Source organism: Rhizobium sp. 11_C7_N12_5 (assembly GCF_051811145.1).
Lineage (GTDB): Bacteria > Pseudomonadota > Alphaproteobacteria > Rhizobiales > Rhizobiaceae > Rhizobium > Rhizobium lusitanum.
Map to the genome: position 1 here is coordinate 3167516 of NZ_JBPWPY010000001.1, position 57671 is coordinate 3225186.

At 62.2% G+C, this 57671-nt stretch carries 49 protein-coding genes and 1 pseudogene (2 of these 50 running past the window's edge); 26 read left to right on the forward strand and 24 right to left on the reverse strand.

Features of this window, described 5'->3' with window-relative positions:
* A protein-coding gene (locus tag AB8B29_RS15630) for a response regulator transcription factor (protein WP_037196206.1) crosses the window boundary here: on the reverse strand, positions 1-365 show its 5' portion. 292 nt of this gene lie to the left of the window's left edge; the window shows 365 of its 657 coding nt (coding positions 1-365); the start codon lies at positions 363-365; its stop codon lies beyond the left edge, outside the window.
* A 164-nt stretch (positions 366-529) separates the two neighbouring features.
* Positions 530-1396: a LysR family transcriptional regulator gene (locus tag AB8B29_RS15635; RefSeq protein ID WP_112441081.1), complete on the reverse strand. Its 867-nt coding sequence runs from the start codon at positions 1394-1396 to the stop codon at positions 530-532.
* A gap of 105 nt (positions 1397-1501) precedes the next feature.
* Between AB8B29_RS15635 and AB8B29_RS15640 the strand changes: the two genes are divergently transcribed.
* Positions 1502-1930 carry a VOC family protein gene (locus AB8B29_RS15640; protein WP_037196204.1) on the forward strand — a complete coding sequence of 143 codons (429 nt, stop codon included), beginning with the start codon at positions 1502-1504 and terminating at the stop codon, positions 1928-1930.
* 62 nt (positions 1931-1992) lie between these two features.
* Here AB8B29_RS15640 and AB8B29_RS15645 read toward each other — a convergent pair whose 3' ends face one another.
* Entirely contained in the window at positions 1993-3447 is a 1455-nt protein-coding gene (locus AB8B29_RS15645; RefSeq protein ID WP_112441083.1) for a PLP-dependent aminotransferase family protein, read from the reverse strand.
* Positions 3448-3555: 108 nt separating this feature from the next.
* On the opposite strand from AB8B29_RS15645, the gene AB8B29_RS15650 reads away from it, so the two are divergent.
* From AB8B29_RS15650 to AB8B29_RS15665, 4 genes are all read left to right on the forward strand, one after another.
* Positions 3556-4419 carry a DMT family transporter gene (locus AB8B29_RS15650; protein WP_092573149.1) on the forward strand — a complete coding sequence of 288 codons (864 nt, stop codon included), beginning with the start codon at positions 3556-3558 and terminating at the stop codon, positions 4417-4419.
* Between the two features lie 87 nt (positions 4420-4506).
* A complete protein-coding gene (locus AB8B29_RS15655; protein ID WP_112441085.1) occupies positions 4507-4971 on the forward strand; it encodes a nuclear transport factor 2 family protein in 465 nt (154 codons plus the stop codon).
* A 1-nt stretch (position 4972) separates the two neighbouring features.
* The gene (locus tag AB8B29_RS15660; RefSeq protein WP_112441087.1) at positions 4973-5536 is read left to right on the forward strand and encodes a TetR/AcrR family transcriptional regulator; all 564 of its coding nucleotides are present in this window, start codon (positions 4973-4975) and stop codon (positions 5534-5536) included.
* A 253-nt stretch (positions 5537-5789) separates the two neighbouring features.
* Positions 5790-7115, forward strand: coding sequence for a glucoamylase family protein (locus AB8B29_RS15665; protein WP_037196084.1), 1326 nt, complete (start codon positions 5790-5792; stop codon positions 7113-7115).
* 159 nt (positions 7116-7274) lie between these two features.
* Here the strand turns inward: AB8B29_RS15665 and AB8B29_RS15670 are convergent, their stop codons facing one another.
* From AB8B29_RS15670 to AB8B29_RS15680, 3 genes are all read right to left on the reverse strand, one after another.
* Positions 7275-8264, reverse strand: coding sequence for an Ldh family oxidoreductase (locus AB8B29_RS15670; RefSeq protein WP_037196082.1), 990 nt, complete (start codon positions 8262-8264; stop codon positions 7275-7277).
* 83 nt (positions 8265-8347) lie between these two features.
* Positions 8348-9883, reverse strand: a complete 1536-nt coding sequence (gene amaB / locus AB8B29_RS15675) for an L-piperidine-6-carboxylate dehydrogenase (RefSeq protein WP_113118721.1) — start codon at positions 9881-9883, stop codon at positions 8348-8350.
* Positions 9884-9985: 102 nt separating this feature from the next.
* The gene (locus AB8B29_RS15680) at positions 9986-11269 is read right to left on the reverse strand and encodes an NAD(P)/FAD-dependent oxidoreductase (RefSeq protein WP_037196078.1); all 1284 of its coding nucleotides are present in this window, start codon (positions 11267-11269) and stop codon (positions 9986-9988) included.
* Between the two features lie 207 nt (positions 11270-11476).
* On the opposite strand from AB8B29_RS15680, the gene AB8B29_RS15685 reads away from it, so the two are divergent.
* Positions 11477-11713, forward strand: a complete 237-nt coding sequence (locus AB8B29_RS15685) for an Lrp/AsnC ligand binding domain-containing protein (RefSeq protein WP_034509182.1) — start codon at positions 11477-11479, stop codon at positions 11711-11713.
* Positions 11714-12113: 400 nt separating this feature from the next.
* Complete coding sequence (locus tag AB8B29_RS15690; RefSeq protein WP_037196073.1) at positions 12114-13316, forward strand: glycosyltransferase family 4 protein; 1203 nt, start codon at positions 12114-12116, stop codon at positions 13314-13316.
* Here AB8B29_RS15690 and AB8B29_RS15695 read toward each other — a convergent pair.
* The gene (locus AB8B29_RS15695) at positions 13283-14137 is read right to left on the reverse strand and encodes a glycosyltransferase family A protein (RefSeq protein ID WP_047637741.1); all 855 of its coding nucleotides are present in this window, start codon (positions 14135-14137) and stop codon (positions 13283-13285) included. The two genes, AB8B29_RS15690 and AB8B29_RS15695, sit on opposite strands and share 34 nt — an antisense overlap.
* Before the next feature lie 185 nt (positions 14138-14322).
* Here AB8B29_RS15695 and AB8B29_RS15700 point away from each other — a divergent pair, with 185 nt between their 5' ends.
* The 4 genes from AB8B29_RS15700 (at position 14323) to AB8B29_RS15715 (ending at position 19775) form a co-directional block, all read left to right on the forward strand.
* Positions 14323-15837 carry an oligosaccharide flippase family protein gene (locus AB8B29_RS15700; protein ID WP_112442013.1) on the forward strand — a complete coding sequence of 505 codons (1515 nt, stop codon included), beginning with the start codon at positions 14323-14325 and terminating at the stop codon, positions 15835-15837.
* A 10-nt stretch (positions 15838-15847) separates the two neighbouring features.
* Positions 15848-17638: an alpha/beta fold hydrolase gene (locus tag AB8B29_RS15705; RefSeq protein WP_047637940.1), complete on the forward strand. Its 1791-nt coding sequence runs from the start codon at positions 15848-15850 to the stop codon at positions 17636-17638.
* Positions 17639-17701: 63 nt separating this feature from the next.
* Positions 17702-18370, forward strand: a complete 669-nt coding sequence (locus AB8B29_RS15710) for a response regulator (protein ID WP_047553810.1) — start codon at positions 17702-17704, stop codon at positions 18368-18370.
* Positions 18360-19775, forward strand: a complete 1416-nt coding sequence (locus AB8B29_RS15715) for a sensor histidine kinase (RefSeq protein WP_047637738.1) — start codon at positions 18360-18362, stop codon at positions 19773-19775. The genes AB8B29_RS15710 and AB8B29_RS15715 overlap by 11 nt, the downstream gene beginning before the upstream one ends.
* 174 nt (positions 19776-19949) lie before the next feature.
* On the opposite strand, the gene AB8B29_RS15720 is transcribed toward AB8B29_RS15715, so the two are convergent.
* The 3 genes from AB8B29_RS15720 to AB8B29_RS15730 form a co-directional block, all read right to left on the reverse strand.
* Positions 19950-20831, reverse strand: a complete 882-nt coding sequence (locus AB8B29_RS15720; RefSeq protein ID WP_037196058.1) for an ABC transporter permease — start codon at positions 20829-20831, stop codon at positions 19950-19952.
* Between the two features lie 14 nt (positions 20832-20845).
* Positions 20846-21664 (reverse strand): ABC transporter ATP-binding protein, encoded by an 819-nt coding sequence (locus AB8B29_RS15725; RefSeq protein ID WP_034509194.1) that lies wholly within the window; start codon positions 21662-21664, stop codon positions 20846-20848.
* Between the two features lie 91 nt (positions 21665-21755).
* On the reverse strand, positions 21756-22769 hold the full coding sequence (locus AB8B29_RS15730; RefSeq protein ID WP_037196055.1) for an ABC transporter substrate-binding protein: 1014 nt from the start codon (positions 22767-22769) through the stop codon (positions 21756-21758).
* Positions 22770-23099: 330 nt separating this feature from the next.
* Between AB8B29_RS15730 and AB8B29_RS15735 the strand changes: the two genes are divergently transcribed.
* The 4 genes from AB8B29_RS15735 (at position 23100) to AB8B29_RS15750 (ending at position 25960) form a co-directional block, all read left to right on the forward strand.
* The gene (locus AB8B29_RS15735) at positions 23100-23270 is read left to right on the forward strand and encodes a hypothetical protein (RefSeq protein ID WP_439006607.1); all 171 of its coding nucleotides are present in this window, start codon (positions 23100-23102) and stop codon (positions 23268-23270) included.
* Between the two features lie 319 nt (positions 23271-23589).
* The gene (locus tag AB8B29_RS15740) at positions 23590-24048 is read left to right on the forward strand and encodes a helix-turn-helix domain-containing protein (protein ID WP_037196050.1); all 459 of its coding nucleotides are present in this window, start codon (positions 23590-23592) and stop codon (positions 24046-24048) included.
* Between the two features lie 185 nt (positions 24049-24233).
* Complete coding sequence (locus AB8B29_RS15745) at positions 24234-25487, forward strand: YcaO-like family protein (protein ID WP_047637938.1); 1254 nt, start codon at positions 24234-24236, stop codon at positions 25485-25487.
* 230 nt (positions 25488-25717) lie between these two features.
* On the forward strand, positions 25718-25960 hold the full coding sequence (locus AB8B29_RS15750; RefSeq protein ID WP_047553818.1) for a hypothetical protein: 243 nt from the start codon (positions 25718-25720) through the stop codon (positions 25958-25960).
* Positions 25961-26129: 169 nt separating this feature from the next.
* Here the strand turns inward: AB8B29_RS15750 and AB8B29_RS15755 are convergent, their stop codons facing one another.
* Positions 26130-26813, reverse strand: a complete 684-nt coding sequence (locus tag AB8B29_RS15755) for a TetR/AcrR family transcriptional regulator (protein WP_112442017.1) — start codon at positions 26811-26813, stop codon at positions 26130-26132.
* 174 nt (positions 26814-26987) lie between these two features.
* On the opposite strand from AB8B29_RS15755, the gene AB8B29_RS15760 reads away from it, so the two are divergent.
* The 4 genes and pseudogenes from AB8B29_RS15760 to AB8B29_RS15775 all read left to right on the forward strand — a co-directional run bounded on the left by AB8B29_RS15760 (position 26988) and on the right by AB8B29_RS15775 (position 32124).
* Positions 26988-28214, forward strand: a complete 1227-nt coding sequence (locus AB8B29_RS15760; RefSeq protein ID WP_037196195.1) for an efflux RND transporter periplasmic adaptor subunit — start codon at positions 26988-26990, stop codon at positions 28212-28214.
* Positions 28215-28223: 9 nt separating this feature from the next.
* On the forward strand, positions 28224-31367 hold the full coding sequence (locus AB8B29_RS15765) for an efflux RND transporter permease subunit (protein WP_047553827.1): 3144 nt from the start codon (positions 28224-28226) through the stop codon (positions 31365-31367).
* Positions 31368-31496: 129 nt separating this feature from the next.
* On the forward strand, positions 31497-31742 hold the full coding sequence (locus tag AB8B29_RS15770) for a FitA-like ribbon-helix-helix domain-containing protein (protein WP_047553829.1): 246 nt from the start codon (positions 31497-31499) through the stop codon (positions 31740-31742).
* Positions 31739-32124 (forward strand): annotated as a pseudogene (locus AB8B29_RS15775) (type II toxin-antitoxin system VapC family toxin). The gene AB8B29_RS15770 and the pseudogene AB8B29_RS15775 overlap by 4 nt, the downstream one beginning before the upstream one ends.
* 21 nt (positions 32125-32145) lie before the next feature.
* On the opposite strand, the gene AB8B29_RS15780 reads toward AB8B29_RS15775, so the two are convergent.
* From AB8B29_RS15780 to AB8B29_RS15795, 4 genes are all read right to left on the reverse strand, one after another.
* The gene (locus tag AB8B29_RS15780) at positions 32146-35253 is read right to left on the reverse strand and encodes an efflux RND transporter permease subunit (RefSeq protein ID WP_112442019.1); all 3108 of its coding nucleotides are present in this window, start codon (positions 35251-35253) and stop codon (positions 32146-32148) included.
* Complete coding sequence (locus AB8B29_RS15785; RefSeq protein ID WP_112442021.1) at positions 35250-38369, reverse strand: efflux RND transporter permease subunit; 3120 nt, start codon at positions 38367-38369, stop codon at positions 35250-35252. The genes AB8B29_RS15780 and AB8B29_RS15785 overlap by 4 nt, the downstream gene beginning before the upstream one ends.
* Positions 38366-39835, reverse strand: coding sequence for an efflux RND transporter periplasmic adaptor subunit (locus AB8B29_RS15790; RefSeq protein WP_439006608.1), 1470 nt, complete (start codon positions 39833-39835; stop codon positions 38366-38368). The genes AB8B29_RS15785 and AB8B29_RS15790 overlap by 4 nt, the downstream gene beginning before the upstream one ends.
* 216 nt (positions 39836-40051) lie before the next feature.
* On the reverse strand, positions 40052-41152 hold the full coding sequence (locus AB8B29_RS15795) for an RHE_PE00001 family protein (RefSeq protein ID WP_037196033.1): 1101 nt from the start codon (positions 41150-41152) through the stop codon (positions 40052-40054).
* A gap of 172 nt (positions 41153-41324) precedes the next feature.
* Between AB8B29_RS15795 and AB8B29_RS15800 the strand changes: the two genes are divergently transcribed.
* Entirely contained in the window at positions 41325-43829 is a 2505-nt protein-coding gene (locus AB8B29_RS15800; protein ID WP_112442136.1) for a heavy metal translocating P-type ATPase, read from the forward strand.
* An 11-nt stretch (positions 43830-43840) separates the two neighbouring features.
* Positions 43841-44227: a Cu(I)-responsive transcriptional regulator gene (cueR, locus tag AB8B29_RS15805; RefSeq protein ID WP_037196031.1), complete on the forward strand. Its 387-nt coding sequence runs from the start codon at positions 43841-43843 to the stop codon at positions 44225-44227.
* Between the two features lie 247 nt (positions 44228-44474).
* Here cueR and AB8B29_RS15810 read toward each other — a convergent pair whose 3' ends face one another.
* Positions 44475-45665, reverse strand: coding sequence for an acetyl-CoA C-acyltransferase (locus AB8B29_RS15810; protein ID WP_037196029.1), 1191 nt, complete (start codon positions 45663-45665; stop codon positions 44475-44477).
* A 188-nt stretch (positions 45666-45853) separates the two neighbouring features.
* Between AB8B29_RS15810 and AB8B29_RS15815 the strand changes: the two genes are divergently transcribed.
* A complete protein-coding gene (locus AB8B29_RS15815; protein ID WP_037196027.1) occupies positions 45854-46081 on the forward strand; it encodes a type II toxin-antitoxin system VapB family antitoxin in 228 nt (75 codons plus the stop codon).
* Complete coding sequence (locus AB8B29_RS15820) at positions 46081-46476, forward strand: type II toxin-antitoxin system VapC family toxin (protein WP_037196025.1); 396 nt, start codon at positions 46081-46083, stop codon at positions 46474-46476. Before AB8B29_RS15815 ends, AB8B29_RS15820 begins: the two co-directional genes overlap by 1 nt.
* A 22-nt stretch (positions 46477-46498) precedes the next feature.
* Here AB8B29_RS15820 and AB8B29_RS15825 read toward each other — a convergent pair whose 3' ends face one another.
* The 7 genes from AB8B29_RS15825 to hutI form a co-directional block, all read right to left on the reverse strand.
* Positions 46499-46804 carry a hypothetical protein gene (locus AB8B29_RS15825; protein WP_037196023.1) on the reverse strand — a complete coding sequence of 102 codons (306 nt, stop codon included), beginning with the start codon at positions 46802-46804 and terminating at the stop codon, positions 46499-46501.
* 83 nt (positions 46805-46887) lie between these two features.
* On the reverse strand, positions 46888-48348 hold the full coding sequence (locus tag AB8B29_RS15830; protein ID WP_037196020.1) for an MFS transporter: 1461 nt from the start codon (positions 48346-48348) through the stop codon (positions 46888-46890).
* A gap of 208 nt (positions 48349-48556) precedes the next feature.
* Positions 48557-49219 carry a sulfite oxidase-like oxidoreductase gene (locus AB8B29_RS15835; RefSeq protein WP_112442023.1) on the reverse strand — a complete coding sequence of 221 codons (663 nt, stop codon included), beginning with the start codon at positions 49217-49219 and terminating at the stop codon, positions 48557-48559.
* 78 nt (positions 49220-49297) lie between these two features.
* Positions 49298-49861 carry a HutD family protein gene (locus AB8B29_RS15840; RefSeq protein ID WP_112442024.1) on the reverse strand — a complete coding sequence of 188 codons (564 nt, stop codon included), beginning with the start codon at positions 49859-49861 and terminating at the stop codon, positions 49298-49300.
* Positions 49862-49863: 2 nt separating this feature from the next.
* A complete protein-coding gene (gene hutU, locus AB8B29_RS15845; protein WP_112442025.1) occupies positions 49864-51549 on the reverse strand; it encodes a urocanate hydratase in 1686 nt (561 codons plus the stop codon).
* Between the two features lies 1 nt (position 51550).
* A complete protein-coding gene (hutH, locus tag AB8B29_RS15850) occupies positions 51551-53086 on the reverse strand; it encodes a histidine ammonia-lyase (protein WP_037196011.1) in 1536 nt (511 codons plus the stop codon).
* On the reverse strand, positions 53083-54339 hold the full coding sequence (hutI, locus tag AB8B29_RS15855; protein WP_113118916.1) for an imidazolonepropionase: 1257 nt from the start codon (positions 54337-54339) through the stop codon (positions 53083-53085). The genes hutH and hutI overlap by 4 nt, the downstream gene beginning before the upstream one ends.
* 101 nt (positions 54340-54440) lie before the next feature.
* On the opposite strand from hutI, the gene AB8B29_RS15860 reads away from it, so the two are divergent.
* Together AB8B29_RS15860 and hutC are read left to right on the forward strand one after the other, a co-directional pair.
* Positions 54441-55784: a formimidoylglutamate deiminase gene (locus AB8B29_RS15860; protein ID WP_047637720.1), complete on the forward strand. Its 1344-nt coding sequence runs from the start codon at positions 54441-54443 to the stop codon at positions 55782-55784.
* 80 nt (positions 55785-55864) lie between these two features.
* Positions 55865-56584, forward strand: coding sequence for a histidine utilization repressor (gene hutC / locus AB8B29_RS15865; RefSeq protein ID WP_047637932.1), 720 nt, complete (start codon positions 55865-55867; stop codon positions 56582-56584).
* A gap of 13 nt (positions 56585-56597) precedes the next feature.
* Here the strand turns inward: hutC and AB8B29_RS15870 are convergent, their stop codons facing one another.
* Positions 56598-56753, reverse strand: coding sequence for a hypothetical protein (locus AB8B29_RS15870; protein WP_167669529.1), 156 nt, complete (start codon positions 56751-56753; stop codon positions 56598-56600).
* 314 nt (positions 56754-57067) lie between these two features.
* On the opposite strand from AB8B29_RS15870, the gene AB8B29_RS15875 reads away from it, so the two are divergent.
* Positions 57068-57671 carry the 5' portion of a hypothetical protein gene (locus AB8B29_RS15875; protein WP_047553853.1) on the forward strand. The gene runs 11 nt beyond the window's last position, so 604 of the gene's 615 nt are visible here — the first part of the coding sequence; the start codon lies at positions 57068-57070; its stop codon lies off the right edge, out of view.

The window sequence follows — 57671 nt, forward strand, 5'->3', positions numbered from 1 at the left end:
CGGCCGTCGCGCCGGCGGATGAGCGCGCGCAGGCGGGCGAGCAACTCGTCGAGATCGAACGGCTTGACCAGATAGTCGTCGGCGCCCTCATCGAGCCCCTCGACCTTCTGACGCACGGAATCGAGCGCCGTCAACAGCAGCACGGGCACCGCGTTGCCACGCTGCCGGATCCGCCGCAGAACTTCCATACCGCTCAGCTGCGGCAAATTGATATCGAGAACGATCGCCGCAAAATGGGAATGCTCGGCTGCCTCGAGGCCGGATTCGCCGTCCCGCATCCAGTCGACGCCGTAGGCATGTTTTTCCAGGGCCTTCTTCAGCGATGAGCCGAGGATATTGTCGTCTTCAACAAGCAGAACGCGCACGATCGACCCCATGTAGCCGAGAAAATTTCATAGCCGATGTGAGCCGCAATTGGAGCGACCTTGTGGCAAAGCTATGACGGATCATTTCCGCTTGGCAAGAGCCGAGGGAGTGCATCACCCTCCCGAAGGTTGCGCCGCCGGTTCGGAAGGATGAAATCGCCCCGTCAGGCAACCTCAGAGCCGCACCCGATCAGGCAATCGGCAAGGTACGCGCTCGCGGGGTTGCCGTCGCGCGACCGCAATATCCCGATCTCGCGATAGAATGTCGACGCAGCGAGCGACACCGCACGCACGGACGGCATAAGGGGCGGGCCGCCATCGACGATCGGTAGAAGCGCCACCCCGAGCCCTTGCCCGACCAGAGCCAGCAACGCGGCTATGTCATCGATCTCCACGGATTCGTTGGGCGCTATCGCATGGGACCGCAGGAACCGATCAACCTGCCGGCCGCCAAACGAGCTGCGATCATAGCGGATGAATGGCTGCTCCCGCAGCAATGTCTGCCAATCATCACCCTCCACCCGATCGGGAACCGCCAGCACATAGGGCTCCCGCAGCAGGGGCTGCCACACAAGATCCTTGGGTATGCCGAAGGGAGGCTCGATGAGTACCGCCAGATCAAGCTCGCCGGCATCGAGCAGATCGAGCAAATGAAGGGAGACACCCGGAACGATATGAACATGATGGTTCGCAAATCGCTGGCGGAACGGCACGAGCGCACGCGCAAGCACCGTCGATTGAACAGAGGCAATGGCGCCGATGCGCAGTTGGCCGCCCGAAACCTCATCGGCCGGATCGGCGATGCGCTCGAACATCGCTATGATGCCCTTGGCGCGTTCCAGCGTTCGCAAGCCCGCGGCATTCAATGTGGCGGAACGGCCGGTTCGCTCGAATAATTGGACGCCGAGCCTTTCCTCGAGACGCTTCATTTGACCGCTGACGGCCGCTTGCGTCAGTCCGATCCGATCACCAGCGGCCGCAAATGTCCCGAAGCGGGCGACAGCAACAAGCGTTTTCAGTTCGGGTATCATGATGCATAATTTTTCCTATGACTCAGCCTTATAATATACAATTTTTCATAGGAAATAATGTACCTTATTGATCGCTGCATCGAGTTCGCACATCTGGAGACGATCATGAGTGCAGCACCTCTTCACCCTTTCCATCTCGCATTTCCCGTCAACGATCTTGCGGCGGCCCGCACGTTCTATGGCGGCCTTCTTGGCTGCCCCGAAGGTCGGAGCTCCCCCGACTGGATCGATTTCAATTTCTATGGCCATCAGGTCGTCGCCCATCTGGCTCCGGGAGAAACGGGCGAAGTGGCGGCGAATGCGGTCGATGGTCACGGCGTTCCCGTGCGCCATTTCGGAGTCGTTCTGTCGATGGAGGAATGGGAGGCGGCGGCCGAGAAGCTGACCAAGGCCAACATAGACTTCGTCATCAAGCCCTATATCCGCTTCCGGGGCGAGCCTGGAGAACAGGCGACCATGTTCTTCAAGGATCCAAGCGGAAACGCCATTGAGATGAAGGCCTTCGCCGACATCAACAGCCTGTTTGCCAAGTAAGGCATTAAGCCCCGCGATGTGAGCGCCCAGGAATGGCGGAACGCTCATATCGCAGGGTTTTCCTACGTCCTCGAAGAACCGCGAGCTCCGCCGACAGTCGGACGATCCGTGCTCAGCCTCCGCATGGATGCTTCTAGCACGTCGAAGATCCGGCCATCGGTCGACTGCGCGACATTGAACCGCATGAAGCTGCCGGCATTATCGGCCACGCTGAAGGCATTGCCGGGAGCAAGGATGACGCCTTCGGCCAGGCAGGCGCGGGCGACATCCGCCGCATCCAGGCCCTCCGGCAGCCGGCACCAGAGGAGCATGCCCGCCTGCGGCTCGAGCCAGGGCGTGATGCCGATAGCCTCCAGTCGCGCCGTCACCTCGCTCATGGCCTTGGCAAGCCGGACGCGCAGCGCCTCGACATGCTTGCGATAGCTGCCGTCCTTCAGCGCCAGATAGACGAGCTCCGCCGATAATTGTCCGCAACTGAAGCTGCTGGCAACCTTGAGATCGACGAGTCCGTCGATCCAGTCCGCCCGCGCGGCGATGAAGCCGCACCGCACCGAGGCCGAGAGCGTCTTCGAAAAGCTGCCGATATGGATCACCCGCTCGAGCCCGTCATAAGCGGCAAGCCGCGGTGCCGGGACATTCTCGAAATCGGAAAAGATATCGTCCTCGATGATAACCAGGCCGGACGCATCCGCCAGCTTCAGCAGGCGATGCGCCGTCACGGGCGACAGCACGGCACCCGTCGGATTATGGATGGCGGAGTTGGTGATATAGAGCCGGGGCTTGTGCCGTTCGAGCGCCTGGCCGAACAGCTCGACATCCGGCCCCGTCGGCGTGAAGGGCACGGCGACGACATTGGCCCGGTGCGCACGCAGCAGCGCATGGAAATTGAAATAACAGGGATCGTCCACCAGCACGGTGTCGCCGGGCTCCAGCAGGAAACGGCAGAGAAGATCGATCGCCTGCGTGCCGGATTCGGTCAGCATGATCTGGTCTGGAGGCACGGTGATGCCGTGCTCGCCCAGCCGCCTGGCGAGCAGCTGCCGCAACGGCGGCAAGCCGAGCGGCGTGGCGTAATTGGCGAGCGTTTCGAGGTCTCCGCGCGCCAGCGTCCTCATCGCACGGCGCAGCGCCGCCTGCGGCAACCAGGATGCGGGAAGCCAGCCGCAGCCGGGCTTCAAGACATCGTCGCCCATCTCAAGCGATTGCCGCGAAATCCACAACGGATCGACGTTGCGGTCCGATCTTGCGCCGGCCTCAGACAATGAAAGCGGCGGCAGGGGGCCGCATACATAGAATCCTGAGCCCGGCCGCGAACGGATCATCCCCTCGGCGGCAAGACGCTCATAGGCCTCGACCACGGTGGAGACCGATACCTGCATGGTCTTGGCGAGGCTGCGAACGGAGGGAAGCCGTGCGCCGGGCATCAGGCTACGGGTGGCTATTCGATCGGAAATCGCAGCCATCACGGCTTCGATACGCGTGCCGCCGACCGCGCTCACAACCAATGCATCGCCCATCCGTACTGCACCTCATACCATAACAGTTCCCGTAAATTGTACTGCACTGTCTCTGGAATAGCCAGTCGGCTTCGCCGATACCGCTGACATCAAGAAGGAGCATGCGCAATGGACAAGGCAACGATAGGATGGATCTACGGGCTGATAGGGGTGGTGATCTTCAGCGGATCGCTGCCGGCGACGCGGGTGGCCGTCATGGACTTCGATCCGGTGTTCCTGACCGTCGCCCGCGCAGTCATCGCCGGCCTATTGGGCCTATGCCTGCTGCTTGCCTTTCGGGAAAAACGCCCCGCCCGCAGTGATATCGGGTCACTGGCGATCGTCGCGCTCGGCTGCGTCGTCGGTTTTCCCCTGCTGACGGCGCTGGCGCTCAAGCATGTCACATCGGCCCATTCGATCGTCTTCATCGGGTTGCTGCCGCTTGCGACCGCCATCTTCGGCGTGCTGCGCGGCGGCGAACGACCACGGCCGGCTTTTTGGATATTCTCCGCCATCGGCAGCGCCCTCGTCAGCGGCTATGCCCTTACGCAGGGCGTATCGGCCTCGCCGGTCGGCGATCTGCTGATGCTCGCAGCCATTCTCGTCTGCGGACTCGGTTACGCCGAAGGTGCCGTGCTGTCGCGCCGGCTCGGCGGCTGGCAGGTCATCTGCTGGGCTCTGGTTCTGTCCCTGCCGGTCACCGTCGCGCTCTGCATCGCCACCATGCCGCATACTATCGACGGCATCGGCGGCCCGGCCTGGATCGGCCTCGCCTATGTTTCGTTGTTCAGCATGCTGATCGGCTTCGTCTTCTGGTATCGCGGACTGGCGCAAGGCGGCATCGCAGCCGTCGGCCAGTTGCAGTTCCTGCAGCCATTCTTCGGCTTCGCGCTTGCGGCGGCATTGCTCAAGGAAAGCGTCAGCTGGTCCATGCTCGTTGTAACGATCGCTGTCGTCGCCTGCGTCGCCGGCGCCCGGAAATTCGCGCGCTGAGGCACCCGTATCAGACGGCCGTGTGCCGGCTTGATCTTCTAAACTGATCGGTTTATAAAATACCAATCGGTTTAGAAGGAGCACATCATGCCGACCCCACTTGTCCCACCCTTCACCCGCGAGACCGCGATCGCCAAAGTCCGCATGGCAGAAGACGGCTGGAACAGCCGCGATCCCGAGCGCGTCTCCAAGGTCTATACTGAAGACAGCCAATGGCGGAACCGCGCCGAATTCCCGCGCGGCCGCAAGGAGATTGTCGAGTTCCTCACGCGCAAATGGGCAAGGGAGTTGGATTATCGGCTGATCAAGGAACTCTGGACTTTCGAGGGCAACCGCATCGCCGTCCGCTTCGCCTATGAATGGCACGACGACAGCGGCCACTGGTTCCGCTCCTACGGCAACGAGAATTGGGAATTCGATACCGACGGGCTGATGCAGCGCCGTTTTGCCTCCATCAACGACATGCCGATCAAGGAAAACGAGCGGAAGTTCCACTGGCCGCTCGGCCGGCGCCCCGACGATCACCCCGGCCTGTCGGATCTCGGCCTTTGAAATGACGCGCATCGTCTTCGAAAAGCCCGATGCCGTTGCCCTTGTGGCCGAGGTCTTTCGCGAGCTCGGCTACGAGGGCGCGTCGATGAGCAGCATCACGGCGCGCACCAAACTCTCGAAGGGCAGCCTCTATCATTTCTTTCCCGGGGGTAAGGAACAGATGGCGGCCGAGATCATGGCCCATATCGATGCCTGGTTCGTCACGGAAGTGTTCAGGCCGCTCGAAGAGGATGACCCTCGCGCCGCCATCCTCGGTATGTGGGAGACGACGGACACCTATTTCCGCTCCGGCCGCCGTGTCTGCCTCATCGGAGCCTTCGCGCTGGACGAAACGCGCGATCGCTTCCCGAGCGCCATTCAGAACTATTTCCTGCGCTGGATCGAAGCACTCGCCGGCGCCTTGACGAGAGCCGGCCTGGCTGCTGCGGAAGCAAGAGTGCTTGCCGAGGAAGCAGTGGTCGGCATCCAGGGTGCGTTGACGCTGGCAAGGGCGCTTGGGGATGATGCGATTTTCGGCCGCACCTTGGCGCGGCTGAAGGAGCGGCTGGGAGCGGCAGTCGAATAAAAAGCCCCGCGTCGCGAATCACTTGATAGGCGACAGCGCCTTGACCCTGACGCAGGGGGTTCACATCTTATTGCGCGATGTCCGAGAAACGGTGCCTTCCGCCATCAATATTAACGATGAGTTGCGCGCCAAAGCGCTGATCTTAAATAATCCTCCATAAAAGCGTGGCAGCGTTAATCATGTTTGATTTGCAACTATCCGAGCTCCTGTGCTCATCAGCAGGGAATGGGAGCATCCAGGAGATGGGTAGAAGATGCTGCAGCAGGTAAACGACACCGACAACGCGCTGATCGATCGATTGCAACGTTCCGCGTTCGATTATTTCATGCTTCACACCAATCCGGAAAATGGGCTGGTGGCCGATACGTCAATCAAGACAAGCCACTGCAGCATTGCCGCCGTCGGTTTTGCGCTGTCGAGCTATCCGGTCGCCGTCGAGCGCGGCTGGATCGACCGCGCCGAGGCAGCGACACGGGTGCTGACCACGCTCGATTTCTTCGCCGACAGCCAGCAGGGCACCGAACGCGGCGCCACTGGCCATCGCGGCTTCTACTACCACTTCCTCTACATGGAGACCGGCAAGCGCGCCTGGAACAGCGAGCTTTCGACGATCGACACCGGCTTGATGCTGCTCGGCGTATTGACGGCCGCCGCCTACTTCGATGGCCCCAGCCAGACCGAACAGGACATCCGCAAACAGGCGACCTTTCTCTACGAGCGCTGCGATTGGCGTTGGGCCCTCAACAAGGGACCGACGATCAGCATGGGCTGGAAACCGGCAAGCGGTTTCCTGCGCTGGCGCTACCAGGGCTATGACGAGGCGATCTTCCTCTATGTCATGGCGCTCGCCTCGCCCACGCATCCCATCCCGTCCTCGAGCTACGACGCCTTCGCCTCGACCTACACCTGGATGATGTTCAAGGATACGCCTTTCCTTTATGCAGGGCCGCTGTTCATCCATTTGTTCTCCCATGCCTGGATCGATTTTCGCGACATCCGCGACAAGCACGTGGCCGACAAGGACATCGACTATTTTCGCAACACGCAGACGGCAATCGCCGTTCAGCGCGACTATACGGACCGCAATCCCGGCCATTTCCTCGGCTATGCGAAGGATATCTGGGGGCTTTCGGCCTGCGATGGCCCCAACCCGACCGGAACGAAACATAGCCGGCGACACGGCCAGAGAGTTTTCGGCTATGCCGCGCGCGGTGCGCCACTCGGCCCCGACGACGGCACGATCGCCCCTTGGGGGCCGCTGTCCTGCCTGCCTTTCGACCGTCAGGCTGCGCTCGACGGCACGAAGGCGCTGCTTTCGACCTATCCCAGCCTGCTGCTCGACGGCCGCTTTCCCGGCGGCTTCAATCCGAGCGTCAAAGGCCCAGGCCCGGAAGGCTGGGTGGACGACCGCTCGGTCGCCATCGACCAGGGCCTGCTGGTCATGATGATCGAAAACGCCCGCACCGGCTTGATCTGGAACCTCATGCGGCAATCGCCGATCCTTCGCCACGGCCTGGAACGAGCGGGCTTTACCGGCGGCTGGCTCGACGAGAAACAGGCGACGCCCGCGATCGCCTGATTTTGATCGCCGGTAGCCATCAGGTATCCTCGTCGACATGGCAACGTTGCTGCGCAACCCCTTCTCCCCTCGGGGAGAAGGATCTGCCTCCTTGCACCAATTCATCTTAGCGTAAGAGCGCGGCCGAAACGCATTCACCTGACCATCATCTTCAGCGCTTCAAAGCCCCTTGATCGCCTCGATTACCTCGTCCTCAACCAAAATCCCATTGGCGATTGCCTCGCGTCGCGAGGTCTGCCCGCGCCGTCCGGGCAGGCGGACGTTGGGATCTTGGGTGATCTCGCTTGCCAGCAGTGCAAGCCGCTGTGCCGTGTCGGCAACGCTCATCGCCGCCGGATTGATGGCGATGATCGTGTGGCCGAGCCCTGGCGGCGCACCCTTGTCATCGAAGAGCGACGAAGCCTCGAAGGCATAGTTGGCGCCGGTGAGACCGGCGGCGAGAATTTCCACCATCAACGCCAGCGCCGCCCCTTTCGAATCGCCGGCAGGGATCATCGTGCCGGCAAGCGCCTCCTCGGCATTGGTAGTCGGCCTGCCCTCGCGGTCGAAAGCCCAATCGGCGGGAATGGATGCACCCGTCTGCCGCGCGGCCATCACCTTGCCGCGCGCCACTTTCGATAGCGCCAGATCGATCACGATCGGGTCGTCGTCCGGCAGCGGCGCGGCAAATGCAATGGGATTGGTGCCGAAGACCGGCGTCTTGCCGCCCCAGGGCGCCATGGACGCCGGGGCATTGGCCACCATCAACGCCACCAGGCCCTGATCGGCGAAGCGCTCCACCGTCAGGCCCATCACGCCGGCATGATGAGAGCGGCTGATGGCGGCAAGCGCGATCCCCTGCTCGCGTGCGATGATCGGAAGCTCGCCGACGGCAAGATCGAGGGCAGGATAAGCATAGCCATGGCCGGCATCGATGCGCAGAACGGCGGGAAAGGGCCGGCTCATCTGCGGCACGGCGAAACCATCGGTCTTGCCCGCCTTTGCATGCCCCGCATAGGCAAGGACGCGCCGCAGTCCGTGACCGCTCTGACCGGCAGCCTCCGCCGCAACGAGCGCGACGGCCACGGAGCGGGCGTTGTCAGCGCTCACGCTGCTTCGCTGCAGTGCCTCCACGACAAGCGTTTCAGCTTCGGCAAGCGACAGATGCATGAGACGAGACCTTGAGAACAAATGAGGAGGATGAAGACTTTCTACGCCTTCGCCCTCCTCGTCGCAATGCAACAAAACTCTGGCTATTCCACATCGAATTTGACGCCTTGCGCCAGCGGCAGGGTCCGGCCGTAATTGATGGTATTGGTCGCCCGGCGCATATAGGCCTTCCAGGCATCCGACCCGGATTCGCGGCCGCCGCCCGTTTCCTTCTCGCCGCCGAAAGCGCCGCCGATCTCGGCACCGGAGGGGCCGAGATTGACATTGGCGATGCCGCAATCCGAACCGCGCGCCGAAACGAAGGTCTCGGCCTCGCGCATGTCATTGGTGAAGATCGAGGACGACAGGCCCTGCGGCACGGCATTATGCAGCGCCACAGCGCTGTCGAAATCGCTGTATTTCATCACGTAGAGGATCGGCGCGAAGGTCTCCTGCTCGACCGGGCCGGTCTGCTCGGGCATCTCGACCAGCGCCGGACGGACGTAGAAGGCTTCGGCCGATCCGCTCTCGACACGTTCGCCACCGGTGATCTTGCCGCCGGCCGCTTTGGCTTCAGTGAGTGCCGCCTGCATCCTGTCGAAGGCATGTCTGTCGATCAGCGGACCCACAAGCGTTCCCGCCTCCAGCGGATTGCCGATCGTCACCGAGCCATAGGCTTTCTGCAGGCGCGGCACGAGTTGATCGTAGACGCTCTCATGGACGAAGAGCCGACGCAGCGACGTGCAGCGCTGGCCGGCGGTGCCCATGGCTGAAAAGGCGACGCCGCGCAACGTCAAATCGAGATCAGCCGTCGGGCAGACGATCGCGGCATTGTTGCCGCCGAGCTCGAGGATGGCGCGTGCGAACCGGCCGGCGAGGCGCGGACCGACGGCGCGGCCCATCGCCGTCGATCCGGTCGCCGAGACCAGAGGAACCTTCGGATGATCGACCAGCAGTTCGCCGAGGTCGCGACCGCCGATGATCAGTATCGAGAGATTGGCCGGCGCCTCCCCGCCTTCGGCGACATAACGCTTCAGCGCCTTTTCGAATAGAGCCTGCACTGCAAGCGCCGTCAGCGGCGTCTTTTCCGAGGGTTTCCAGATCGTCGAATTGCCGCAGACCATGGCAAGCGCCGCATTCCACGACCAGACGGCCACCGGGAAATTGAAGGCGGAGATGATGCCGATCGGCCCAAGCGGATGCCAACTTTCCATCATCCTGTGTTCTGAGCGCTCGGTGGCGATGGTCAGTCCGTAGAGCTGGCGCGAGAGACCGACGGCGAAGTCGCAGATATCGATCATTTCCTGGACTTCGCCGAGGCCCTCGGAGGTGATCTTGCCGACCTCGACGGAAACCAGCCGGCCAAGCGCCGCCTTGCCGGCGCGCAGCTCCTCGCCGAGCAGGCGGATCAGCTCGCCGCGCTTCGGGGCCGGCACGTCGCGCCATGCGAGAAACGCCTCATGCGCCTTGTCGATCGCAGCCTTCGCCTCTTCGGACGAATGCTCCTTGAGCCGGCCGATTTCGGCGCCGGTCACCGGAGAGGTGACGGCGAGCGTTCCGCCCGTAAAGCGATCGGCTGCAACACCGAGTTCCGTCAATATCGCCTTGGTCTCGGCGGCAAGATCGAGTGTCGCGGTCATCTCGTTTCCTCTTCCTGTAATGATGGTTCGGTTGCCGTTCTATCTCTTTGCTTTTCCGCAATTCCGGACGGAAAGCCGCTGCGCATTTTTCCTGGAATTGCCTTAAACTCTTGCGCCGACAAAATGCGCGGCTTGGGCGCCGGCCTCGTACCACATTTCCTTGACGGCCCTGAAGCCGGGCTCCACGATATCCGTCACCGGCAGCGGCAGCTCGGCCTCGGAGATCTGGCCGAGGATATGGCTTGCAAGCACTTTTCCGAACACCGTGCCCGGCGCGATGCCGCGACCATTATAGCCGGAAAAGCCGACGACATTCTGCGCAAGCCTATGGAAGCGCGGCAGCGCGTTGTCGGTCATGCCGATCTTGCCGTACCATTCGCATTCGAAGGGAATGTCCCCGAGCTGCGGGAAGAGCTTTCTCAGTGACCGGCGCGCCCAGTTCTTGTGCACGGCAAGGCCGGTGTTGCGCAACGCCCCGACACTGCCGAAAACGAGTCGGCCGGCTTGATCCATGCGGAAGGACGAGAGGACCTCCTTGGTGTCCCATGCCCCCTCCCGGCCGGGCAGGACGGATTTGCGCAAGTTGTCGCCGAGCGGCACGGTGGCAAAATTGAAATAGGGAAGATGCACCTGCTCGTTTCGCACCGTCTCCCAGGGGCCGGTGCTGTAGGCGTCCGTCGCAACGACGATCCAGTCAGCGCTGACCTTGCCGCCATCGGTCGAAACCACCCATTTCGCGCCGCTCCTTTCCGTCGCCGTCACGCGGCTGCCGGTGTGAACCGCAACACCGGCCTTGACCACGGCATGCGCCAGGCCGCGCGCATAGGCGAGCGGCTGCAGGGTGCCGGCACGCATGTCGAGCAAGGCCCCGGCATAGGCGGAGCTGCCGACGCGCCGCTCTGTCTCGTTTGCGTCGAGAACCGTTACAGGCGCACCGCGCTTGCTCCATTGCCGCGCCCGCTCCTCGATCTCCTTCAAGCCCTCGGGGCCGACAGCGCAATGCAGTGTCCCATTGCGCTCCAGCTCGCAGGCGATGCCGTGCTTGTCGATCAGCTCCATGACAAGCTTCGGCGCATTGCCGAGTAGATCGAGGAGCCGCTCGCCATGAACGGGGCCGAGCTCGCCCGGCAGGTCTTCCGGCATCACCCACATGCCGGCATTGATCAGGCCCACATTGCGCCCGGCACCGCCGAAGCCGATTTCATTGGCCTCCAGCAGCGCCACACTGCTGCCTGCCTCGGCGAGATGCAGCGCCGCCGACAATCCGGTATAACCACCGCCGACCACCACGACATCGGTGGAAACCTCGCCGGCAAGCGGCTTCGTCACCGGCGGTGGCGGGGCGGTCTTTTCCCAAAGACCGTGGGAACGTGGGTCATTCAGCATGAGATCGGTCCAATCGATGAAGGCAATCCGGCTAATCTAGCGCCACGTTCGAACTTGCGGAAGCGGCAAGAGCGACATCCGGTGGACAGAGAAAAACTTGCATGGCCATGGCGCTTTCGGCCATTATAGAGAAAATGCCGACCGCCATCGCGGTTGCAGACAAAAGCACGCCGCCGTCGCGGTCGCGGACAGAAGCAGGACAGTCTCATGAAGCCCATTTTCGTTCAGCTCCAATGCGCTCCCGGCAAGACCTACGAGGTCGCCGACGCAATCTACCAGACGGAGCTGGTCTCGGAGTTGTATTCCACCAGCGGCGACTACGACCTGCTGCTGAAGGTCTACATCAAGGAAGAGCAGGATATCGGCAAGTTCATCAACGATAACATCGCCCATATCCCCGGCATTGTCCGCTCGTTGACGACACTGACGTTCCGAGCGTTTTGAGAGATCCAGACTTCGGATCAGCATGCGCCACGGTTAAAGGTTCGCGGGATTGCCCCTCACCCCAACCCCCTCCCCGTTCTTACCGAGAGAGGGAGTTCACTGAGTTTTGCGGCCCGGGCACGATCGCATGGCAAGTCCCCTCTCCCCGCATTGCGGGGAGAGGGCTGGGGTGAGGCGCCACGCACTGTAATCCGGCATCAACACACTCGCCTGACAAGCACAATCCCCTTGCGCAACGCTCCGATATTAACCCTCTTGCCTAAAGCCGCTTGGCTTTCGACCCGCGATTAAGCCTTTTTTAACCGACCGGATGATCTGCTTCGCCGACTGATCAACGGGCGGCGCGCCGTAGCGCCGGATTGCTGTCGCTTGGCGCAGCATAGGGGTTTAAGGTGGATCGATGACATCGGCTATTGCTGACAATCAGGCAAACAAGCAGGCCGGACCGCTGATCGTGCATGTCGTGCGCCAGTTCCTGCCGAACAAGGGCGGCCTGGAAGACGTCGTCGCCAATCTCTGCCGGCAGTTGATCTCCCGCGGCTATCACGTGCGCGTCGTCACCTGCGACAGCCTGTTTTCAGACCCGGGCCGCCAGCTGCCGCCGACCGAAACGATCGATGGCATCGAGGTCGTGCGCATCCCCTGGTCCGGCTCCAGCCGTTATCCGCTGGCGCCGCAGGTGTTCCGCCATGTTGCCGATGCGGATCTCGTGCATGTCCACGCCGTCGATTTCTTCTTCGATGCGCTTGCCTGGGGCAAGCTGATGCACGGGCGCCCCATGGTTGCCACCACGCATGGCGGCTTCTTCCACACGCCGAAATATGCCGCCATCAAGAAAGTCTGGTTCAATACCGCTACACGATTATCGGCGCTCGGCTACAACTATCTCATCTGCTGCAGCCAGTCCGACGCGCGGCTGTTTTCCAATATCGCTAGAAATCGCGTCCGCCTGATCGAAAACGGCGCCGATGTTAGCAAGTTCGCCAATTGCGCCGCATTGGAAGCCCGCCGCCGCATCGTCACCATCGGCCGCTTCTCGGTCAACAAGCGGCTCGACCGCATGCTCGACGTGATGAAGGCGCTCGCGGCGCGCCATGCAGACTGGCATCTCGACATCATCGGCGCCGTGTCGGATCTCGATCAGCCGACATTGGAGAAGGAAATTGCCGCACGCGGCCTCGAACGAAACGTCTCCCTGCATGTGGCGATCGATGACGGCTCGATCCGCAACATCATCGCCCGCGCTTCGCTCTTCGCTTCGGCCTCCGAATACGAAGGTTTCGGCCTGGTGGCGATCGAGGCCATGAGCGCCGGCCTGCTGCCGGTGCTGAATGCCAACGACGCCTACAAGGCCCTGGCCGAGACCCACCCGGCGCTGATGCTTTCAGATTTCTCCGATCCGGAAACGGCCGCCGATACCCTCACCGCGGCATTCGAGCGCCTTGAGGCAGATGACCTGAGCTTGAGGCAGGAGCTGCTCAGCGACGCCCGCGCCTATGCATGGGATGAGGTCGCTCAGCGCTACATGGATGTCTATGCCGAAACCATCACGCCCAAGGGCAAATCGCCTCAGCTCCTGCGCCAGCGCGGCCAGGTCGCATAACCCTCCAGAATGCCCAGAAGCCAGGCGCGCTTGTAGCGCGCCGCATCGGGATTGAATCTGGCGAGCGCCGCGAGCCAGCCGGCAACGGGCCGGAACAGCCGATAACAGACATAGGGTAGCGGGAAAGCCTGCTTGCGCATCAGGGCGCCAAAGCCGCGGCCATATTTGCGCGCCCGCTCCACCTGCCGCGGACCATATTCGCTCGTGACCTGATCGTGATGAACGATCAGCTCCGGGAAGAACATCGCCCGTTTGCCGACGGCAAGCGCGCGCAGCAGGAAATCCGCCTCCTCGCCGCTCTGGAAGGGTGATTCCGAGCCGACGCCGAGGTTTTCATCGAAGCCGCCGATATCGGCAAGCGCCGCGCGGCGCACGAAGATGCCGTTTGAGTTGCCGCATTTCAGATAGTTCCAGCGCGTGAGGGCACGCCGCGTCTCGCCGGTCGGGCTGACGGAGGCCAGCCCCTCGGCGTCGAGGGTACGGCCCGTGACGATCGCAAGTTCGGGGTGCGCGGCAAACAGCGTCCCGGCAGCGGCAAGCGTATCGGCTTCGTACCAGCAATCATCGTCGGGAAAGCAGACATAGTCGCCCGTGGCTGCCGCCAGACCATTGTTGCGCGCCCGCGAAAGCCCCTTGGGCGAGCGGATATGCCGGATCGCGAAGAGAGACGAAAAACGGCCGATGAGCCCGGATAGTCGATCATCCGCGTTCTGATCGACAAGAACGACCTCGAAATCCTTGTAGCGCTGTTCGGCCAGCGACCGGAACAACCGCTCCAGCTGGTCAAAACGATCGATCGTGCAGACGATGAGGCTGAACAATGAAACCCTCCGGACAAGCCCCAGACGGCCAACATCAGAAGGAATGAATATTAGCCGAAGTAAAAAATCAACTTACAGCAGCATTAAACGCTAAATATTAAGGCATATGAAATAGAGCAGACGTTATCTCCACGAAGAGCCGATATGTGCGTTGGTTTAGGCGAATTGAGGAACGGTCTGTCTTCATGACGAAGAGCATCATGGCAAATTCGGTTTTGAACGCGGCGGCGGGATTGACCCTGCTCGCGACCGGCTTTGCCTGTTCTATCATTGCAGCACGCCTGCTGGGCCCGGAAGCCAACGGCATCATCGCCTTTTCGCTGTGGCTGACGACGACGGGAGCGCTTATCGCCGAACTCGGCGCCGGCGTCACGCTGCTGCGCATCCTGCCGCAATTGAAGGGACGGGGCTATTCGGCCGAGGAACGACTGGGCTTTGCCGCCTATCTCCTGCAGCCGACCATCCTCGCAACCTTGATCCTGCTCGCCGGCTATGTTGCCTACTACTGGGATACGGGGCGGTTGCATTGGGCCGGCGACGCGTCCGCCGTCATCGCCATCACCGGCGTGTTTTTCGTTCTCCAGTCATTCGGCGCCTATAGCAAGAACTACCTGATCGGCGAGCAACAGCTCGGCACGTTCCTGCGCATCACCGTGACAAGTTCGGTGCTGCAGCTCGCCGCCGTGCTCGGCGGCGCCATCTTCTTCGGCGTCAGCGGCGCGCTTGCCGGCTATGCCATCGGCCAGTTGCCGATGTTCATCGCAACCCTCAGGATCGCCATAGCGCGGAAAAACAACTGCGGTGTCGGCCTTGCCTCTCTCATCAGTTCATCCCTTGTCCTCTCGATCGAACTCATCAACAGCTCGATCTTCCTCAACCGCATCGAGCTGCTTTTCCTGCAGCATTATTGGGGCATCGAAGCGGTCGGCTTTTATGCCGTCGGCCTGTCGCTCGCCAATCTGGCGCTGCAGCTGCCGGTGCAACTGAGCGGCAGCCTGCTGCCCTATTATTCCGAACAGATGCATGCGCGGGCATCCGACAAGCTGCCGGTTCACGTCTTCGCGGGCGTGGCGCGCAGCATAGCCTACATCACCCTGCCGATGAGCTTCGGCCTTGCGGCCATCGCGCCTGAGCTGGTGGTGACGATCTTCGGCACGCCGTTCGCTCCGAGCGGCGGCATGGTGGCGCTGCTGTCGCTGACCGCGGTGCCCTATGTCGTCATGCAGATCTGCACGCAATATCTCTATTCCCTCGATCGTGCGCGCGAACGCACTATCATCGGCGGGATCGCCAGCGTCGTCATGGTGGTCGGCTGCCTGATCGCGGTGCCGTTCTACGGCGGCGAAGGCGCCGCGCTGGTTCGCCTGCTGGTCTTCACTGTCATGTGCCTCCTGATGGTCCGTCGCATGGAATTCGAGGGCTCGACGCGGGGCATGCTCGTCAACTTCGCCAAGGTGACGGCTGCCGCCATTCTTTGTGCCGCCGCCGCCTATGGCTTCGTTCAAGCCCTATCCGGCGTCGCGGGCCTGGCGGGCGCCGTCATCGCCGGCGCTCTGGCCTATGGCATCGCGCTCAGGCTGCTGAAAGCCGTGCCCACGGAGGACGTCGACGTCCTGCAGAAAATCGCGGCGCGATTGCCCGCCCGCATCAATCCGATTGCCGTTCAAGCTCTGGCGTTACTGGCGCCCCGCCGAATATAAGGAGACCGTCATGGCTGGTTGGGGAGCCGCCGAACAACACCATAAATCGAAGCGCATGAAGGCGGCAGCCGTGCCGGTGACCTTCGCGGGTACCGTTGGCCTGTTCACGCCGGCTGCTGTATCTCCAAGCGCAACTGCCGTGCTGTTCCTCAGCCCTTGGGGCTTCGAGGAAATGTGCGTCCGCAAGTTCTGGCGCATCCTGGCGGAGGATCTTGCCGATATCGGCGTATCCAGTCTGCGTTTCGACTATGCCGGCACCGGTGATGCGCTTGACGTCGCCGATGATGGCCGGGGCCTGGTGTTGTGGGAAGAAACCGCGCTCGCCGCCGTCTCCACGTTGAAGTCGCTCTCCGGCTTCGAGAGGTTGATTCTCATCAGCCAGGGCCTCGGCGGCAGCATAGCCGCCACGCTCGCCGAGCGTCTGTCCGATGTAGACGGCATCGCCTTTCTCGCGCCGGTCGTTTCCGGCCGTGCCTATCTGCGTGAATTGACCGTCTGGTCGAAGATGATCGACGAGGGCATGGGACTTGCGGAGGCGCAGCGTCAGACCGAAGGTGTCACCGTTGCCAGCCTGCGCATGCCGGACAGCATCGCTGATGCCGTCAAGAAGCTCAATCTGATGACACTCTCGGGGCTCGGCGCGCCGAACGGCCTCGTGCTGACCCGGCCCGGCCGGCCCGGAGACGCGGACTTTTACCGCCACCTGGAGACGCTCGCCCCGCATGTCGAGCAGGCTCCCTACGAGGGTTACGACGACCTGGTGTCGAACCCCACCGTCGCCGTCATGCCGACCGTTGCGGGCCACAGGATCCTCGAGTGGGTGAAGTCGATTGTCGTAAAGCCCACAGCGGCGGTTTCTATCAATCTTATGAGGCCCGATGCCGAACCGCTCGTCGGTGACGGCTTTCGCGAGACGCCGGTGCGTTTCGGCGCCGGCGAACGCATTTACGGTGTGCTCTGCGAACCCATGGGCGTTCGCACCGGTGCAACGGCACTGCTCCTGACCACCGCCTACGACCGCCATGCCGGCTGGGGCCGGATGTCGGTTGCCATGGCACGCGCGCTTGCCCACGACGGCATCGCTTCCCTGCGCTTCGACACGGCCAATGTCGGCGACAGCCCACCGCTTCCCGATGCTCCGGAGCAGGTGCTGTATTCGCGCGACCAGCAACGGGATGTCGCCGACGCGCTCGACCTGCTGGAAGCGCGAAACCTGCTGCCGGCGTTTGTCGTCGGCCGTTGCAGCGGCGGCTATCTCGCCTTCCAAGCAGCCTTGCGCGACATCAGGTGCAACGGCCTGATCACCGCCAACCCTTACAATTTCTTCTGGGACGAGACCCGATCGGTCGACGAAGCCCTACGATTCGCGCCACGGTCGCTCGAAACCTACGGGCGGAAATTCCTGCAGCTGGAAACGCTGAAGCGGCTCTATGGCGGCCAGATCGATGCTGGAAGCGCGATACGCAACATGGCGATCGTGCTCGCCAGACGCGCGGTGCGATTGTGCCGTCCGTTGTTCAGTCTCTTTCCCTTCTTAGCCGGTGCGCGCGAACCCGTCATCAGCGGTTTCCACGCGCTCGCCAAGCGCCGGGTCGACATCTCCCTGATCTACAGCGCCCATGATATCGGCCTCGATCACCTCCACGAGCAGTTCGGCGAAAACGCCGCCGGCCTGAAGCATTTTCCGGACATCCGCCTCACCATCATCCCCGAGGCAGACCACAATCTCACCCCGCCCTATGCGCGCAAGGTGTATCTGCGAGAGGTCAGGGAGATGGGATTGAGGCTCGGCAGGCGATGAAATCTGACCGTAACGTCAGCCGGAAATACTCGCCATATCCGGCACTTGTTGTATAGTTGCAGCATGAGGCTGCTGATCGTCGAAGACAACCGCGAACTGGCGTCCTGGCTCGGCAAGGCGCTGCGTCAGGCGCAATATGCCGTCGACATCGCCTACGACGGCGAGGACGCCGAGCACATGCTGAGGGTCGCAGCCTATGCCGCTGTCATCCTGGATCTGTCGCTGCCGAAAATGGACGGGTTGACCCTGTTGAAGCACGTGCGCCAGAGCGGCAACAAGGTGCCGGTCATCATCCTCACGGCCAATGCCAGCCTCGACGGCCGGATTGCCGGCCTCGATAGCGGTGCCGACGATTATCTCGCCAAGCCTTTCGAGATTGCCGAACTGGAAGCCCGCATCCGCGCCGCCGTCCGCCGTGGCCACGATCACGCTGCGCCGGAGATCGCCGTCGGCGACCTTTTGTTCGATGGCGGAACGCGGCAGTTTTATCTCGCCGGCGAGGCCCTGGCGCTGACGCCGCGCGAACATGCCGTGCTCGAACACCTGGTCATGAAGGCCGGCACGACCGTGACCAAGACCACGCTGTCGGAAAGCGTCTTCGGCTTCGACGATCTCGCCGATACCAGCGCCATCGAAATCTACGTGCATCGCGTCCGCAAGAAACTCGAGGGCAGCACCGTGCAGATCGCGACGCTGCGCGGCCTGGGCTATCTCCTCCGCCATGCACAATAAGGACGCTCCCTCGCCGAAAGGACGCCTGGGCCGCACCGTAAGCGCGCTGACGAACAGCCTGCGGGCACAATTGTTTGCCTGGGTGGTCCTGACGCTGATCGGGGCGATCTGCATCAACCTTTATCTCAGCTTCCGCTCGGCCGACGCCACGGCCGATCTCGTCACCGATCGCACGCTGCTCGCCTCGGCCCGCGTCATCGCCGAAGCCGTGCATGTCGATGGCAGCGGCACCGTGCAGATCGATATTCCGCCGGCGGCGCTTGAAATGTTCGATACCGGCTATGGCGACCGTGTCTTCTACCAGGTGGTGACCGCGTGGGGAAACCTCATCGCCGGCTATCCCGACCTGCCCCACCCGAAACGGGAGCAGGTCGGCGAGGACACGACCTTTCGGGCCGACGGGATGCGGGCCCTGATGCTGAGCCATCCCGTCGTCGGCCTCAACCAGGACGGCCCGGTTTCCGTCACCGTCGCCGTCACCCACAACAGCCAATATGCCATGCGCCGGAGGCTGTGGCTGTCGGACTTCACCAAGCAGCTCGTGCTCGTCCTGGTCGCCGGCCTGGTGACCATCATCGGCCTGCAGCGCGGCCTCACGCCGGTGCTGAGACTTCGCGACGCCGTGCGCGAGCGCGGGCGTCAGCGCCTGGATCCTTTGGAGCCCGATATGGTGCAGAACGAGCTGCGGCCGCTCGTTCACGCCCTCAACGATCACATGGAGCGCGTGCAGAACCAGATGGCGGCGCAGCGCCGCTTCGTCTCGAATGCCGCCCATCAGTTGCGCACGCCGCTCGCCCTGATTTCGACGCAGGCAAGCGTTGCCGCACGCGAGACGGATAGCGCCAGGCGCGACGAGGCTTTGCAGGCGCTGCGTTCGAGCACGCGGCAGGTCACCCGGCTTGCAAGCCAGCTTCTCACCCTCGCGCGTGCGGAACCCGGCAGCCGCCGGCCACGGGACGACACGATAGACCTTGCGGATACCGCCCGGCGGGTGCTGGAAAATCTTGCCGAAGAGGCCTTGCGGCACAATATCGACCTCGGGCTGGAAGCCGGCGAAATGCCGGTGCGCATCGAGGGAGACGGCACCATGCTGCGCGAGATGCTGGTCAACCTCGTCGACAATGCCTTGCGGTACACGCAGCCAGGCGGGCGTGTGACGGTGGGCATCGGACGGGAAGGCGATACGGCCCTCCTATGGGTCGAGGATAACGGTCCGGGCATTCCGGAAGCCGAGCGTGCCCAGGTGTTCGAGCGCTTCTATCGCATCATGGGCACCGAACCCGAAGGCAGCGGCCTTGGACTAGCCATCGTCCGCGAGGTCGTCGACGGCGCCGACGGCTCGGTCGCGCTTGGCGAAGCGGCCGGCGGCGGGCTGTTGGTCAGCGTGCGGCTGCCGGCGGTTTGAACTGCGAAGTTAAGTCGGGAATTTACGTCGCGATCCCTGGTTCTGGAATGCGATAGTTGCGGGATAGTCCCCTCTCCCGCAAGCGGGGCGAGGGGGTCTCTCACGCCAGCGCAACAAAAAGGGCCGGGCAAGATGCCCGGCCTCGGCCTTGGGAGGCGCCAGAAAAGTCGCGGCTTATTGCGCGTCCATATGCTGTTGCGGACGCCAGCGGGTGATGCGGTTTTCCACCAGGGTCATCACATATTCGGCGCCGAGCGTCACCAGCATCACCAGGATGATCGCGGCATAGAGGCCGGCAGCGTCATAGGTGCCCTTGGCGATCGAGATCAGGTAGCCGACACCGGCCAGCGAGCCGACGAATTCGCCGACGATCGCGCCGATGATGGCAAACGAGAAGGAGACGTGCAGACTTGCGAAGATCCAGCTCATCGCCGACGGCAGGATGACGTTGCGGGTGACCTGCCAGTTCGAGGCGCCGAGGATGCGGGCATTGGCGATCATGTTGCGGTCGGCCTCGCGCACGCCCTGAAAGGCATTGGCGAATACCACGAAGAACACCATGATGAAGGCGAGCGCCACCTTGGAAGGCAGGCCGAGACCCATGATCATCACGAAGATCGGCGCCAGCACGACGCGCGGGATCGAATTGATCGCCTTGATGTAGATCGACAGGATATCGGAGGCCAGCCTGTTGCGGCCAAGAGCGACACCGACGAGAACGCCGGTGATCGAACCGATGACGAAGCCGATCAACGCTTCTTCCATGGTGACGCCGAGATGATACCAGAGCGAACCGTTTTCGGTGCCTTCCGTGACCCAATCATAGAGCCTGTAGCCGATGGCGGTCGGGCTGGAATAGAAGAACGGATCGATCCAGTGCAAATCCGAAGCAAGCTGCCAGACGCCAAGGATCGCCACGAGGATCGCGACCTGCCAGAACAGCACGACATATTTGCGGCGTGACATTGCCTTCATCGCTGCTGCTTCGATTTCCGCATCCGAGGTACCGGCGCGGAAGATCGGCGCATTGCCTGTCTCAAGGGCTGTGTTTGCCATGATCAATCCTCCCCTTATGCCGCTTGGGCGGCACGGCGATAGCTGGTTTCGACCTCTTCGCGAAGGTCATCCCAGATCGTCTTGCAATAATCGATGAAGTTCTGCTCGTAGCGGATCTCCGAGACGACGCGCGGACGCGGCAGGTCGATCTTGTAGACAGACTTCACCGTCGCAGGTCCCGCCGTCAGCACATAGACCTTGTCAGCCAGTGCAACAGCCTCTTCGAGATCGTGCGTCACGAACACCACGGAAGCCTGCCGTTCAGCCCAGAGCTTCAGCAGTTCTTCATGCATGACCGTGCGGGTCTGCACGTCTAGAGCCGAGAACGGCTCGTCCATCAGCAGGATTTCCGGCTCGTTTATGAAGGTCTGCGCCAGCGAGACGCGCTTGCGCATGCCGCCCGAGAGCTGATGCGGATAGTGATGCAGGAATTTCGTGAGGCCGACGCGGGCAAGCCAGTCCTTGGCGCTCTTCTCGGCCTCTGCTTTAGACTTGCCTCGGAACAGCGGGCCGGACATGACATTGTCGATAACGTTCTTCCAGGGGAAGAGCGCATCCGTCTGGAAGACGAAGCCGACACGCGGGTCGATGCCGTTGACCGGGCCGCCCATCAGGCGGACTTCGCCGGCACTGGGCCTGGCAAGGCCGGTGACGAGGTTGAGCGTCGTCGACTTGCCGCAGCCCGTCGGGCCGACGACGGCGACGAATTCGCCGCGTTCGACGGTCATGTTGAAATCGCGAAGTGCCGTCAGCGATTTGCCGGTCGGTGAAACGAAACGGCGGCTGACATTGATGAGCTCGATCGCCGATGTCCGGCGTCCATCCTGTTGCATGGTGCTGATCCTCACGCGTGCCTTAGGGCGTGCACGCAAAGCCCGGTGAACTGCCGCTTCCAACACCAGCCGGAAGCGGCATTGTGACTGCTTACTTGACGTTCTTGACGAATTCCGTCGTGTAGGTCTTCGACAGGTCGATCGTCTTGCCCTTGACGTTCTTGGAGAACGCCGAGAGCACGGCGAGAACGGTCTTCGGGCCATCTTCCGGCATTACGCCATCCGGCGTGAACATTTCCTTGCCGGCGTCCAGGGCCTTGATGTAGCCATCCTTGTCGCCGACGTAGAAATCCTTCGGCATCTTGTCGGCAATCTCTGCGGCGGAATGGGTGTGGATGAAGCGCAGCGTCTTGACGAAGGCGTTGGCGAGCTTCTGCACTTCTTCCTTATGGGCATCGACCCATGCGGCATCCATGTAGAGGGATGCGGCCGGATAGGTGCCGCCGAGCGCTTCCTCGGTGCCCTTGAGCGTACGCAGATCGACGAGAACCTTGGCCTCGCCCGTCTTCAGCAGACGCGAGATCGTCGGCTCGGTGGTCATGCCGGCCTGGATGGCGTCCTGCTGCATGGCGGCGATGAAGGTCTGGCCGGCACCCACCGGAACCGGGGTCACGTCGGCAGGCGAAAGGCCGGCCTTGGATGCCATGTAGAGCGTCAGGAAATTGGTGGAAGAACCGAGGCCGGTAACGCCGACGCTCTTGCCCTTCATATCCGCGAAGGACTTGATTTCCGGATGCTTGGCCGAGACCAGCTCGACTTCGCCGGGCGCCTGGCTGAACTGCACAACCGACTTGATGAACTTGCCCTTGGCCTGCAGGTCGACACAATGATCGTAGAAGCCGACGACACCCTGGACAGCACCGGCCAGCAGCTGGTTTTCGGCATCGACGCCGGCCGATTCGTTGAGAAGCTCGACCTCGAGGCCTTCATCCTTGAAATAGCCGAGCCCTTCGGCAAGCTTGGCCGGTAGATAGATCTGCTTCTCGTAGCCGCCCACCATGATGGAAATCTTGTCGGCGGCCTGTGCCGCCGTGGCTGCAAGTGAAGCAGCAGTCATGACGAGGGAAAGGGCTACGGTATGAAAAAAGGCGCGCGATGAACGCATCAAATGTCTCCTCCTGTTTTGGTGCTTGCGTCGCCCGACGCCGCAGAACATCTGCTTCCTCCACGAAGCTCGACGAACCTAGCGCGTGCAACCTTTCAGTCAGCTTTCAGTGCGCAAGCTCAAAAGGCGACATTACAATTTTTTTTATTTCAATGAGCTGAAAGGGCTTTTGGCGCGCGCTTGAAAAAACGGCACAGGGACAATGGCGGTTGCCGCCATCGTCAAGATACCGTTGCGATCGCCCCTTGCAACGGGGAAGCATCTTCCGATCCTGGCATTTCTACTATAGCGACATATCTAGAACATCGTATGTTCATTGGGGGATGACGGATGAGAAGCGTAGCCGCAGCGCTGATTCTAACGACGATCGCAACCGCCGGGCCGGCCTGGGCCATCTCTCGCTACGAGTCGCTGAGCCGAAGCTGCGCATCCGTGCAGCAGCTCATTGCCGGCGAACGCGCCGTCATATTGCGTTATCCCTCGAGTGACGGCCGCATTTGACCGGTATGTCTCCGATGACGCGCAATGCGGCATAAGTGGTTGTGCGGCCCGCACCTTCGTGCCGACCAGGGACAACCCGCAATGCCCAGTCCATAATTGCAGATCTTCTTCCGTCTTCAATCCGCATTGACGCGCCGCGTCTTTCTGCGTTTATTTGGCCTTCACTGCCACAAAAACTTTACAAAAAAGACTTTTGGTTGAATTTTACCCATATTTAACACACATTGTACGGGCAGATTGGACGAAGGTTCCCTGCCCCTATAGTGTCACAGCTAAGGTGGCATCCGCCTGGTCCCCTGTTTGAAAAGGAGATTGCGCAGTGAGTGCAAAAGTACCGAATCCGATCGACGCCTATGTCGGCTCCCGTGTTCGCACACGTCGACTGATGCTCGGCATGAGCCAGGAGCGGCTTGCTGAACAGATCGGCGTCACCTTTCAACAGGTGCAGAAATATGAAAAGGGCACCAACCGCATCGGCGCCAGCCGGCTGCAGGCGATAGCCAACGTTCTGGCCGTACCGGTCGCCTTCTTCTTCCAGCAAGACAATACGCAGCCGCTCAACACGGATGGTCTGGGCGCGATCAACGGCCTGGAGGATCTGTCGGAGTTTCTGACCTCCAAGGAAGGTCTGAGCCTTAACAAGGCGTTTATGAAGATCAACGATCCCGGCATACGTCAGTCCGTGCTGACACTGATCAAGTCATTGTCAAACGCCTCCGAACCGCTCGCGGGCCATGTGCCGCAAGCGGCCGACGCATCGATAGGCCTTCGCAACTGACCTTTAGCCTTGCCGCATCGAACATGGTCGAGGCGCGAACCCAACGGAAGCGCTGGTGGTCGCCTCGACAGTCGCAGTTGCGCTGTGTGCTGACGCTGTTTCCCCTCGAAAGCCGGCGCGTGGCATGGGCAATTGGGAGGCTGTGATACCCGGCCGGTCAATGATCTAACCCTTCGGCGGCAATGATGACCGTGGATCCTTCCCCAGCCGAATTTCTTGCCGGACATTCGGGCCGGAAGGCATCCGCGCTCGCCGCATCTCCTTATTCGGATCGCGCCTGCTCAGCCGGGGAAACCTTTCGGCGGATCGAGCCGTGTCTCCTGGCCCACGGCGTCACCCGTCTCGCGCGCCTGACGGGGCTCGACAGGCTCGGCATTCCCGTTTGGCAGGCAATCAGCCCGAACGCCCGCTCGATCGTCGTCCACAACGGCAAGGGCGTCACCGATCTCGATGCCAAAGTCTCGGCCGCGATGGAGGCACTGGAACGGGCCACGGCCAGTACGCCCGCCCTGGAAACCGTAAACACCAGTTGCGAGCGGCTGATGGCCGACGGACGCCGCACCGATACTCTGCCGCAGCTCATTGCCGGCGGCCAGGCCGATATCGCCGATGACGAGGACATCGCCTGGGCCGAGGGTCACGATCTCATTAGTGGAGAGGCCGTCTGGATCCCCGTCGAAGCCGTAGCACTCGATCGCACCATCCGAGTTGCACGTTTCTGGCAATCATCCGACGGGCTGGCTTCCGGCAACACCTTCGCCGAGGCCATCCTGCACGGCGTGCTGGAGCGCATCGAGCGCGACGCCGTGGTACTTTGGGACATCTCCACATTGAAGCAGCGCATGGACGCCTGCATCGACCCTGCCTCCTTCCACGATCCGGTGCTGAACGAGTTGACGGCCAGGATCGATTCCGCCGGGCTGACATTGCGCCTCTTTGACATCACCAGCGATATCGGCATCCCCGCCGTCACCGCTCTGCTCGGTCCCAGCGACATCGCCGCGGCGAGACGCGTGCGCTATCTCGATGTCACGGTCGGCAGCGGCGCACATCCATCGCCGCTCCGGGCAGTGATCCGCGCGGTGACGGAAGCCGCGCAGTCGCGGCTCACCTTCATCAGCGGCGGCCGCGACGATATAGAGCCGGAAACTTTTACCCGGGAACTGCCTGATAGCATCCGAAGCTGCTTCGACGCTGCCCCAAAACCCGCATCAAGGCTCGATGCCCCCTTGCCGAAAGGCGCCGAAGCCTTGTTGGAGCTGACGATCGATCACATGCGCCACGCAGGCATCGCCTCTGCAATAGCGCTTCCTCTGGCGCACACCTCCTTGCCCTTCTCGGTTGCAAAGATCGTGATACCAGAGCTCGAAAACCCACCGGGCAACCGCAAGCGCCGATACGGCCACAGGGCGCTTTCGAAATCCCTGCATCTGCTGTGACGATGCATATGCCCGGAAATCGAGCTTGGAGACCTGATATTTCCGGCCGCTGACCGGCGCATTTCTTCATTCTAACGTCCTGAAATTGCATAGGTAGGATTATTGCACAATCACGCCTCGTGTCACGCTGCATGTCACGCGCCAACCCCAGGAACATAAGTTAAGGTCTGCTCATGTTCTCGGCAAGATGCAATTCACCACCGCGAACAGGGGGCAATAGAGGGTGTGAAATGACTGCAGTACTTTCGATCGAAATGACAAACCAGGATCCGGATTCACTTAAGGAACTGGCGTCGATCGCACGACTCATCACTTATGCGCGGCAAAGTGCCAAAAATCTCAACGCGGAATTCCCGGTCTGGTGCCTGGATCTGGCGCTCGGAGCCGTGTTGCAGGAAATGTATGCAAACGGATTGCAGATGCCTTTGTTCGAAGAGGGCACGGACAGGGCAAACATGGCCGTTGCGCATTGAGCGCACCGGTGCGGGTTTCGGCGGGGGACCCGAGAAAATGTCGGTATGGTTAGCAAGCCATGCCGGCATTTTTGTTGAGGAGCAGAGAGCAAGACCAACCTGGAGCGTTTTGTTTCTTTACGCATTCCAGACGGAAAACCGCTTCGCACTTTTCCTGGAAATGCTCCAGCTAAACACCGCTCGTGCGCGGCTGCACACCTGCCACGAAGATCGCGATACATTGACGCAGGTGTCGCAAGCGCGTTTCCCGATCGGGCCAGTCATTCGGATGGCCCGGCTTTGAGATCATGGCGCCGAAGATCATGCTCATCAGCATGCGCGCGCCGCTTGCAACATCGGCAATCTCGATAAGACCGCGCTGCTGCTGCTGGCTAAGCCAATCGGCAAGCATCTGCTGCGATTGCTTTGCGCCGTATGTGTGCATCAGTGTTGCAACCTCCGGAAATTGCTGCGATTCACTGATGGCGAGATGAATGAAGGCCTCGCGTTCGCGCTCCTTGGTCTCGTCGATATTGATCATGAAGATCTGTTCAAGCGTCTCGCCGAGCGGCAGATTCTCATCCGCGTCACGCGGCAAGGCCAGCATCGAGGCACGATGGTCGGCGATGATCGCCATGAAGAGATCGGTCTTGCGCGGAAACAATCGATAAAGGGTCTGCTTGGAGATCCTGCATCGGGCGGCAACCAGATCCATCGTCGTTCCGCCATATCCCAGCTCGTAGAATGTCGAGCGAGCCTCGCCGACGATCTCCGCGCGCCGCGTATCGTCGTTCACGGTTTTCGGACGACCGCGCGGGCGGCGTATCGCAGCCTGATCCGCGTTGCCTCCCCGTTCCTTCGTCCGCACTTCCATCTTGACCTCAACAGCCGAATGAGATTGACATTTGGAGCAATACAAATATTTTCCGTACGACATCGTACTGTAAATAAGGCAACAGGAAATAGCAACGTGCGAAAGCTTGCCTCTTTCACCTCCGAATCCACATATCCTGCGATATCCAGCCGCCTTCTGGCCACCCGAAGCGCGATGATCGTTGCGGGGGTCGCTGCCACGATGCTGCTTGTCGGCTGCAATGAGCAGAAGAGTGCTCAAAGCGGTATGCCGGCCGTCAAGATCGAAGTCAGCGCCATGGCGCTGCATCCGCAATCGGTGGCAATCACCGCCGAGCTGCCCGGCCGCACCAGCGCCTATCTCGTCGCCGAAGTGCGACCGCAGGTCGGCGGCATCATTCGCAGCCGTAACTTCAAGGAAGGCAGCGAGGTGAAGGCGGGCGACGTGCTCTACGAGATCGACCCGGCCTCCTACCAGGCATCCTATGACAGCGCGGTCGCTTCCTTGCAGAAGGCGGAAGGGGCCTTGCCGAGCGCTCAGTCGAAGGTGGATCGTTATAAGAGCCTCACGGCACAGGACGCGGTCAGCAAGCAAAATCTGGACGATGCTGTGTCCACTTTGGCTCAGGCGAATGCCGACGTGGCATCCGCCAAAGCGGCCCTGGAAACAGCGCGCATCAATCTCGACTACACCAAGATGCGCGCGCCGATCGGCGGCCGTGTCGATGCTTCCGCAGTCACCGTTGGCGCTCTCGTCACCGCGGACCAGACGACCGCACTGACCACCATCCGCCAACTCGATCCGATCAATGTCGACGTCACGCAGTCGAGCACGAACCTGCTTGAATTCCGTCGCGCCGTCGCGGAAGGCAGATTGAAGACCAGCGGCGACAACGTCTCGGTGCATCTGACGCTCGAAGACGGCAGCCAATATAAGGAAGCCGGCAAGCTCGAGTTTGCTGAAGCCTCGGTGGCCGAAACCGTCGGAACGATCACCGTGCGCGCCGTCTTCCCCAATCCGGACCGCATTCTGCTGCCCGGCATGTATGTGCGCGCCACCATTCAGGAGGGCATTGCCGAAAACAGCTTCCTCGTGCCCCAGCGCGCCGTTTTCCGCAACACCAAGGGCGAGCCTACGGCCATGTTCGTGACCGCCGACGGCAAGGTGCAGCAGCGCGTATTGAAGGTACAGCGCAGCATCGGCAACAGCTGGCTTGTCAATGAGGGCATGAAGGACGGCGACCGCGTGATCGTCGAAGGCAGCCAGCGTGTCCGCGACGGCCAGGAAGTCAACGTCTCTCCCGTGACCATCGATGATGCGACCGGCGAGGTGAAGCAGGCAGCAGCCGACGCCAAGCCGGCACAGCAGCAGGCCGAATTGGAAAAAACCGATATCAAGGCCGCCTCCGGCGCTCAGAAGTGAGATTAGACGATGTCTCGTTTTTTCATTGACCGGCCGATCTTCGCCTGGGTTATCGCCATTGTCATCATGCTTGCGGGCGCGTTGTCGATCCTCACACTGTCGATCTCGCAATATCCGCAAATCGCGCCCACCACGGTGAGCATCAGCGCCACCTATCCCGGCGCCGATGCCGCAACCGTCGAAAACTCGGTGACCAAGGTCATCGAGCAGGGCATGACAGGTATCGACAATCTCGATTACATGACGTCGACCTCGACCTCGACGGGCCAGGCCTCGATCTCGGTGACCTTCACCAACAAGGCCAATCCGGACGTCGCGCAGATGCAGGTGCAGAACAAGCTGCAGCTCGTTACCGCACAGCTGCCGCAGACCGTGCAATCGACCGGCATAACCGTTTCAAAATCGACGTCGAACTTCCTCATGGTCGTCGGCTTCGTCTCGTCAGACAACAAGCTGAACTCCAACGACCTGGCGGACTATGTTTCCAGCACGCTCAACGATACGCTGAAGCGCATCGACGGCGTCGGCAACACCCAGATCTTCGGTGCCGGCTACGCCATGCGCATCTGGGTCAATCCGGACAAGCTCGCCAAATATCAGCTGATGGTCAGCGATGTCACCAGCGCGATCGAGGCTCAGAACTCGCAGGTTTCCGCCGGCCAGCTCGGTGCGCTGCCGCAACGCAAGGGTCAGCAGCTCAACGCGACTGTTACGGCCAAGAGCCGTTTGCAGACGCCGGAGCAGTTCGAAAATATCATCCTGAAGAGCCAGTCCAATGGTTCGCTGGTGCGTTTGAACGATGTCGCCACCGTCGAGCTCGGCGCGTCGTCCTATACCACGTCGAGCACCTATAACGGCCATCCCGCGGCAGGTCTTGCCGTGATGCTCGCTTCCGGCGCCAACGCCATCAGCACGGCGGAGGCGGTCAGATCGACTATTAACAATCTGAGCCAGACCCTGCCGCCGAATGTCGAGATCGTCTACCCCTATGACACGACGCCGTTCGTCAAGCTGTCGATCGAAGACGTGGTCAAGACGCTGTTCGAAGCCATCGTGCTCGTCTTCATCGTCATGTTCGTCTTCCTCCAGAACATCCGCGCTACATTGATCCCGACGCTCGCCGTCCCGGTCGTCCTGCTCGGCACCTTCGGCGTGCTGTCGCTGTTCGGATATTCGATCAATACGCTCACTATGTTCGGCATGGTGCTCGCCATCGGTCTGTTGGTGGACGACGCCATCGTCGTCGTCGAGAACGTCGAGCGCGTGATGGAGGAAGAGGGACTGTCGCCGCGTGAGGCGACGATCAAGTCGATGCAGGAAATCACCGGCGCGCTGATCGGCATCGCCACGGTCCTATCGGCCGTGTTCATCCCGATGGCCTTCTTCTCCGGCTCGGTCGGCATCATCTACCGCCAGTTCTCGGTGACGATCGTCTCGGCGATGGTGCTCTCGGTCATCGTCGCGCTGATCCTGACGCCGGCCCTCTGCGCCACCATTCTGAAGAAGCCCGCACACGGCTCGAAGGAGCGCGGTGTTTTCGGCTGGTTCAACCGCAACTTCGAGCGGGGAACACGAGGTTATCAGCGCAGCATCAACGGCATGATCCGCTACTCCATCGTCTTCCTGCTGGTGTTCGCGTTGATCGGCGGCGCCGTCGCCTATCTGTTCAATCGTCTTCCCAGCTCATTCCTGCCGGAGGAGGATCAAGGGATTCTGCTGACCGCCATTCAGCTTCCCCCCGGCGCCACGGATTCCCGCACCTGGGCTGTGCTCAATCAGGTGAGGGACTATTATCTCAACACCGAGAAGGACTATGTCGACGGCGCATTCGCCGTGGCGGGCTTCGGTTTCAGCGGTCAGGGACAGAACGTCGGTATCGTCTTCGTGAGATTGAAGGACTTCGACAAGCGCTCGACGCCGCAATCGAAGGCGCAGGCGATCGCCGGTCGCGCCATGGGTGCTTTCTCGAAGATCAAGGACGGCAGCGTCTTTGCGCTCGCACCGCCCGCGATTCCGGGCTTCGGCAGTTCGAGCGGCTTCGACTTCTTCATCAAGGACGTCAACGGCGCCGGCCATGCCGCGCTCATCCAGGCCCGCAACCAGTTGCTGGGCGCAGCCGGCAAAAGTGCGAAGCTCTTCGGCACTCGCCCGAACGGCCAGGAAGATACGCCGCAATATTCCGTGAACATCGATCAGGAAAAGGCGAGCGCGCTCAATATCACCCTGTCCGATATCGACTCGACGCTGTCGACGGCCTGGGGCGGCACCTATGTCAACGACTTCATCGATCGCGGCCGCGTCAAGCCCGTCTACGTACAGGCCGACAAGAATTTCCGCATGCAGCCCGAGGATTTCGGCCGCTGGTACGTGCGCAACTCCGGCGGCGATATGGTGCCATTCTCGGCCTTCGCCAGCGGCGACTGGACCTATGGTTCGCCGCGGCTGGAGCGCTATAACGGCTCGTCGGCCGTTGAAATCCAGGGCGCGGCAGCACCGGGCGTCTCGTCGGGCGATGCCATGAACGAGATCGACAAGATCATGGCGACCCTGCCCCCCGGCTTCAGTCATGAGTGGACCAGCCTGTCGGCCCAGGAAAAGCTCTCCGGCAACCAGGCGACCCAGCTCTATGCAATCTCCATCCTGGTCGTCTTCCTGGCGCTGGCGGCCCTCTACGAAAGCTGGTCGATCCCGCTCGCCGTCATGCTGTCGGTTCCGATCGGCATCTTCGGCGCGCTGCTGGCCGCCACCATCTTCGGCCAGTCGAACGACGTCTACTTCAAGGTCGGCCTGTTGACGACGATAGGTCTGGCCGCCAAGAACGCCATTCTGATCGTCGAATTCGCCATTGAGCAGCAAAACCACGGCAAGGGGCTGATCGAGGCGACGCTGGAGGCCGCTCGCCAGCGCCTGCGGCCGATTCTGATGACCTCGCTCGCCTTCATTCTCGGCGTCATGCCGCTGGCGATTGCCAATGGCGCGGGATCGGGCAGCCAGAACTCGATCGGCATCGGCGTCATGGGCGGCATGATCTCGGCGACCGTGCTCGGCGTCTTCTTCATCCCGTTGCTGTTCGTTTCGGTCCGCCGCATCTTCAAGGGCAATGTTCGATCGACGGCAGCGCCGGAGGCCGCCAACCCTGACGTGGCGCATTAAGGCCTCTCACTCGCTCTCGAAAAAAGGAGCGGGCGGTCGAGACCTCGATCACGGATCGGCTGCTTCGGCTTGATTTGCCCAATCTGTCATCAATGATTAATATGCAATCATTGATGACAGAATATTTGTATTGCCAGTATGACGATCCGCAATATCGATGATCATCTAAAGACCCGGCTGCGCATTCGCGCCGCCGCACACGGGCGATCGATGGAGGATGAGGCGCGAGACATTCTGCGGGCGGCCTTATCGACCGAAGAAAAGCGTAAGCCCAATTTGGCCGAGACAATTCGTCGTCGCATGGCTGCAAGCGGTGGGGTTGTGCTGGATATTGCCCCACGTGAACCAATCCGCCCGGTCGATCTCGATCCATGATCATTCTCGACACCAATGTCATTTCGGAACGACGGGCGCGATCACCATCGCCAATGGTTGAAGCATGGCTCGCCGCCCAACCTCCTCTTACGGCCTCCGGCTCTTGCCCGAGGGCCGACGCCGAAGCGAATTGGAAGCTGCCATTCTCCCGATATTCGAAGAGGATTTCGCCAGAAGAGTTCTCCCCTTCGATGGCGAAGCTGCGGGAGCTTATTCCCTCCTTGCAACATCGCCGCGGCGGGCGGGCAGGCCAATCAACCAGTTCGATGCTCAGATCGCCGCAATTGCGGCGTCGCGAGGAGCGACGCTTGCAACACGCAACGTGCCGGATTTCCTGGACACCGGAATAGCGATCGTCAATCCGTGGAACTATCGGGACTGATCCGATCCATATGCCGCCAACTCAAGTTGATAGCGAAGACATCGGCGGTGCCGGCTCTTGCTTCGGCGACCATCGTGCATGCAGCTTGGCAAGCATCAGATAGATGATCGGGGTGGTGTAGAGCGTCAATACCTGCGACACGACCAGTCCGCCGACGATGGTGATACCGAGCGGACGGCGAAGCTCCGAACCTGGGCCGGTCGCGATGATCAGCGGAATGGCGCCCATCAATGCGGCCAGCGTCGTCATCAGGATCGGACGGAAGCGTTTGAGGCAGGCTTGATAGATCGCCTCCTCCGGGGACAGGCCGAGCACACGCTCTCCCTGTAGGGCGAAGTCCACCATCATGATCCCGTTTTTCTTGACGATGCCGATCAAGAGGATGATGCCGATGAAGGCGATGATCGTCAATTCGGTGCCACTGATGACCAGCGCCAGCAGGGCGCCCAGGCCGGCGGATGGTAGCGTCGAGATGATCGTCAGCGGATGCGCCAGGCTTTCATAGAGAATGCCGAGAACGATGTAGACCGTCAGAAGCGCCGCCAGAAGCAGGAGCGGCTGGCTGCTGGACGACTGCGTGACGCTTGCCGCATCGCCGGCGAAATCCGCGTGCAGCGTGTCGGGCAGGTGCATGTCGAGCACCGCTTTCTGGATGGCGTCGTTCGCCACCTGCAGCGGCGTGTTGAGCGCCAGATTGTAGGAAATGGTGACGGACGGATATTGGCCCTGATGATTGACCACCAGCGGCGCAAGCGTCCGGTCGACCGATGCGACGGCGCTGAGGGGGACCTGCGTGCCACCGGAGGCCGGCACATAGAGCTTGGAGATATCGTGCGGATCGAGGGCGTAGTTCGGATTGGCCTCCAGCACCACACGATACTGGTTGCGCTGCGTATAGATCGTCGAGATCTGCCGCTGAGCGAAGGCATTGTTCAGCGCGGCATCGATGGACTGGATGTTGACCCCGAGTTGTGAAGCGAGGCTCCGGTCGATATTGACGGTCGCCTGCAGGCCGTTGGGCTGCCTGTCGGTCGCGACATCGGTCAGCCCCGGAAGAGCTTGCATGCGTTCCAGCACCTTCGGCGCCCAATACACCAGCTCGTCATAATTCGCGCCCCAGAGCGTGAACTGATACTGCGACTGCGATTGGCGCGCCCCGGCGCGGATGTCACCAGGCGAAAACAGGAAGGTGCTGAGCCCTGGAACGGCCGTGAGTTGCTTGCGAAGCCGGTCGATGACGTCGGCCGTCGGTGCCCGCTCCGATTCCGGCTTGAGTGAAATGAGGAGCTGCCCGCGATTGATGGAGCTGGAAAAGCCGCCGCCGCCCAGGGAAGAACCAAGACCCGAGACTGCAGGGTCCTGGGCGACGATATCAGCCGCCTGCCGCTGCAATTTGACCATGGCCGGATAGGAGATATCGGTCGCAGCCTCCGTCCCACCCTGGATGAAGCCCGTATCGTCCTGCGGAATGAAACCCTTCGGAACCTTGACGTAGAGATAGCCCGACATGACGACGCAGGCGATGATAACAAGCACGGACAGCACGCGGTGATGCAGCACCGCTTTCAATGTACGGCCATAAAATCCGATGATCGCGCCCAGCGTGCCTTCGATAACGCGGCCGAACGGACCTGGCCGCGCATCGATGTCGTGCTGACGAAGGCGATGGCCGCAGATCATCGGCGTCAGCGTCAGCGACACCAGCGTTGAGACAACGATGGTGAATCCGAGCGTCAGCGAAAAGGTCTGGAAGAAGCGGCCGACGATGCCGCCCATGAAGAACAGCGGTATGAAGGCGGCGAGCAGTGACAGGCTGATGGAAACCACCGTGAAGCCGATCTGCCTCGCCCCCTCGAGCGCCGCCCGCATCGGCTTCATGCCGCTTTCCAGATTGGCATAGATGTTCTCGATCATGACGATGGCATCGTCGACGACGAAGCCGACCGAGACGGCGAGCGCCATGAGAGAAAGATTGTCTATGGACAGTCCGAACAGCCACATCGCGGCAAAGGTTCCGGCCAATGAGAGCGGCACGGTGACGCCGGCTGCAAGGGTCGGCGTCGCGCGCCGCAGGAAGACGAAGACCACGGCCATGACCAGGCAGATGGTGGCGAGCAGGGTCCACTGCATATCGTTGACGCTGGCATGGATCGTCGTGGTGCGGTCGGAAAGGACTGCTATCTTGACGCCGGCGGGGATGAGTCTCTGCAGCTCGGGGATCAGCTCCTTGACGCCATCGACGGTGGCAATGACGTTCGCATCCGCCTGCTTGGTGATGTTGAGCAGCACGGCCGGCTTGCCGTCGTACCAGGCATCGGAGCGGCTGTTGCGCACGCCCGGCTCGACGGTGGCGATATCCGAGAGGCGGACGGCCGTGCCGTCGCCGCTCCGCACGACAAGCCTTCCATAGGCTTCCGGCGTCCGCAGCTGACTGTTCACGGCAAGAGAGAAGGCGCCGTTGGCGCCGTCGATGGAGCCGAAGGGACCGAGCACGTTGGCGTTGACGATCGCCGTACGGACGGCATCGAGCGATAGGCCCATGGCCGAGAGACGGTCGGGATCCAGCCTGATGCGCACCGCCGGCTGATCGGCGCCGCTGACCGTCACACCGCCGACGCCATCCACCTGCGAGATACGCTGCACGACCACCGTATCGGCCGCATCATATATGGCGCTCGGCGCGACATTGTCTGATGTCAGCGCCAGGATGAGGACAGGAGCCGCGGCCGGGTTGATCTTGCGGAAGGAAGGCAATGTCGGAAGATCGCCCGGCAGGTCGATTGCCGCCGCATTCAACGCCGCCTGCACATCCTGCGCCGCGCCATCGACACTGCGCGAGAGATCGAATTGCGCGATGATGGTGCTCGAGCCGAGGGAGCTGACCGAGGTCAGCTGCGTGACGCCTGCAATGGTGCCGAGATGGCGCTCGAGCGGCGCCGCGACGCTTGCCGCCATGCTGGCGGGATCGGCGCCCGGCCGGCCGGCGGAGACGACGATCGTCGGCAGATCGACGGTCGGCAGGCTTGCCACCGGCAGGAACCGATAGGCGACGATGCCGAGGATCATCAACCCGATCGCCAGAAGCGTCGTCCCGACAGGGCGTTTGATGAACGGCTCGGAGAGGTTCATGTCTCACCACCCGCCAGTTCGTTCATCTCTGGACTCGGCGTTCCGCTGGTGCGGCCGACGATGCGGGCGCGCAGGCTCTCGAAAGCCAGATAGATCACCGGCGTCGTATAGAGCGTCAGAAGCTGGGAAAGCACGAGGCCGCCGATGATGGTGATACCGAGCGGGATGCGCAGTTCGGCACCCGTGCCCTGCGCCAGGGCCAATGGCAGCGCACCGAAGAGTGCCGCCAGTGTCGTCATCATGATCGGGCGGAAACGCAGGATAGAGGCCTTGAGAATGGCTTCGCGCGGCGGAAGGCCTTCCTTGCGCTCCGCCTCCAGCGCGAAGTCGATCATCATGATCGCATTCTTCTTCACGATACCCATCAAGAGCACGATGCCGATCAAGGCGATGATCGACAGGTCCTGCCCGAACAGCATCAGTGCGAGCAGCGCGCCGACGCCGGCCGAAGGCAGCGTCGAAAGAATGGTAACGGGATGCACGGCGCTTTCGTAGAGCAGGCCGAGCACGATGTAGATGGTCACGACGGCCGCGAGGATCAGCCAGGGTTCGCCCGCGAGCGAGGAGGCAAATTCTTCCGCATCACCCGAATATTTGCGCTGGATGTTATCAGGCATGCCGATGTCCTGCTCGGCCGCCTTGACCTCGGCAACTGCCTCGCTCAGCGAAGCGCCCTTGGCGAGATCGAAACTGATCGTCACGGCCGGAAACTGCTCGTCATGGCTGATGACCAGGGGCGCCGTCGTGAATGTCGCTGTGGTGAACGCATTGAGGGGAACCTGCGTGTCGCTGGCGCCCGCAACGTAGAGCTTGTTGAGCGACTTCGGATCCGACTGGTATTGCGGCGCGGCCTCGAGAATGACGCGATACTGGTTCGCCTGGCCGTAGATCGTGGCGATCTGGCGCTGGCCGAACGCGTCATTCAAAGTATCGCTGACGGCCTGCATCGACACGCCGAGCCGCGAGGCGGTTTCGCGATCGACATCGACGAAGATGCGGCCGCCGCCCATTTCGACCTCGGACGTGACGTCGATGAGCTTCGGGCTCTCCTGCAGCTGCTGAGTGAGCTTTGCGGCCCAGTCGACCACCGTGGCCGTATCCGTCCCGGTCAGCGTGTATTGATAGGGTGCGCGGCTTGCCCGGGTACTGATCGAGATGTCGCGTACGCTTTGGAAGGTGACATGGATGCCGGGCAGGCCGTCGACTTCACCGCGCATCCGGTCGATGATCTGATCGGCGGAAACGTCGCGCTGGTTCCTCGGCTTCAGCACGAGGCTGAGATTGCCTGTGTTCAGCGTCAGATTGCTGGCGCTGGCACCGATGACGGAGACGATGCCCTTCACGTCCGGATCCTTGCGCAGCCGGTCGGCCACGGTCGCCTGTATCGTCGTCATGGATTCGAAGGAGGTCGTCGGCTCCGCTTCTATGACGGCCGTGATCAGCCCCGTATCCTGCGCCGGCAGGAAGCCCTTGGGAATGACGACATAAAGCGCGATGGTCGCGGCCAGCGTCACCACCGTTGCCAACAGCGTCAGGGCACTCCGGTCCACAGCCCAAACGAGACTGCGTCTGTAGCCCTCGACAAGTCGCTCCATGAAACGGTCGGTTCCGGCCAGAATGCCGCCCTTGCGCTCCCTGGGCTTTCGCAGGATTCGGGCGCACATCATCGGAGTCAGGGTCAGGGACACGACTGCCGACACCACCACGGCAATGGTGAGCGTCAGCGCAAACTCGCGGAACATGCGCCCGACGATCCCGGTCATGAACAACAGGGGAATGAAGACGGCAACCAGCGAGACGGTGAGCGAAATGATGGTGAAGCCGATCTCGCCGGCGCCCTTCAGCGCCGCCTGCATCGGGTTTTCGCCCTCCTCGATGTGGCGGGCGATATTCTCTATCATCACGATGGCGTCGTCGACGACGAAACCGGTGCCGATGGTCAGCGCCATCAGCGAGAGATTGTCGAGGCTGAAGCCGGCAAACCACATGACGCCGAAGGTCGCGATCAACGACAGCGGCAGGGCGACGCCTGCAATGAATGTCGCCGTCACCGTGCGCAGGAAAAGCAGGACGACGAGAATGACCAGACCGATGCTGATCACCAGCGTCCATTGCACGTCGTGGATCGAAGCCCTGATCGTCTCGGTGCGATCGTTGACGATGTCGAGCGAGATGCCGGCGGGCAGCGCCTGCTTCAGCTTCGGCAACTGCTGCAGGACGCTTTCGACCGTCTGGATGACGTTGGCGCCTGGCTGGCGCATGATATCGAGAATGACGGCGGGCTGTCCCTGATACCAGGCGCCGACACGATTGTTCTCCAGCCCTTCGACGACGGTTGCCACGTCCTTCAATTGCACCGGTGCGCTGTTGCGATAGGCAATGATGACGGATTTATAGACATTGGGATCGACGATCTGGTCGTTGGCCGCAAGCGTGAAGCTCTGCTGGGTGCCGTCAAGCGAACCCTTGGCGCCGGCAACGCTGGCATTGGTGATCGCCGAGCGTATGTCCTCCAGAGCCAGGCCGTAGGAGGCGAGACGCGGCAGATCGACCTGGATGCGGATGGCCGGCTTGACGCCGCCCTGGATGTTGACGTCGCCGACACCGGAAACCTCGCTCAGCCGCTGCGCCATCATCGTATCGGCGAAGTCGCTGAGTTCGCGGATCGAATAGCTGTTGGAATGCAATGCCAGCGTCACGATCGGCGTATCGGCCGGGTTCACCTTCGAATAGGTCGGTGGATAGGGCAAGGTGCGCGGCAGCGTCGAGCCGGCGGCATTGATCGCCGCCTGCACATCCTGCGCGGCGCCATCGATATTGCGGCCGAGATCGAATTGCAGGGTGATCTGGCTGATGCCGAAGGCGCTCGACGAGGTCATGGACGCCAGCGACGGGATCTGTCCGAGCGGTCGCTCGAGCGGCGCCGTCACCAGGGCGGCCATCGTATCGGGATCGGCTCCGGGAAGCTGCGTCGTCACCTGTATCGTCGGAAAATCCACCTGCGGCAGCGGCGCGACCGGCAGGAAGAGAAAACCGAGAATGCCGCCCAGGAGAACCGCGACCCCGAGAAGCGAGGTGGCGATAGGCCGGGAGATGAAGAGCGACGAAACGTTCATTGTTGCTGTGTCGGCGTTGTGGGCGACGTGGCGGGGGCAGCGCTGCCACTGGCATCCGCACCCTGGCCGGCGCCGGCGGCATGCTGGCCGCGATGGCTGCCATTGCCGCCCTCACCGTTGTGCCGACGATGCGGCCGCTCACCATCATTGGCATTGTTGGTTTGGCCGCTTTGCGGATCGTTCTCCGCGACCGGCTGCCCCTGATCATTCGCTGCCGGCGCATTCGGCGTTGCCTGAACCGGACTGGCTGAAATCTGGACTTTCGACTTATCCTGAAGCCGCGCGAAGCCGGTCGTCACCACCTTGTCGCCGGGCGACACACCGTCGGTGATGACCGCCAGCGTGTCATCCTGCTGGCGCACCTTCACCGCCTTCATGGCAACGGTCTCATCCTGGTCGACGATATAGACGAAGGTGCCGTTCGGCCCGCGCTGCACGGCGGCGCTCGGAATGGTCGTCACGCCCTTCAGCGTCTCGACCAGAAGACGCGCATTGACGAAAGCACCCGGCCAAAGCGCCAGCTTGTCGTTCGGGAAATTGGCCTTCAGCCTTATCGTGCCTGTCGTGGGGTCGACCTGGTTGTCGACCACCGCAAGCGAGCCATTGTCGACCACCGTCTGGCCGTCGTTCCCCAGCGCCTCGACGGCGAGCGTTCCGGCCAGGCTGGCCGCGTTGACGCGTGCAAGCTGCTGCTGCGGAATGGAAAAGAGGACGGAGATCGGCTGGATCTGCGACAGCGTCACGATGCCGGTCGTGTCGGACGAGCTGACCAGATTGCCGATATCGACGTTGCGGATGCCGGTGCGCCCGTCGATGGGCGCCTTGATCGTCGTATAGTCGAGCGTCGCCTGGGCGCTTTCTATGGCTGCCACATCGACCTGGATTTGCGCCGTATATTGCGCCACCAGCGACAGCTGGGTGTCGACCTGCTGCTGGGTGCCCGAGGCGCTCTTCACCATCAGCTGATAGCGCGCAAGGTCACGCTGGGCGCCGGCGAGCAGGGCTTCGTCCTGCGCCTTCTTGGCGACCGCCTGGTCGCGCTGCGCCTTGTAGACGCCGTCATCGATACGGGCGATTACGTCGCCCTTCTTGATGTCCTGGCCTTCGTCGAAATCGATTTCCACGATCTTTCCGTTGACCTGGGCGCGCACCGTCACGGTGTTCAGGGCCTTCACCGAACCCACGCCATCGATATAGACAGGCACATCGGCCGCCTTCGCGTCGGCCACAAGCACCGGAACAGGACCGCTGAATTGCGAGAGGCCGCGCCGTCTTCCGCTGCCGCCACTCCCCTGGCCCTGGCCGTTGCGACGCTCACCTTGAGCTTGCTGGGCAGGTGCTGACGCATTCTGATAGCCGAGCAGCCGCTCGGCGCTGCCAAGCCAGAGATCGCGAGTGGCATAGGCGCCATAGGCCACTGCACCGATTACCGCCAGCGACATTACGACCCGAAAGGTCCGAGCCATCAACATACCTTCCTTCAAAGCCTTCGACGGTTCACGACCCGCCAGCATCACAGGGCGCGACTCTAGCTTGCATCGCGCCACTTAGGAATTTGGTATGGCCATTAAATTTTGTCCATTTTAGCGCGACTTAGCGTAACAAACTGTAACATTGGACAAAAACTAGGGTTGTAGTTGCAAAAGATCAGCGGCTGCGCAAGCGCACGCTGTCCCCTGTGATCACAGCACCCCCCAGCCGCGATAGCGCCCGCGACCGGTCATCTCGCGCAGGCCGAGATCAGCCACCAGATTGAGCGCGCCTCTTGGGGTAACACCGACATGGCGGGCGATCATCTTCGCCGAAACGATCGGTCGCGACAGCACGATATCGATAACCTCCGGCAGGCTGCTGTTCGATCGCCGGTCCTTCAGCCGCAATTCCATCTGCAGCTTGGCGAGCGAAAGCCGATCGAGTTCCTTGAGACCCGAATCGGCCGAAAGCGCCATGGCGTCCAGGAAGGCCAACAGCCGTGTGGTGCGATCCGACGCACGCCGCCGCTCGTGCCGCACGGATTTCAGGCCGACATTCAGGCAGAAGAGATGCGAGGTGACCTTGCCGCGGCTGCGCAGATAGGCGCTGACCAGCAGGCCGCCGAGCCAATGCTGCCGCCGCAGCGGCTCGATCCGCTCCCAGGCGTCGAAAAGCACGGCGGCGCCAAGAACCGGCGGCAACAGATCGGCCTCGCGGATCAGGGCGCGCCAGCTCTCCAGCCGCTCGCCTTCATCCCAATCCTCGTCGCGAACCAGGGCAAACGGATCGTCGATCGTCTCCGGCCTGGCATCTGGGACGCCGCCGTTCAGGATCTTGTCGGATCGGGCAAGAATGGCGTCGATCTCGGCGAAATCGACGCCGAAATCATCCCCCCCATCCTCTTGTCCGTCATTAGGCTCACCGAGCGGCGGCGGACGCAGCTGGATGACGTCCTTGGCCTCGCCGATATCGCCCCGCAATGCGGCAAGTCCGGCCGCCTCCAACCCCCAGGAGGGCTCCGCGCTCCACAGACGACGCCTGACCCGCAGCACGGCGTGGGCGATGGTCAGCTCATGTGTCGGCGTGCGCGCATCCATGCGCGCATCGTGCAAGACCAGATCCTCCACATGCACCAGCTCGCCACCGACCCAGAGCGCGCCCGCTGCGTCGAAAAAATGCCCGCGCTCGCGAAAACCGTCCGCCACCGCATGCCTGAGGACACGCTCGTCCAGCCGCGCCAGCATGTCTTCCGCCTTGATGATGGCAGCCAGGAGCGTCGTCAGCGGGAGGGTGGTCAGATCATATCGCATTGGAATCACATCATTGAATCATTCTTACGGAACTTATCATCGCCGCATCCGGCGGGATAGGAAGAGACCCCTGTGAACTGTGGATGACAATCCCCATTTTATGCCTTGACCTTCCAGTGACAGGAAGGTTCATAAGCTATCCGACGCTCCCATCGGAGCAATGGAGTTTGATATGGCATTGCACGACGAACACGATCACAGCCATCACGGCCACGGTCATCATCACCACCACGACGGACAGCCGCAGGAGACGATCACCCGCGATCCCGTTTGCGGCATGACTGTGGATCCCGCCGGCAAGCCGTCGCTCGATTCTCAGGGCCGCACCTTCCATTTCTGCTGCGACGGCTGTCGCAAGAAGTTCGAAGCCGCACCGGAAAGCTATATCTCCGCCAAGGACCCGGTCTGCGGCATGACCGTCGACCGCGCCACCGCGCGTCATTTCCTGAAGCACGAAGGCGAGAAATTCTATTTCTGCTCCGCCGGCTGCAAGGGCAAATTCGAAGCCGATCCATCAGCCTATCTCGACGGCAACAAGCCCTCGCCGAAACCGGTACCGAGGGGCACGCTCTATACCTGCCCGATGCACCCCGAGGTCGTCAGCGACCATGCCGGCGATTGCCCGAAATGCGGCATGGCGCTGGAGCCCATGGGCGTCCCCTCCGCCGATGAAGGACCTAACCCGGAACTCGTCGATTTCACGCGCCGGCTCTGGATCAGCGCAGCCTTGTCGCTGCCGCTGCTGGTGATCAGCATGGGTCCGATGTTCGGCCTGCCCGTACGCGGCTGGATCGGCGAACCCACCGCCACATGGATCGAACTCGTGCTGGCAACGCCGGTCGTGCTCTGGGCAGCATTGCCCTTCTTCCGTCGCGCCTGGAATTCGCTCGTCAACCGCAGCCCGAATATGTGGACGCTGATCGGCCTCGGCGTCGGCACCGCCTATCTCTACAGCCTCGTCGCCACGCTCGCGCCCGGCCTGTTTCCCATGAGCTTTCATGGTCATGGCGAGGCCATACCCGTCTATTTCGAGGCCGCCTCGGTCATCATCGCGCTGGTCTTCGTCGGCCAGGTGCTGGAGCTGAAGGCGCGCGAACGCACGGGATCCGCCATCCGCGCCCTGCTCGATCTCGCGCCCAAGACGGCGCGACGCATCGGCACCGACGGCAGCGAAGTGGATGTGCCTGTCGACCAGATTGAGGCCGGCGACCGGCTGCGTGTTCGCCCCGGCGAGCGCGTGCCCGTGGACGGCTCGGTCGTCGAAGGACAATCCACCATCGATGAATCGATGATCACGGGCGAACCGCTGCCGGTCGAAAAGGCCAAGGGTGATGCATTGACCGGCGGCACGATCAACAGGAACGGTTCGCTGATCATGCTGGCCGAAAAGGTCGGTGCCGACACGACGCTGTCGCGCATCGTCGAGCTTGTCGCCAAGGCGCAGCGCTCGCGCGCCCCGATCCAGACGATGGTCGACCGTGTATCCGCGGTCTTCGTGCCCGCCGTGGTCGCGGCCGCCATCATCGCGTTTTCCGTCTGGGCCTTCGTCGGACCGGAGCCACGACTGGCGCATGCGCTGCTCGCCGCCGTCGCGGTGCTGATCATAGCCTGCCCCTGTGCGCTTGGACTGGCGACGCCGATGTCCATCATGATCGCCACCGGCCGCGGCGCACAGGAAGGCGTGCTGGTGCGCGACGCCGAGGCGCTGGAACGCTTTGCCAAGGTTGATACGCTGATCGTCGACAAGACCGGCACGCTGACGGAAGGCAAACCGAACCTCACCGACATCGTCACAGCTGACGGCATCGAGCAAGCTCATCTGTTGTCGCTCGCCGCCAGCCTCGAGCGCGGCTCCGAGCATCCGCTCGCCGAAGCGATCGTTGCGGGCGCCGAAGAGCGCGGAGCCAGCTTTGTCGAGGTCTCCGGCTTTTCGGCAACATCGGGCAAGGGCGTCGAAGGCCGTGCAGGCCATACCGCGATTGCGCTTGGCAACGCTGCCATGATGGCGGATCTCGCCATCTCGATCGACGAATTGAAAGCCGAGACCGAGCGCCTGCGCGGCGAGGGCAAGACTGTCATGTTCGTCGCCATCGACAACAGGCTGGCGGGCCTCGTCGCCGTTGCCGACCGCATCAAGCCGACGACCGCGGCCGCGATCAAGGCACTGCATGAAAGCGGCTTGAAGATCGTCATGGCAACCGGCGACAACGGCCGCACGGCAGACGCTGTCGCCAAGCAGCTCGGCATCGACGAGGTCCGCGCCGACATGCTGCCGGAAGGCAAGAAGGCGCTGATCGATGAGCTGCGAGCGAAGGGCCACATCGTCGCCATGGCCGGCGACGGCGTCAATGACGCGCCGGCGCTCGCCGCCGCCGATGTCGGTATCGCCATGGGCACAGGTGCGGATGTCGCCATGGAAAGCGCCGGCATCACGCTGGTGAAGGGCGATCTCAACGGCATCGTCCGGGCCCGGCGCTTGTCGGAAGCGACGATCCGCAACATCAGGCAAAACCTTGCCTTTGCCTTCGGCTATAATGCGCTCGGCGTGCCGCTGGCAGCCGGCGCGCTCTATCCGATCTTCGGTCTGCTTCTGTCCCCGATGATCGCCGCGGCCGCCATGAGCCTGTCGTCGGTCTCGGTCATCGCCAACGCGCTCAGGCTGCGGCTGGCAAGATAGGGAGAACTTATATGAACATCGGCGAAGCATCCGACCGCTCCGGCCTGCCGGCGAAGACGATCCGCTATTATGAGGATATCGGCCTCATCCGTCCCGACCGCAGCGACAACGGCTATCGCGACTATCGCGCCGGCGACGTGCATAAGCTCCGCTTCCTGCATCGCTCGCGCAGCCTCGGTTTCTCGGTCGAGGAATGCCGGCAGTTGCTGGCGCTCTACGAGGACAAGAGCCGCGCCAGCGCCGACGTCAAGGACATCGCCACCGCGAAACTCACAGAGATCGACCGCAAGATCCGCGAACTGACGGAACTGCGCCGCACGCTGGAACATCTGGTCCATGCCTGTCACGGCAACGAACGGCCGGATTGCCCGATTTTGGAGGAGCTGTCGGAGGGGTGAGATTATTGTGGCGGCAGGTCAGGCGAATGCGTCGATGCCGGAACGATGTGCCTGGCCCCTCACCCCAACCCTCTCCCTGCTTGCGGGGCGAGGGAGCTACTCGCGCCTCTCACGGCGTTCTCCTCAAACCCGCTGTTTTGCTCGATCGTCCCTTCTCCCCGCTAGCGGGGAGAAGGCTAGGATGAGGGCCATGCCGGCAAGCGCGGCGTTGGCAAGCGCGCCTGACCTGCCTCCCACATCATTCCACTCACCCAACCCGCTCAACCGCAATTGCCGTCGCCTCGCCGCCGCCGATGCAGAGTGCGGCGATGCCGCGCGTCGCGCCCCGGCGTTCGAGGGCGTGCAGCAGGGTCACGATCAGCCGCGCGCCGGTGGCGCCGATGGGGTGGCCGAGGGCGCAGGCGCCGCCGTTGACGTTGAGGCGGTCTCGCGCAATGCCGAGATCCTTAGCGGCAGCCATGGCGACCACGGCGAAGGCCTCGTTGATCTCGAAGAGATCGACATCGCCGACCTTCCAGCCGGTCTTATCGAGCACCTTGCGGATGGCGGGGATCGGCGCGGTAGTGTACCAGGCCGGCTCCTGGCTATGGGTGGCATGCGCCTTGATTTCCGCGAGGATCGGCAGCCCCTCGCGCTCGGCAACCGAGCTACGCGTCAGGATCAGCGCAGCCGCGCCATCGGCGTTGGCCGAGGCGCTGGCCGCCGTGATGGTCCCGTCCTTGCGGAAAGCGGGCTTCAGTGTCGGGATCTTTTCCGGCGAGACCTTCTGCGGATGTTCGTCCTTGGCGATCGTCACCGGCCCGCCCTTGGCCGCGACCGAAACCGGGGTGATCTCGGCCGTGAAGGCGCCGTTCTCGCTCGCGGCGCGGGCGCGCGACAGCGTTTCGACTGCATAAGCATCCTGATCGTCGCGGCTGAACTGATAGGCCTCCACCGCCATCTCGCCGAAGTCGCCCATGGAGCGGCCCTTCTCATAGGCATCCTCCAGCCCGTCGAGCATCATATGATCGAAGATGCGGTCATGACCCATGCGGTAACCGCCACGTGCTTTCGCCAGCAGATAGGGCGCATTCGACATCGATTCCATGCCGCCGGCGACCGCGATCGAGGCCGAACCGGCGAGGATCAGATCATGTGCCAGCATGGTCGCCTTCATGCCGGAGCCGCAGACCTTGTTGATCGTCGTGGCGCCTACCGCATCCGGCAAACCGGCGCCGCGTGCCGCCTGTCGGGCCGGAGCCTGCCCCTGCCCTGCCGGCAGCACGCAGCCGAACAGAACTTCATCCACCCTGTCAGCCGACAATCCAGCACGCTCCAGTGCCGCGCGGATGACGTGCGCACCGAGCTCGGTCGCCTGCAAGGACGACAACTCTCCCTGAAAACGACCAAGCGGCGTGCGCGTGGCCGAAACGATGACAACGGGATCAATAGCGGGCATGACATCTCCTCACGGTCAGCAAACGATATGCTTTAACCCATTGCTAGCACGTTAGATGATGTTCGTCATCTAAAAATCGCGAAAATATCACCCGCCAAAATCGCCTCGACGCTGATGGCATAAAGGCGCGATTGCCCTCGTTGGAGACATATCCTATGGATATCCCAGCATAGCGAAATGGATATCTCATGCCACTTTACATCAAGGACGACACAATCGACCGGCTGGCTCGGCGCTACCAAGCGCTGACGAAAGCGTCGACCAAGACCGAAGCCGTGAGGCTCGCACTGCAGAAGGCGCTGGATGAGGAGTTGACCAAACCCGTCCTTGCCGATGTCGCCGTCGCCTTCTGCCGCAACCTCAAGCGAAAGGCGACAGCCAAAGCCGAGGGCGATCATACGACGGGAGAAGCCTGATGTTTATCGACGCTTCGGTATTGTCGGCAATGATGACTGACGAGGAAGAGGCGCGGGCGCTTGCCATCCGCATGCAGCCGGCAACAGCGCGGATGACCTCACCGCTTGCGGCAGCGCGGGCGGCAATCGAGATCTCCACCATCCTGGGGCTCTCGCCAACCGAGTCTGCGGAAGCGGTGCGCGCGTTCCTGCAGCTCATGAACATCCAGATTCTCGCCGTTCCGCCCCGTGTCGCCTTTCTGGCGGCAGAGGCATATGAGCGCTACGGCGAGGGCGGCCGCGCGGGGCGCCTTAGCCTCGACGATTGCATGACCTATGCCTGCGCCCACTATTATCGCCAGCCGCTATTGTCGAAAAGCGGCCGGTTCAATCAAACCGATATCGAAATGGCCTGAGCCACCCGATGCGATGCTGCCGTCAAGGGCAAAGCGAGGCCGAGCCTGAGGAATAGGTGTTCGAGCGCGCGCCGACCGAGTTCGGTGCGGCAGCGCATTGCAGTCGGGAAATCGAATCGCCGGCGCGGATCGGGCCGGTCACCGACGGGTCGGTGTTGATCGTGCCGTCTGGAAGGATAGCGTCCTTCGAGTGGTCGACATTGCCGACGTCGGTCTCAAGCGCCTCGACCTTGAGGTTCTTGGGGTGATGCTTATGCACCTGTTCCGCCATCGCGCCGCTGGACATGCCAATGACGAGGGCCGAGATAGCGAGAGTTTTGAGCAGCATGAGACTGCCTCCTGTGGGGGGTTAAAGCTCCATTTATATGGGAACTCGTTAACCGATTTACAGCGGCTTGTATCTCAATATCGTTATGAGTTTGAAGGTTTTGACGACGTGTTGATTTTGTGCCGCGACACCTCCGCGCCGGCATCGTGCGGCAGGCTGATGAAACGCAGCGAAGAGACGGCGCCGATCAAGGCGACGACGAGGAAAGCCCAGCGAAAATCGACAGGAGAGAGCGTGGCGCCACCATGAATGGTGCGCGAGAGATTGAGAACAGCCGCGGCAACGGCAACGCCGAGCAGCAGCGAAACCTGCTGCAGCATGCTTGACAGGGTCGAGGCGGAACTGCGCTGGGAAGCATGGATATCGGCAAAGCCGAGCGTATTCAGCGCGGTGAAATTCATCGATCGTGACAGGCCGGCCGCCAGCAGCAGACAATAGATCAGCCAGTTCGACGTCGATGGCGACAGAAATGCGAAACCGCCGATGCATAGGGACGAGATCAGACCGTTGACCACGAGCACATTACGGAAGCCGAAGGCTCGCAGCATCTGTGTCGTGATCGCCTTCATGCCGAGATTGCCGGCAAAGTAGAACAGGAGATAAGTGCCGGCGTTGATCGCGGTCTGGCCGAAGCCCACCTGGAAGAGCAGCGGCAGCAGGAAGGGCGTGGCGTTGATCGCCACCCGGCTCGCCGTACCGGCCGACAGCGTCGACATGGCGAAAGTCTGGACCTTGAAGGCGGAGAGATCGAGCAGGGGTGCATCGACCCGCATGAAATGCCGGGTAGCGATGACGGAAAACACCACGCCGGCGGCGATCAGCCCGACGCTGGCCACGAGAGCGGTCGTGCCCTGGACGACGAATTCGAGACCGGCGAGCAGGAAGGTCAATCCCGCTGCCGACTGCAGGAAGCCGATGAAATCGAGCGGCGCAACCCTCTCCTCGCGCTGATCCGGCACGAAGCGCAGCGCGAGGCCGAAGCCGATGATGCCGATCGGAATATTGATCAGAAAGTTCCAGTGCCAACTCAGATAGGTGGTGATGAAGCTGCCGAGCACCGGACCGATGACGGGCGCCGTCAGCGCCGGCCAGGTGATCATCGACATCGCATGCACCAGATCGGATTTGCGCGCATTTTTGAGCACAATGATGCGTCCCACAGGCGTCATCAGCGCGCTGCCGATACCTTGAACGGCGCGGGCAATGACGAACTCGGCGAGGTTGCCGGAAAGGGCGCAAAACAGCGATGCCACGGTGAAGATGGTGATCGATGCCAGAAACACCCGCCGCGCGCCGTAGCGGTCGCCCGCCCAGCCCGCAAGCGGCACGAAGGCCGCCATGGTGAGCAGATAGACTGTGATGCCGATGCTCATCGACACCGGCTCGACGCCGAATGTGCTCGCCATCTGCGGCAGCGACGTCGTGACGATGGTGCCGTCGAGGATCTGCATGAAGAAGGCGACGGCGACGACGAAGGCGATAATGCGGGATTGCCGGCCGAAACTGGTCTCGGAAGGATGCTCTGTGGTCCGGACAACGGTCATGGCATGGAATTTCAAAGAATGGGGTTCAGGGCGTGGTCGGGCTCTGCCGACGGCAATCATACGATCATTGAATACGCCCATCACTGCGGCTTGCAAAGCCGCAAACCCATGCGGGAGCCATCAAAAATTGACACGGTGACATAAGAAACCGCGATCTCTGCCGGATTTGCTTCGGCGGCACCCTCTGCCCTCCAACATCGAGCAGGCTTCAATCGTTGGAATAACGCTGCTCACGCCAGGGATCGCCATACATGTGATAACCATTCTTCTCCCAGAAGCCGGCCCTGTCGGCGCCGATGAACTCGATGCGGCTCAGCCACTTGGCGCTTTTCCAGAAATAGAGATGCGGCACTACGAGACGCATCGGCCCGCCGTGCTCGCGCGTCAGCGGCTGGCCTTCCCAGGTTGTTGCGAGGATCGCATCCTCCGCGGCAAAATCCGACAGCGGCAGGTTCGTCGTATAGCCGTCATAGCTGGTCAGCAGCACATGATGCGCCTCGGCCGTCGGCATGGCAAGATCGAGCAGATCGCGAGTCGCCACTCCCTCCCAGCGATTGTCGTAGCGCGACCAGGTCGTCACGCAATGAATGTCGCTGATGCGGGTGCTCTGTTCGATCGCTTGGAAGGCGGTCCAATGAAGGCTGAGCCGCTTTTCCACGAAACCGAACACATCGAGCCGCCAGCTCGACAGCGAAACCTGCGGCTGCTGCCCGAGATCGAGCACCGGCCAGTTCTTGACGAGATGCTGACCCGGCGGCAACCGCTCGGTCTCAGGCCGGCTGATGCGCCCGGTCAGAAACTTGCCCTCCGCCGCCCAGCGGCGCTTGGAGGTTGTGAGCTTGCTATCGGCGGGGATCTGATCGTCGCTCATCGGGGTACCCTCTCTGCTGCGCGGAAATAGGATAACCGGGCCATGCCCATGTCAAGTCAAAGAGCGGCCGATAGCCGACTATATTGCCTCGATTTCGATGAGGAACAATTGCGCCGAACCCGAAATCGGATGTCGCGTGGAAGCCTCGTTCGAGAGGGCTAGGCAATCGCCTGCAATCAGGACCGCGCCATTGATTTCGGCAGTTCCCCGATGGCAAAGAATCAATGCGGTCTCGCTCTTAGGCTCAACCTTGCCATTTCCATCAACCGAAATGCGCAGCACCGAATGCGTGAAGCGTCCCCGCCGTGTCATCACGTTGAGATCGGTGATCGTCCCGTCGATCAAAGTCGCGGAAGTCGGCGCATCCGCCGCGAAGGATAGCGGATCGCTTTCCTGCGTCAGACGCTCCGGCTCGCGGCCCTCGATGAAGAGGGTCATCCCCTCACCCTCGAGAATGGATAGCGTGCGATCGATGCCCGGAAAGACCGAGAACGGTCCGTCCGAGGCAACCGTCGCCATGCTGACGCGCCAGTCGAAGTCGGCAAGCCCGACGCCGTCGGGCGAAACGGCGATTTCCACCGTTTCTCCGCCGCCGTTCTTCCAGGGCATGCGCTTGTGGTCACTGGCGCGCAGCAGCTTCATCTTCAGTTCCCCAGGATTGCCGGCAGGCGCAGGTCCTGCTCCTTGGCGCAATCGATGGCGATGTCGTAGCCGGCATCGGCATGACGCATGACGCCGGTCGCCGGGTCGTTCCAGAGGACGCGCTCCAGACGGCGGGCGGCATCATCCGTGCCGTCGGCGCAGATGACCATGCCGGAGTGCTGGCTGAAGCCCATGCCAACGCCGCCGCCATGGTGCAGCGACACCCAGGTGGCGCCGGAAGCAGTGTTGAGCAGCGCGTTCAAGAGCGGCCAGTCGGAAACGGCATCCGAGCCGTCCTTCATCGCTTCCGTCTCGCGGTTCGGCGAGGCGACGGAGCCGGAATCCAGATGGTCGCGACCGATGACGACGGGCGCCTTCAGCTCGCCGCTCCTGACCATTTCATTGAAGGCAAGGCCGAGGCGGTGACGATCGCCGAGGCCGACCCAGCAGATGCGCGCTGGCAGGCCCTGGAAGGCGATGCGCTCGCGCGCCATGTCCAGCCAGTTATGCAGGTGGGTGTTGCCGGGAGTGAGTTCCTTCACCTTGGCATCGGTCTTGTAGATATCTTCCGGATCGCCGGACAGGGCAGCCCAGCGGAACGGACCGATGCCGCGGCAAAAGAGCGGGCGGATATAGGCGGGCACGAAGCCGGGGAAGGCGAAGGCGTTTTCGAGGCCCTCGTCCTGCGCGACCTGGCGGATATTGTTGCCGTAATCGAGCGTCGGCACACCGGCATCCCAGAAGGCGACCATGGCCTCGACATGAACCTTCATTGAGGCGCGGGCGGCAGCTTCAACGGCCTTCGGGTCGCTCTCGCGCTTCGCCTTGGCTTCAGCCACGGTCCAGCCGAGCGGCAGATAGCCGTTCAACGGGTCGTGGGCCGAGGTCTGGTCGGTGACGATGTCGGGACGCGGACCGCCGGCCTTCATGCGCTTCACCAACTCGGGGAAGATTTCGGCGGCGTTGCCGAGCAGGCCGACGGACTTGGCTTCGCCGGCCTTCGTCCACTTGTCGATCATGGCAAGCGCTTCATCGAGCGTCTTTGCCTTTTCATCGACATAGCGGGTGCGCAGGCGGAAATCGATGCGGGTTTCGTCGCTCTCGACGGCGATGCAGCAGGCACCGGCCATGACGGCCGCCAGCGGCTGCGCGCCGCCCATGCCGCCGAGACCGCCGGTCAGGATCCACTTGCCCTTGAGGTTGCCGTTATAATGCTGGCGGCCTGCCTCGACGAAGGTCTCGTAGGTGCCCTGCACGATGCCCTGCGTGCCGATATAGATCCACGAGCCGGCCGTCATCTGGCCGTACATGGCAAGGCCCTTCTTATCCAGCTCGTTGAAGTGATCCCAGGTCGCCCAGTGCGGCACGAGATTGGAATTGGCGATCAGCACGCGCGGCGCATCCTTGTGGGTGCGAAACACGCCGACCGGCTTGCCGGATTGCACCAGCAGCGTCTCTTCCTCGGTCAGCGTCTTCAGCGTCGCGGCGATGCGGTCGAAATCGTCCCAGGTGCGGGCGGCGCGGCCGATGCCGCCATAAACGACCAGCTCGTTCGGATTTTCGGCCACATCCGGATCGAGGTTGTTCATCAGCATGCGCAGCGGCGCTTCGGTCATCCAGCTCTTGGCGTTGAGCTCCGGGCCGCGAGGGGAGCGGATTTCGCGGATATTATGGCGTGGGTTTGTCATGTCACATCTCCAAGGAGGGCAGGATGTCGGTTGAAATCGAGGCATTGAGCGCGCCTGAAGCGATGAGGTCGCTGGCGGCCTTGAGGTCGTTTGCCATGTAGCGGTCTTCTTCGAGCGATGGCACGACGGTGCGGATCGCTGAGATGGCAAGGGTCAGTTCCGGGCTGGTCGCCAGCGGCGCGCGCAGCTCGACACCCTGGGCGGCGGTCAGCGCTTCGATGCCGATGATGCCGAAGAGATTGTCAGTCATGCCAAGCAGGCGGCGCGCACCGTGGCAGGCCATGGACACATGGTCTTCCTGGTTGGCGGAGGTCGGCGTCGAATCGACCGAAGCCGGATGCGACATCTGCTTGTTTTCCGACATCAGCGCCGCCGAGGTCACCTCGGCGATCATCAGGCCGGAATTCAGGCCCGGCTTCTTGGCGAGAAACGCCGGCAGGCCGTAGCTGAGCGCGGGGTCGACGAGCAGCGCGATACGGCGCTGCGCGATCGCGCCGATTTCGCAGACGGCAAGAGCGATCTGGTCGGCGGCGAAGGCGACCGGCTCGGCATGGAAATTACCGCCGGAGACGACGGAATTATCAGACAGCACAAGCGGATTGTCGGTGACTGCATTGGCTTCGATTTCGAGCGTGCGTCCCACAGAGCGCAGGAGATCGAGGCAGGCGCCGTCGACCTGCGGCTGGCAGCGGATGCAATAGGGATCCTGCACGCGCTCGTCGCCCTCGATATGGCTCTCGCGGATCACCGAGCCGGCCAGCAACCCGCGAAGGGCGGCGGCGGTATCGATCTGGCCCTTGTGGCCACGCAGCGTATGGATATCGGGGTGGAACGGTGCGGAGGAGCCCATGGCCGCATCCGTCGACATGGCGCCGGTGATGAGGGCCGCCTGGGCGGCGCGATGGGCACGGAAGAGACCGGCAAGCGCCAACGCGGTCGAAACCTGCGTGCCGTTGATCAGCGCCAGCCCTTCCTTGGCGGCGAGCACGACCGGCTTCAAGCCTGCCTTTTCGAGTGCCGCAGCACCGGAAAGACGCTCCCCGGCATAAAAGGCTTCGCCATGGCCCATCATCACGGCGGTCATATGCGCGAGCGGAGCAAGATCGCCCGATGCACCGACCGAACCCTTTTCCGGAATGACGGGCACGACACCCTTGTCGAGCATGGCCTCGATCAGCCGTACCAACTCCAGCCGCACGCCCGAGGCGCCGCGCCCGAGCGAAACCAGCTTCAGCGACATGATGAGACGGACGACATTGTCAGGCAGCGGCTGACCGACGCCGCAGCAATGGGAGAGGATGAGATTGCGCTGAAGCGTGGCGACATCGGCGCTGTCGATCTTGATCGATGCCAGTTTGCCGAAGCCGGTGTTGATGCCATAGACAGGCGCATTGCCGGCGGCAATCTCGGCGATCCGGGCGGCGGCCTTGGCGATGCCCGCATCGAAGGAGGCATCGAGCTTAGCCGGCTCACCGGTCCAATAGATCGTCGCCAGTTGCTGCAGCGAAACGGAGCCGGGATGGAGAACGACAGTCATCGGTTGAACCTTTTTCCCTTGAAAACATGAGCATGGAGCGGATTGAAGCCGATGCGATAGACCAGCTCCGCAAGGCTTTCGACGTCCCATATAGCAAAATCGGCCGACTTGCCGGCTTCGAGCGTCCCCGTCTCGGACAGCAGGCCAAGGGCACGCGCGCCTTCGCGGGTGGCGCCAGCGATGCATTCCTCGACCGTCAGGCGGAAAAGTGTGGCAGCCATGTTCATGGTCAGAAGCAGCGACGTCAGGGGCGACGTACCTGGATTCGAGTCAGTGGCGATAGCGATCGAAACGCCCGCCTCGCGCAGAGCCTTGACCGGCGGCTTCTGCTTCTCGTTGATGGCATAGAAGGCGCCCGGCAGGAGCACGGCAACCGTTCCCGCCGCAGCCATGGCCTTGACGCCATCCTCGTCGAGATATTCGACATGATCGGCGGAAAGTGCGCCATAGGAGGCCGCGAGCTTGGCGCCGCCGAGATTGGAAAGCTGTTCCGCATGCAGCTTCACCGGAATGCCGAGCGACCGGGCAAGATCGAAGACCCGGGCGATTTCCGCCGTCGAGAAGGCAATCCCTTCGCAGAAGCCGTCGACGGCATCGACGAGACCCTCTGCATGCGCCTGCCTCAATCCGGGCAGCACGACATCGTCGATATAGTCGCCGTTACGGCCTTTGTACTCCGCCGGCGTCGCATGCGCGCCGAGATAGGAAGTGACGACCCGGACCGGGCGAACTTCTTCGAGCCGGCGAGCGGCCCGCAGCATCTTCAATTCGGATGGGATATTGAGGCCGTAGCCGGACTTCACCTCGATCGTGGTGACACCTTCGGCCAGCAGCGTATCGAGCCGCGGCAGCGCGACGGCAACAAGCTCATCCACCGACAGCGCACGCGTAGCGTTGACGGAGGAGACGATGCCACCGCCGGCGCGGGCGATTTCCTCGTAGCTAGCACCCTCCAGCCGCATCTCGAATTCGCGGGCGCGATTGCCGCCATAGACGATATGCGTGTGGCAATCTACCAGACCGGGCGTGACCCAGCGACCCTCGAGATCGATAGCCTCAGCGTTGGAGACATCGGGCAGATCGGCTTCGCTGCCGGCAAAAACGATGCGGCCATCCTTCGTCAGGATCGCACCCTTCTCGACCGTACCAAGCCGGGCCGAGCCCTCTTTCAAGGTCGCCAAACGGGCATTGCGCCAGACGCGGATTGCGCCGTCGCTTGCCGTGCTATCTTCGGAAAAATTGTTCCCACGCATCAGCTTTACGCCTTTCATCGTTGGCTCATAATGTATATACATATTAAAAAGGCTGACAAGAGGGATTTTGGACTCCAAGTCCGAAAGGAAAGGGTGAGACCATGACGACACTTCACGCACGCTCGGCATTGCTTGGCGACGGATGGCACGAAAATGTGCGGCTAACCCTCGAAGGCGGCCGCATTGCCGATATCGCCGTTGATGTCGCGCCCGAAGGCGCTGATGGCAGGCAGGATATTCTGGTGCCGGCGGTGCCGAATCTGCACAGCCACGCCTTCCAGCGCGCCATGGCCGGCCTCGCCGAAGTCCGCGGCCCGGCAAATGACAGCTTCTGGAGCTGGCGCACCGTCATGTATAAATTCGCGCTGTCGATGACCCCCGATCATGTCGAGGCCGTTGCCGCGCAGCTCTATATGGAGATGCTCGAAGCGGGCTTCTCCCGCGTCGGCGAATTCCATTACCTGCACCATGACAAGGACGGCAGCCCCTATGCCAATATCGCCGAACTGGCGGAGCGCATCGGCGCGGCCAGCGCCGAAACCGGCATTGCCCTGACGCTGCTGCCAGTCTTCTACGCCCATTCCGGCTTCGGCGGCGCGGCCCCCATCGACGGCCAGCGCCGCTTCATCAATTCGCTCGAAAGCTTCGAGGCGCTGATGGCCGGCTGCCGCTCGGTAACAAGCCGCCTGCCCGGCGCCGAACTTGGGATCGCACCGCACAGCCTGAGAGCCGTGACGCCGGAAGAACTTGTAAAGCTCGTGCCGATGGCCGGTGACGGGCCAATCCATATCCACGTCGCCGAACAAGTGAAGGAAGTCGAGGATTGCGTTGCCTGGTCCGGCGCGCGGCCGGTGGAATGGCTGCTCGACAATGCTCCGGTCAATGACCGTTGGTGCCTGATCCACGCCACCCATATGACCGAGGATGAAACCCGGCGGATGGCGAAGAGCGGCGCGATCGCCGGCCTCTGCCCCATCACCGAGGCCAATCTCGGCGATGGTGCTTTTGCCGCCCCTCTCTTCCTGGAGGAAGGCGGCCGTTATGGCATCGGCTCGGATTCCAACATCCTGATCTCCGTTCCGGAAGAACTGCGGCAACTGGAATATTCGCAGCGACTGGCACTGCGCGCCCGCAACGTCATCGCCTCAACAGGCGGCTCGACGGCGCGGATGTTGTTCGATGGCGCGCTGGCAGGCGGCGGCGCAGCCCTGAAAGCGCCGGCTGGGCTTGCCGTCGGCAACTACGCCGACATGGTTTCCCTCGATGCCAGCGCCGTGCCGTATCTGTCCGGCGACCGCGTTCTCGATCACTGGACATTTGCCGGTGGTGTCACGGTCGACTGCGTCTGGGTTTTGGGCCGCAAGCAGGTCGAAGGCGGTCGCCACATCAAGAGAGAGACGATCTCTGCACGGTTCCGGCAGGCAATGGCCGAGCTGATCGGTTGAGAAACCACTTTTCCTCCCGCCGATTGGCCCTTAAATAATTCACGGGAATTCCCATGTCTTACACGGAGATGGCAGGCGGCATGACCACGGGTAAAGAGGCGACCCTGCATCAGCGTATCCTGAGCGATATCGAGGGCCAGATCGTCTCGGGCGCCTGGCCGCCGGGTCATCGCATCCCCTTCGAGCTGGCCTTGGCGGAGCAATATGACTGCTCGCGCATGACCGTGAACAAGGCGCTGACCCAGCTTGCCCGTGCCGGCCTGATCGAGCGGAGAAAGCGCTCGGGCAGTTTCGTCACCCATCCGCTGGCGCAATCGGCCGTGCTGGAAATCCACGACATCAAATCGGAAGTCCAATCGCTCAACCTGCCCTATTCGCACAAACTCGTGAAACGCACCGAGCGGCGCGACCGGTCGGAGGACGCGCGGCGGCTGCAGTTTGCAGGCTCCGTCCCGGTGCTCGAAATCAGCTGCATTCACTATGCCGGCCCGCGACCCTTCTGTCTGGAAGATCGTGTCATCAACCTGGATGCCGTGCCGGAGGCGGCCAAAGCCGACTTCGCGACCTTGCCACCGGGGCCCTGGTTGCTGAACCAGGTGCCATGGAGCACCGCCGAACACCAAATCCGTGCCATATCGGCCGAGGGCGAGGCCGCCGCGAGCCTTGACGTTCCCAAGGGGACCGCCTGTCTTGTCGTCGAACGGCGCACATGGAGTTCCGCCGGCCCGATAACCCATGTCCGCCTCACCTATCCCGGCGATCGTCACAGCCTGGTGGCGCGCTTTACCCCGTCGAGCTGACCGACACCGCCCGCTATGGCCGCTGCTGCGTAGGCTCGGTCTGCATGGGTATGAGGCTGTCGGATTGGCGCAGCGGCTGAGCGGGATCGACCAGCAGGATGCTGAGCGCAATCAACACCAGTGCCAGAATCAGAATGATACCGATCAGAAGTGGACGAATCGCGGTCATATCGGTTCTCCAACCTCCCCAGCCCAGCGCAACGGCGCGACAGGGATTTCGAGACAACCACCCCAGTCTAACGTCAAACGTTAAGCAAAGTTTGATGTTTCCGCACTTATTCCGGTTTTTCCAATCAATTCTCGGGCGGAACATAGCCCTCATCTCACGCTTGTTTGAATGGCGAACGGCAGAGCCGGCGCATAGGATCGTTGTGTCGATGGCCCCGCCCGCCAATCCCCGCAGGGAAATCCCACTGGCCGGCTCAGCATCGCATCAAACACGACCGGCTCACCGCTCGGCCGATATCTCAAGGAGACACTGCCATGCATCGCAAACGCCTGATCACGGGTGCGCTGACGCTCACCGTCGCAATGTTCGCCGCGCTGCAAAGCGTTGATGCCGCCGAACGCGTCAGGGTACGCGGCACCGTCGAAAGCCTCGATGGCGACACGCTCAAGGTCAAATCCCGTGACGGCAATGACGTGACGGTTGCGCTGAAATCCGGCTGGAACGTCAGCGGCGTCGTCCAGGCAGCCGTCGATGACATCAAGCCGGGCGATTTCGTCGGCATCGCTTCGCAGCCGACTGACAGCGGCATCAACGGCGCCATAGAAGTCGTCATCTTCCCGGCAGCATTGAAGGGAACGGGAGAGGGCGATCGCCCCTGGGATTCAAAGCCGAACAGCTCCATGACCAATGCGACGGTCGCCAATGCCGTGACCTCGGTGAATGGCCCGACATTGACGCTCACCTACAAGGGCGGACAGCGCAAGATCAACATTCCCAAGGGCACGCCCGTCGTGACGCTGGCAACCGCCACGAAAGCGGATCTGAAGCCCGGTGCCGGTGTTTTCATCACCGGAGAGCAAACTGACGCTACGACCGTATCAGCCGACCGCGTCGCCGTCGGCCTCAACGGCACCGTGC

What these genes read in the sequence shown, in the direction of transcription:
- AB8B29_RS15780 (WP_112442019.1), bottom strand. Translation starts at nt 35,253, where the DNA reads ATGAACCTCTCCGAGCCGTTCATCAAACGCCCTGTCGGGACGACGCTT.
- AB8B29_RS15660 (WP_112441087.1), top strand. Translation starts at nt 4,973, where the DNA reads ATGACGCGCATCGTCTTCGAAAAGCCCGATGCCGTTGCCCTTGTGGCC.
- AB8B29_RS15860 (WP_047637720.1), top strand. Translation starts at nt 54,441, where the DNA reads ATGACGACACTTCACGCACGCTCGGCATTGCTTGGCGACGGATGGCAC.
- hutU (WP_112442025.1), bottom strand. Translation starts at nt 51,549, where the DNA reads ATGACAAACCCACGCCATAATATCCGCGAAATCCGCTCCCCTCGCGGC.
- AB8B29_RS15870 (WP_167669529.1), bottom strand. Translation starts at nt 56,753, where the DNA reads ATGACCGCGATTCGTCCACTTCTGATCGGTATCATTCTGATTCTGGCA.
- AB8B29_RS15825 (WP_037196023.1), bottom strand. Translation starts at nt 46,804, where the DNA reads ATGCTGCTCAAAACTCTCGCTATCTCGGCCCTCGTCATTGGCATGTCC.
- AB8B29_RS15755 (WP_112442017.1), bottom strand. Translation starts at nt 26,813, where the DNA reads ATGGAAGTGCGGACGAAGGAACGGGGAGGCAACGCGGATCAGGCTGCG.
- AB8B29_RS15815 (WP_037196027.1), top strand. Translation starts at nt 45,854, where the DNA reads ATGCCACTTTACATCAAGGACGACACAATCGACCGGCTGGCTCGGCGC.
- AB8B29_RS15810 (WP_037196029.1), bottom strand. Translation starts at nt 45,665, where the DNA reads ATGCCCGCTATTGATCCCGTTGTCATCGTTTCGGCCACGCGCACGCCG.
- AB8B29_RS15670 (WP_037196082.1), bottom strand. Translation starts at nt 8,264, where the DNA reads ATGCATCTGTCGCTTGCCGAAGCTGAAACGCTTGTCGTGGAGGCACTG.
- AB8B29_RS15685 (WP_034509182.1), top strand. Translation starts at nt 11,477, where the DNA reads ATGAAGCCCATTTTCGTTCAGCTCCAATGCGCTCCCGGCAAGACCTAC.
- AB8B29_RS15655 (WP_112441085.1), top strand. Translation starts at nt 4,507, where the DNA reads ATGCCGACCCCACTTGTCCCACCCTTCACCCGCGAGACCGCGATCGCC.
- AB8B29_RS15640 (WP_037196204.1), top strand. Translation starts at nt 1,502, where the DNA reads ATGAGTGCAGCACCTCTTCACCCTTTCCATCTCGCATTTCCCGTCAAC.
- AB8B29_RS15710 (WP_047553810.1), top strand. Translation starts at nt 17,702, where the DNA reads ATGAGGCTGCTGATCGTCGAAGACAACCGCGAACTGGCGTCCTGGCTC.
- AB8B29_RS15820 (WP_037196025.1), top strand. Translation starts at nt 46,081, where the DNA reads ATGTTTATCGACGCTTCGGTATTGTCGGCAATGATGACTGACGAGGAA.
- AB8B29_RS15760 (WP_037196195.1), top strand. Translation starts at nt 26,988, where the DNA reads ATGATCGTTGCGGGGGTCGCTGCCACGATGCTGCTTGTCGGCTGCAAT.
- AB8B29_RS15720 (WP_037196058.1), bottom strand. Translation starts at nt 20,831, where the DNA reads ATGGCAAACACAGCCCTTGAGACAGGCAATGCGCCGATCTTCCGCGCC.
- AB8B29_RS15690 (WP_037196073.1), top strand. Translation starts at nt 12,114, where the DNA reads ATGACATCGGCTATTGCTGACAATCAGGCAAACAAGCAGGCCGGACCG.
- AB8B29_RS15830 (WP_037196020.1), bottom strand. Translation starts at nt 48,348, where the DNA reads ATGACCGTTGTCCGGACCACAGAGCATCCTTCCGAGACCAGTTTCGGC.
- AB8B29_RS15795 (WP_037196033.1), bottom strand. Translation starts at nt 41,152, where the DNA reads ATGCGATATGATCTGACCACCCTCCCGCTGACGACGCTCCTGGCTGCC.
- AB8B29_RS15785 (WP_112442021.1), bottom strand. Translation starts at nt 38,369, where the DNA reads ATGAACGTTTCGTCGCTCTTCATCTCCCGGCCTATCGCCACCTCGCTT.
- AB8B29_RS15725 (WP_034509194.1), bottom strand. Translation starts at nt 21,664, where the DNA reads ATGCAACAGGATGGACGCCGGACATCGGCGATCGAGCTCATCAATGTC.
- AB8B29_RS15840 (WP_112442024.1), bottom strand. Translation starts at nt 49,861, where the DNA reads ATGAAGCTGCTGCGCGCCAGTGACCACAAGCGCATGCCCTGGAAGAAC.
- AB8B29_RS15635 (WP_112441081.1), bottom strand. Translation starts at nt 1,396, where the DNA reads ATGATACCCGAACTGAAAACGCTTGTTGCTGTCGCCCGCTTCGGGACA.
- cueR (WP_037196031.1), top strand. Translation starts at nt 43,841, where the DNA reads ATGAACATCGGCGAAGCATCCGACCGCTCCGGCCTGCCGGCGAAGACG.
- AB8B29_RS15800 (WP_112442136.1), top strand. Translation starts at nt 41,325, where the DNA reads ATGGCATTGCACGACGAACACGATCACAGCCATCACGGCCACGGTCAT.
- hutC (WP_047637932.1), top strand. Translation starts at nt 55,865, where the DNA reads ATGACCACGGGTAAAGAGGCGACCCTGCATCAGCGTATCCTGAGCGAT.
- AB8B29_RS15665 (WP_037196084.1), top strand. Translation starts at nt 5,790, where the DNA reads ATGCTGCAGCAGGTAAACGACACCGACAACGCGCTGATCGATCGATTG.
- AB8B29_RS15705 (WP_047637940.1), top strand. Translation starts at nt 15,848, where the DNA reads ATGGCTGGTTGGGGAGCCGCCGAACAACACCATAAATCGAAGCGCATG.
- AB8B29_RS15730 (WP_037196055.1), bottom strand. Translation starts at nt 22,769, where the DNA reads ATGCGTTCATCGCGCGCCTTTTTTCATACCGTAGCCCTTTCCCTCGTC.
- hutH (WP_037196011.1), bottom strand. Translation starts at nt 53,086, where the DNA reads ATGACTGTCGTTCTCCATCCCGGCTCCGTTTCGCTGCAGCAACTGGCG.
- AB8B29_RS15715 (WP_047637738.1), top strand. Translation starts at nt 18,360, where the DNA reads ATGCACAATAAGGACGCTCCCTCGCCGAAAGGACGCCTGGGCCGCACC.
- AB8B29_RS15735 (WP_439006607.1), top strand. Translation starts at nt 23,100, where the DNA reads ATGAGAAGCGTAGCCGCAGCGCTGATTCTAACGACGATCGCAACCGCC.
- AB8B29_RS15680 (WP_037196078.1), bottom strand. Translation starts at nt 11,269, where the DNA reads ATGCTGAATGACCCACGTTCCCACGGTCTTTGGGAAAAGACCGCCCCG.
- AB8B29_RS15765 (WP_047553827.1), top strand. Translation starts at nt 28,224, where the DNA reads ATGTCTCGTTTTTTCATTGACCGGCCGATCTTCGCCTGGGTTATCGCC.
- AB8B29_RS15645 (WP_112441083.1), bottom strand. Translation starts at nt 3,447, where the DNA reads ATGGGCGATGCATTGGTTGTGAGCGCGGTCGGCGGCACGCGTATCGAA.
- AB8B29_RS15650 (WP_092573149.1), top strand. Translation starts at nt 3,556, where the DNA reads ATGGACAAGGCAACGATAGGATGGATCTACGGGCTGATAGGGGTGGTG.
- hutI (WP_113118916.1), bottom strand. Translation starts at nt 54,339, where the DNA reads ATGCGTGGGAACAATTTTTCCGAAGATAGCACGGCAAGCGACGGCGCA.
- AB8B29_RS15750 (WP_047553818.1), top strand. Translation starts at nt 25,718, where the DNA reads ATGACTGCAGTACTTTCGATCGAAATGACAAACCAGGATCCGGATTCA.
- AB8B29_RS15745 (WP_047637938.1), top strand. Translation starts at nt 24,234, where the DNA reads ATGACCGTGGATCCTTCCCCAGCCGAATTTCTTGCCGGACATTCGGGC.
- AB8B29_RS15835 (WP_112442023.1), bottom strand. Translation starts at nt 49,219, where the DNA reads ATGAGCGACGATCAGATCCCCGCCGATAGCAAGCTCACAACCTCCAAG.
- AB8B29_RS15790 (WP_439006608.1), bottom strand. Translation starts at nt 39,835, where the DNA reads ATGGCTCGGACCTTTCGGGTCGTAATGTCGCTGGCGGTAATCGGTGCA.
- AB8B29_RS15700 (WP_112442013.1), top strand. Translation starts at nt 14,323, where the DNA reads ATGACGAAGAGCATCATGGCAAATTCGGTTTTGAACGCGGCGGCGGGA.
- amaB (WP_113118721.1), bottom strand. Translation starts at nt 9,883, where the DNA reads ATGACCGCGACACTCGATCTTGCCGCCGAGACCAAGGCGATATTGACG.